This window comes from Lysinibacillus sp. GW823-FHT02G10 (genome assembly GCF_058797135.1).
In genome coordinates, this window is record NZ_JBXAJI010000008.1 from 1 (window position 1) to 57,671 (window position 57,671).

Genomic DNA, 57,671 nt, shown 5'->3' on the forward strand with positions numbered 1-57,671 from the left:
AAAAACACCTATTAGTTAAACTAATAGGTGTCATGATTGATCATCTGACTGCATATCAAGCTGGAACTTGTAACGATTTGTCCAGACATCGATGAAATCGGGTGCAAATGGTCCTCTTTTTTGTTGAATCCAGCTTATTAATTTATCGACATTGCGCTTTAAAATCTTATCTATGACATCAGGATAAGACATTTCCTTACGATGGAGCTCATATTCATCCTCGTCTAAAAGGGTATAAGACATGTCAGGAAAAACTTTAATATCTAAATCATAGTCGATATATTTAATGGCATTATTATCGAAAACAAATGGTGAGCTTAGATTGCAATAATAATACACACCGTCTTCACGTAGCATACAGATGATGTTAAACCAGTGTTCCGCATGGAAGTAGCAAATAGAGGGCTCTCTCGTTAGCCATGTACGACCATCGGATTCTGTCACAAGTGTCCGTTCATTCGCACCGATTACGATATTTTTCGTTCCTTTTAAAACCATCGTTTCTTGCCAAACACGGTGGATACGGCCATTGTGCTTATAACTATGTATTTGTATCGTTTCTCCTTCTACCGGTAATGCCATTTTGTTAGCCCACCTTTTCGTCTATGCTACCTAAATCTAGCAGTCTCTAGTATATTATAGCAATGTGTACGCGAAAGGTGTAGTTAGAAAACCACAAATTTCACTACGCTATTTTGAATTTGTATAAAATTTAGTCAATTATAAGCGAATTTTATTATAATGTCAGCTTTGATGGGATTTTTTAGTTAATGCCATAGAGAATTTCCTTTTAAGCGGACGATTTACTTACCTAAACAATTTGAAAGGGGCTGTCTTTTTAATCTTTTCGGATTTAAGACAGCCCCTTAGAGGTAAATGCAATTATGCAGTTACAAAGTGTTACTCACCTAGATCTTGGTTAGTTTTTGAGAAACGGCCAGAAGCTGGAGCTTTCTTTTGCTCTGCTTTCGCATTTTGCTTTTGCACTTCATTTACGTCCGTTTCATAACCAAACTCTTCACTTTGACGTTGCATGTTTTTATTCGGTTGGAAATTTTGGTTGTTTTGTTTTTTCATCATTCATTCACCTCCACGCTAGTTATTGTGTACGGAGGTGATGACTTTTATGCTCATGAATCAATGATTTTAAGAAGGATTTATTTTCCTGCTGTTTGCTTTTTTACTTCATCCCAAATTTTTAGCATAGGCACAGGCATCGGTAAAAGTTCTATTTGCTCACGATTTAGCCAATCACCTAGCTCAGTCGATTCGCATTTTATATAATAGCTATTTAAATGCCAAGTTAAATGTGAAAAAACATGTTTAAATGTAAGTAATTCATGTTTGGCTTGGACAATTACTTTATATTCCATTGTAAAGTTTTCTACCGAAGATTGGCTTGTATCAATCATTGGAAATTGCCATAGATTAGCTAGCAGGCCTTGCTCAGGACGTTGTTGCATTAAAAATTGTCCTTTGTCATTTTCATATACGAGAACATCATATGTGAGATGCTTCATTTTTATCTTTTTTGATTTGACAGGTAATTTTTCTGGTTCTCCCTCATTAAAAGCTGTGCAATACTCTCTGACTGGGCATAATAAACATTTTGGAGAGGTAGGTGTACAAATAAGTGCACCCAGCTCCATTAAGCCCTGGTTAAACGATGAAGCATGATCAGGATCAATTAGTTCCTCAACCGCACTTTCGAAAATTTTCTTCGTTTTGGGAATAGCTATATCTTCATGTATATCAAGCACTCTACTTAGAACCCGCATAACATTACCGTCAACTGCATGTTCAGGCTTATTATAGGCAATACTTAAAATAGCACCTGCAGTATAGGGACCAACACCTTTTAATTTAGATATTTCATGGCGATTGTCAGGTACTATACCACCGTAATTTTCTATAACCTCACGAGCACCTGCTTGTAAATTGCGAGCACGAGAATAATAGCCAAGACCTTCCCAATGCTTTAATAAGTATTCTTGGGGTGCTTCTGCAAGCAAATCTAATGTTGGAAAACTTTCCATAAAGCGATTGTAATAAGGAATAACTGTGTCGACACGTGTCTGTTGTAGCATCACTTCAGATACCCAAATTTTATAAGGATCTGTTGTGTGTCTCCACGGTAAATCACGCTTCTCTGTGTTAAACCAGTCAACTAATGATTGTCGAAATTCTGTTACATATGGGTAATTCACAGTGACCTCCGTTGTTTTTACGATTTAATTTATGATGAAAAGGGTATACAATGAAGAAAAGAATATTCGTGGAAGATCGACAATAATCGTCGCTTTCGCACGAGTGTCAGAATATTTCAATATACCTTTTATTATGTTCGAAATAAAGTTGTATGCACATTGTACTCGATTTTAATGCATACTAGGAGTGGATATTTTTGGATTCAGGTACACATTTCGTTATGGGTATTGCCCTTGGCGGTCTTGCATTAGCTGACCCTGTAGTAGCCAATCATTCAATGACTTTTACAGCAGTAATGGCAGGTACAATTATTGGCTCACAAGCTCCAGATGTCGACACTGTGTTAAAACTACGTAATAACGCCATCTATATCAGACATCATCGAGGAATTACACACTCACTACCAGCTGTAGCTATATGGCCTATTTTAATTACAATTGTTTTATCACTGATTTTGCAAGATGTGAATGTGTTACATTTATGGCTTTGGACATTTTTAGCTGTTGCACTTCATGTTTTTGTCGATATTTTTAACGCGTATGGTACACAAGCAATTCGACCTTTCTCTCGAAAATGGGTTGCGTTAGGTGTCATTAATACCTTCGATCCCATCATTTTTACCTTACATTGTGTAGGTATTGTGTTATGGGCATTTGGCACTAATCCAGTATGGACATTCAGTATCATGTACGTGGTTATCGTGATTTACTATATTTTACGATTTGCTGTGCAAAAAGCAGTAAAAAACGCGGTGCATCATACTATTCAAGATGAAGAATATGTCATTGTAGCACCTACTATGCGCTTCTTCCACTGGCGAATCGCAGCAAAGTCCAAAACTCATTATTATGTTGGCCGTGCTTATGGAAGGACTGTTAATATTTACGATAAATTCGAAATTAAGCCTTTGCCTAAAACTGCGCTTGTAGATGCTGCAATGAAAGATCCTAACTTAGCTGCATTTGTGTCTTTCTCTCCTATGTATCGATGGGAGATTTCCGAGCTTGAAAACGGCCTAATAGAAGTAAGGTTAATCGACTTGCGTTACCGTAGTGACAATCGCTATCCTTTCGTTGCCGTAGCACATTTAAACGATGCGAATGACATTATTACGTCTTACACAGGCTGGATCTTTACAGAAGATAAGCTACAGAAAAAACTACAAATTGGTGCGAGTAATTAAGCAGTAAACCCTGACCAATATTGGTCAGGGTTTTTATTATTGTACCATATCATCACTAGCATCTAGTAAATGTATATACTTCGGATTGCGCCCTGCAAAAGCATGTAGTTTATCACCATAGCTAGCAATTAATTGACGAACAAGATTTTCTGTATACTCTGCCCCACGATAATCATACCCTGCTTTCGCGGCAGTTGATTCAAAGTCACTCCATAACAACTCCACCCAAACCTGTGCCCGTCCAACAGACATCTGAGGATTCTTTGCAAGTAACTCTTGTGTTAGTTTCTCAATTTTTTCATCCATTTATTTGCCCACCTTTACTGGTGAAAGGATAGATACTGGTAGTGCCTCTTGGTACTTGTCTCCGCCTAAACGATGACCCCAAGCAAAGCGTCCCTTCAAATAATCTACTTGGAAAAACTCATTATCTGAACCATCAATACGATACATTTCTCCTGGAACGATTGTATCAAGATCCACTAAATAAGCCGCAGCCATTAAAGCTTTGCGTTCATAAACAGCAAACTCATTGATGATCCCTAGCTGTTCTGCCTTTCGAGCTTTCTCTTTTAGAAAAGCAATTTCCTCTCGCAATTCATGTTCAGACATAGCTGCATAATTTTTTTCACTCATTCTTCATTCTCCTTCTCTTCTATAAAACGATCTATTACTTCTATAGGAAAACCCTTTTGATAGAGCGCCTGTTTAACCTTCATTTTTAGCTCATAACCAGTATACTTCGATACGTACTTTTTCCAAACTTTTTCGCCTTGAGCATCAAGTAGCTGCTGCCAGTTGTCATCATCCTGCCCTATCTCAACTTGGCTAAGCACCTCTTCTACAATCGAGAAAGCATACCCTTTTCTTAATAAGTAATCCTGAATTTTGGTCTTAATCTGTGTTGGGGTCTTCTTGCTCTCCGCTCGAACAATTTTCTCTGCCAGTTGCTTCGCCAGTTTTACTTGTTCCTCAAAACTATATGTAGCAAGCACCTCATCCTGCAAGTTTTTCTCAATGCCTTTTTTGATCATGTCTTGTCTAATGGCTCTTGGTCCTTTTTTCATAGTAGCTTTCTTTGTATCAAGCAGAGCCTTTGAATAGTTTTCATCATTAATAAAGCCATAGGATTTTAACTTTTGGATTGCCTCTAACACTACAGCTTCTCCAAATTCTAAGTTGAGCAGTTTTTTCTTAACCTCATGCTCACTTCGCATTTGATATGAAAGGAAGTTTAACCCCTTATTAAATGCCTTACGTATCTCATCTTCATAGGCAATCTCTTGAATTTCGAATTCATCGAGCACCTTTCCCTTTGTTAAACCAAATTGAATGAGAATGGCTTCATCAACCGGAAAAGCATACTCTTCATTTAAATAGATATTATAGCGTTCAGGATTGTTTTTTTGACGTGCAATTTTTGTAATCATACGCATAGCAAACACCTCACTATTATCATTATAGCATTTCTTTATGGTGGATCTGACAATTAGCACGGTTAATTTCCCTATGTTCGCGGGCATTCTCTTCCCTTCCACGGGTAAACTTTCTTCTCTGCAATTAATGCCTAAAGATGTTTACTTTTTGGTTACATGATAAACTTAAAAGTAAGCGTTTTATTCGAGAAAAGAGGTGCTTGTTATGAAAATAGTGATTGCAGGTGGCACTGGCTTTGTTGGAAATGCTCTTATACAGCTATTGCAGCACAACGGACACGACATTTTTGTCTTAACGCGTCATGAGTCAAAGCTAGAAAATGGCGTTCACTATGTTCAATGGCTACATCAGCATGAGCAAGCTTTGGAAATCTTTGAAGGTGTAGATGCCTTTGTGAATTTAGCAGGTGTTTCATTAAATAATGGTCGTTGGACAAAAAAGCAAAAGAAAGCTATCTATTGGAGCAGAATGAATGCCACATTAGAGATTATACGTATAATGGACATGCTCACGATAAAACCAAAAGTCCTTGTCAATGCTAGTGCAGTTGGTATATACCCAACTTCCACACAAGCCATCTATGATGAAGATTTTACGGATTACGCAACTGATTTTTTAGGCACTACAGTCCACGATTGGGAGCGACATGCGAAACGAGCAGAAGCATTAGGTATTCGTGTGGCTCTTGCACGTTTTGGTGTCATTTTAGGTAGAAAAAGTGGCGCACTTCCACCAATGCTATTGCCCTATCAAATGCATATAGGTGGAACGATTGGCTCTGGAGAGCAATGGCTTTCATGGGTACATATTGAAGATGTAGCACGTGCTATTTATTTCGCTATTACAAATGAAAATATTCATGGACCATTTAATATAACAGCACCGCATCCTATGAAAATGAGGGAATTTGGTCAAACGATTGCTGAAGTTATGGGCAGACGTCATTGGCTGCCTGTTCCTAGCTTTGCGATGCGTTTAGCTCTCGGCGAACAAAGCACACTTGTTTTAGAAGGACAACAAGTGCTACCAACCCTATTAGAACAACAACATTTTATATTTAAATACCCTTATTTAAAGCAAGCACTTGAAAATTTGTTAAAGGCTCAAAATTAGAAAAAATTAAGTTGGATAATTTTTTTAGTAATTACGCATTCTAATGAAAAAGAAAGGATGCGTTTTTATGTGGAAACAACATATTGTTGGTGCGGTAATTGCTACTTTTATTATTGCCGCAGGAATTAGCTTTAATCCATTTTTTGCTGCTGGTTCTGATGAACACCATTGGGGCTTTAAACGTGCTAAAAACGGTGAGCAGGCAGAGGCAGGAGCACAGCTCGATCAGTTACTTGACAAATATGGTGCGATTTATAAAGGGAAGGCAGATAAAAAAATTGCCTATTTAACATTTGATAATGGCTATGAAAACGGCTTTACTGAAAGTATTTTGGATACATTGAAAAAAGAAAATGTACCTGCTACTTTCTTTTTAACAGGCCATTACTTAGACAGTGCAAGCGACTTAGTGAAACGCATGGTGAAGGATGGTCATACTATCGGGAATCACTCCTATGGTCACCCTAATATGGCTAGACTTTCACCAGAAGGCATGCGTGCAGAATGGCAAAAGTTCGATGGCAAGTTACGTGAATTGACAGGCATCGATCGTACAACATATGCTCGTCCACCTGAAGGAATTTTTAATGCAAAAGTGCTAGAGGTGGGCAATGCAGAAGGTTATCGTCATATTTTCTGGTCTGTGGCCTTTAAGGATTGGATGAAGGATGAGCGTCGTGGTGCAGATTATGCTTATAATGCACTTATGGAACAACTGCATCCTGGTGCCGTTATTTTAATGCATACCGTAGCACAGGATAATGCCGAAGCATTACCAATGTTTATTGCAGAAGCTAAAAAGCAAGGTTATACATTTTTATCGCTTGACGATTTAGTATTAGAATATGAAGATTTCCCTGTTGCTTTGCAATCGCCTGCTCCTTCGCTATAATGGGGAGATGACAATATAGAGCAGGGACGTGGAACGTTTGACGCAGCAAACAACAATGACCGTGGGACAAAAATTCCCACTAACAATAAAAAGGCTAGGCATTAATGGTGAAGGTGTAGGCTTTTATAAACGTAATGTGATATTTGTAAAAGGAGCCATTCCTGGTGAAGAGATCACAGCTCAAGTAACAAAAACACAACGTAATTTTGCTGAAGCAGAGATATTAGCCATTCGTAAAGCTTCAAAACATCGTCAGGAAGCACCTTGCCCAGTGTACAATGAGTGCGGGGGCTGCCAGCTTCAGCATATGACCTATGAAAAACAGCTAATAGAAAAGCGAGACATTGTTATACAAGCATTAGAGCGTTATGCCAAACCTTTACTCGAAACAATTGAAGTGAGAAAAACACTTGGCATGGATGATCCTTGGCATTATCGTAATAAAAGCCAATTCCAAGTACGTAAAGAAGGCAAGCGTGTTTACGCAGGTTTATTTGCTGAAGGAAGTAATAAGCTGTTAAACATTAATGATTGCCTTGTTCAGCACCCAATTACTTCCAAAATCACCGTTGCCACTCGAAAAATTTTGCAAAAGCTAAATATCACTATTTACAATGGTCGTACGCTAGATGGTTTAGTGCGTACGATTGTTGTACGTACAGGTATTCGTACCGGGGAGACACAAGTCGTTCTTGTCACAACAAGGAAAGAAATCCCTCATTTAGCTGAATTGATTACACGTATTAAAAAAATTGATCCGAGTATTGTATCCATTGCACAAAATATTAACCGTGAAAAAACATCGTTAATCTTCGGTGATGAAACTGTTGTTCTTGATGGCAAAGAAACCATTCATGAAGAGCTTGGCGAATTGGCCTTTGATTTATCTGCCCGCGCCTTCTTCCAACTAAATCCAAAGCAAACAGTTCATCTTTATGATGAAATTAAAAAGGCTGCTGCTTTAACGGGAAAAGAAACAGTGGTTGATGCATACTGTGGCGTTGGCACAATTGGATTATGGTTAGCGGATAAAGCGAAGGAAGTTCGTGGAATGGATATCATTCCTGAAAGCATTCAGGATGCTCGTAAAAATGCTCGAAATCATGGCTTCAAGCATACGAAATATGCAGTCGGTACAGCGGAAAGTGTTCTAGCGAAATGGCGTAAGGAAGGATTTACTCCTGATGTAATTACGGTAGATCCACCACGTACAGGACTAGCACCTGAATTTATTCGAACAGTCCTTAAACTAAAACCTAAACGTTTTGTTTATACCTCCTGTAACCCATCCACTTTGGCAAAGGACTTACAACAATTATCTAAGCTTTATCATGTTGAGTATATTCAGCCTGTGGATATGTTCGCACAAACGGCGCAGGTGGAATGCGTTGCAAAACTTGTTTTAAAAAACAAATAGTATGAAAAGGACGTTTCCCCTAGGAGACGTCCTTTTTCTAATGCACAGCACAAGCTGCCTGGTGGATGATGGATGGTCCAGAAAAGTCGATACCTTAACCAATAACCCAGGATTTAAATAATTATTAAATGTTAAATTTTCAGCTTTTATTCAAAGAACTTTAAAACGTAAGATTTATACTTTCACCTTTTACCTTTGAGCTTTCAAATCAGTTAGTTGAAAGTTACCATTGGAGTAAGGCATGTTTTACGTTTTAACTCGCACACATGCCTTGAAGCGCGAGCGACTTTTCGTTTTCCATTTTCGCTAGGACATGCAAATCTTTTTAAACTTGTACTTCAATAAAGGTTGTGGCATTCGACTCTGATAAGACAGCGTCCACCTCTGATTCAAATTCTTCAATCCGATTGCTCAATTTCTCAATTTGTTGTTTAACATTTAGGGGATCAATGATTTCAAACTCATTTCTTTTCATAAATGTTTCGGTATGTAATTTGACTTCCTCTGGTGATTGTTTATCTTTATTGCCCAATATGTTAATTAAATAGGTTTCCAGCTTTGCAGGTAATGCATCATTTTCTTTGGCAACCGTATTGATAGCTGAACGATGCTGATGCTGTATAACTTCTAGCAAATTCTTTTCGTATTGAATGGATTGTTTCCGTTCAATTGCCTCCGCTACAGTCATTTCCTCTTTGCCCACCAACACCTTTGTGTTTGCATTGGACTGCACAACTAGTGCTTTTATTTTATTTCGATAGGAAATTAAACCTAGCACTTTATCATAGGATGCTTGCATTTGTTTTTCATATTCAGGAATGTCTACACCATTAATTTTACGATTGCTTTTTCGATTAGCTACGACTGCACTAACCTCATTTGTTGCTGCTTCAATTCGCAGAGTCAGCATTTTTAATTCTGTTAAAGCACGGTGGATAGATAGTTTTTTCATTTCTGCCATGTAAAAACCTCCTTTTTAAGCAAGTGTTCTTTTATTATAAATAGAAAGATGGATAATGTCCAAAAATACCCATTTTCTTTTTTATTGCTTTCATTAGAACATGTCTGTATAATAATTTTCTAGGTGCCAAACCTATGTAACTTGGACGGAACATCCTTGTTACGCAAAAAACGCCATAACAGCACGGATTTGCTGGGCGTTTTTTGTTTTTTGAGCGGGAGATGAGCCCCGCTCTTTTTATTTTGCCATCGTTGGTTGTTGATGCTTGCGGCGTCCAAATATAAATAAAACGATTGCAACGGCTAGCAAAAGCAAAGCCACAAGTAAAAGAAAGCTATAATTTTTTACATATTCTAAATAAACTCCACCTAAAAATGGACCTGTTAAGCTACCAATACTTAAAGCAATTCCGCAAAGTAAATTCCCCGTAGGCAGTAGCTCCTTTGGTGTCAAATCAGCCATAAATGTAATCCCTAAAGAAAACATCGAGCCAACCAGCGTACCCGTTAAGAAAAATGCGACAGCCACAGCGAATTGTGAATGCTCTAAAAAGCTTGCAATTGCAAAAATAATTGCGCCACCAAATGACCCAATCATCAAAATATTCCTTCTCCCTACTTTATCTCCTAGTGCACCAAGCGGTACTTGCGTTAAAATACCACCAAATGTAAACACAGATAAAATGATAGGAATCATGCCGACTTCAAAGCCCTTGCGTAGTGCATAGACAGGAAACAAGGCATTTAGTGAAGACTCCAGAAAACCATAAACAAATGGACCTAAAAAGGCAATCCACCCAAATACAATAGCCATTTTATACCGTTGCCATCCTCTGGCATTTAAATCACCTGTTAAACGCTCAGGCTTTTCATTTTGTAAGAGAAATACAAAGGACCATGCAAAGAGGCACATTATTGAAGATACGATAAACGGTAGCGCTTCAGCAATTTCAATGAGCTTCACCATAAGTGGCCCAACAGCAAAACCTATGCTAAATGATAAGCCATAAATGGCCATCCCCTTCCCTAAGCTTTTATGATCTGCAGTACTAGTAATCCATGTTTGTGTGGCATAATGCAAGGCATGATCGCCTACGCCAATTAATAAACGAAGGACAAACCAAAAGGTCACACTTTTCCATAGAGGAAATGCAAGTAAAGACGCAAAAACTAGTGCTCCACCAATTAAAATAATCGGTTTATAGCCCCACCTGCGTAAGGGCTGCTCGATAAATGGTGAAATCAGTAATGTTCCTATGTATAAGCCTGTTGCATTCAAACCATTCAATGCAGAGGATACCCCATCACGTTCAAATATTATCGAAATAAGCGGTAATAGCATCCCTTGTGAAAAGCCTGATATGGATACAATTACTACTAAAATGGTAAATCTTTTTTTGCTGTAATCTGAGAAGTACGTCATTTTCCCCTCCACTATCTAGTCATTCTTCCAAAGAACAGCATACCAAAAAGCCTTAGCGCTCACCACATGTGATTTTACGCTAAGGCTTAACTAATACTTATCCTCATTTAATTGTATAAACACGATTTTCGGCTTTTGAATATTACCGATTACTTGTTTAAACTCCCTCCTTTTCGAGTTAGCGTTGCAGATGACTTTTTCCAATCAGCTCCTTTACTTTATCTTAAAACAACTTTAACATACATCCTCAATATTGTAAATATTCTGTTTATTGTTTTTTAAAATTAATCTCTTAGTCCTAGGTGTTTCCCTAAACATTGAAATTTAAGCTCAAATCGGCTACGATGAAAGGGATGAAATGAGGTGTACGAATGTCAAAGCCAATCACTGATAAAGAGCAACAAGTAACCTATTTAAAAGAGCGTCTGGAGATGTTTTTAGAAGTATTAGATGCCCTTGATCCTGAAACAGCTGAGTTAGAAGATATTGATCGCTTAATCCAAATGATGGATGATTTAGAGGACAAAATGGAGCAATTTCATGCTCGTGAACAATAATGAATAAAAAACAAGCGAGCATCGTGTGCTCGCTTGTTTTTTAATGGCAATCCCAATTATAAAGTACCTTGCTAAAATCTTTATTCATTAACTCTTCCTCTGTGATAAAGAAATTGCCAACGCCACAATCGCCCCAAAGAATATTGTCGCCGACACTATCAATCTGTAACAGCAAAATGATTGAATCTTTATAATCACCATATGCTCGAGGATCCTCTTGCGTAAAGAATGGATACCCTCCAATTTTATGACCATCACCAGTCATAGCATCATAGAAGCTGTCTTCTAATGCTTCGTCATCCTCCAAAGCTGTTAAGATGCTAGCATACTTTTCATTGCTTCTAAAATCATCAATCGACATCGGCTCAACGCCTGTAATAAAGGATAATGCCATTTCACGCTCGACAGGAAAATATAATTCCTCATCATCTATTTCTATAAAAGAAAAGTCTTGAATAAGCTGTGCTTCATCTTGCATAACTTGTTCATGAAATATTACACGAAAGCCTTCTTGATTTTGTCCATTATCAAAATCCATTCCTAAAACATCGTCATAACCATCAATATAAAACTGCAATATTCCCTCTTCTGGGAAATTGGGTAAATGCATAGGAACCTCTGCAAAGTTAATTTGAGCTAATAGCTTTAACGGTTGTCCCTTCATGTTTTTTGGATAGTCCATTCCCAATGGGAAATAAGGATCTCCTGCAAACTTACTTTGAAATAAAGTTGTTTTACTTATTTCCGTATTAACCAATACAACAGGCTTCATTGTCCCTTCTATTAATGGTCTATATTGCTCGAATGCTTCGGGTAATTCAAGTAAAGTTTTAGCAGTCATGCAAGTTCCTCCTAATATTGGATTTATTCTATTCTAGAACAAACGTTCTATAAAATCAATACTCTTCTTCTATATTATTAAAATATGCTTTAATTTAGCGGTCTCAGATAAGGACTCTTTTTTTCATTAGTTGAAAAGAGTATAATGTAACGTGGAAATAATCAATTTTTCTATGGGGGGCAATACCAATGAATCTACAAAATTTGGAGAAGAGTCTTTACGATTTAATTACTGAAACATCTACGAATTTACCTAAGGATGTACGTCGTGCTATTAAAAAAGCAAAAGAAGCTGAGAATGCTGGTACTCGTGCAGCAATGAGCTTAGACACAATTGCAAATAATATTATTATGGCAGAAGATAACGTGTCACCAATTTGTCAGGATACAGGGCTACCAACTTTCAAAATTTATACTCCTGTTGGCGTAAACCAATTAGAAATTAAAGCTGCAATCAAAAAAGCAATCAACGATACAACTGCAGATGCTAAATTACGTCCTAATGCGGTGGATTCATTATCTGGTGCAAACAGTGGTAATAATCTTGGTGATGGTTTGCCAGTAATGAAATTTGAGCAATGGGAAAAAGATTACATTACAATTAAGTTAATTCTCAAAGGTGGCGGCTGTGAAAATAAAAACATTCAATACAGTCTACCATGTGAACTAGAAGGTCTTGGTCGTGCAGGGCGTGACTTAGATGGTATTCGTAAATGTATTTTACACTCTGTATACCAAGCACAAGGTCAAGGGTGTTCTGCTGGTTTCATTGGTGTAGGTATTGGTGGAGACCGTTCTTCGGGCTATGATTTAGCAAAAGAGCAATTATTCCGCCATGTTGAAGATACAAATCCAAATGCAGATCTTGCTAAGTTAGAAGAGTATGTTGTTAAAACGGCTAACACATTTGGTATCGGTACAATGGGCTTTGGTGGTGAAGCAACATTATTAGGCTGTAAAATTGGCGTAATGCATCGTATACCTGCCTCTTTCTATGTATCAGTAGCATATAATTGTTGGGCTTACCGACGTATGGCTGTGGACATCGATCCTCAAACTGGCGAAATTTTGAATTGGCACTATCAAGAAGGTGAAAAAATTACCTTCAAAGAGAATGAAGTAGCTGCTACAACAGAAGATACAACTACAGATGTAGTAGAACTTACTGCCCCAATTACTGAAGAACAAATTCGTTCATTAAAAGTTGGAGATGTCGTTTCTATTACTGGTCGTATGTATACTGGCCGTGACGCCATCCACCACCATTTAATGAGCCACGATGCACCAGTTGATTTAAATGGACAAGTTATTTATCACTGCGGACCTGTAATGGCTAAGGATGAAGAAGGCAATTGGACAGTGAAAGCTGCTGGCCCAACTACTTCAATTCGTGAGGAGCCTTATCAAGGCGATATCATGAAAAAATTCGGTATCCGTGCTGTTATTGGTAAAGGTGGAATGGGACCAAAAACATTAAAAGCGCTTAATGAGCATGGTGGCGTTTACTTGAATGCAATTGGTGGAGCAGCACAATACTATGCGGACTGTATTAAAGGCGTTGATGGTGTTGATTTAATGGAATTCGGTATTCCTGAAGCTATGTGGCACTTAAATGTTGAAAAATTTACAGCAGTTGTAACAATGGATTCACATGGTAACTCACTACATGCAGATGTGGATAAATCATCATTAGAAAAACTTGCTCTGCATGCAGAAAGAGTCTTCTAATTAAATAATAGATAGCAGTAGTAACTCATTTTATTGCACAATTTTGTAAGGCACAGAATATTCCTAGTGAATAGACTGTGCCTTTTTCAATCCTTTCGCAAATTGTTTAAAAATCTCCATCAAACTTCCTACTTTATTTTTATAAATTCCTTTGTTATAATAATTCTAAACAAAAGAGATGGTAATTGAAATCCATTTTCAATTGAATAGCTCAAAATAACACTAATTTATAAAGGTTTTGATATTGATTTTCATTATCAGGAGGGATAAAGATGGAATACTCTAATCGAGAAAACATAAACATAATTGAGAAAATAAAAGAACATGCAGAATTAATTGCTGCATTAATGGCTGGAATTTTCATCTTACTAGCATGGCGTTTAGACACAAGTGGACAAACAACAGCTTCTGTTCTACTATATTTAATTGCCTTTTGTGTAGGTGGTTTCGCGAAAGCAAAAGAAGGCATTGAAGAAACCATAGAAGAGCGAAAGCTAAATGTTGAGCTGTTGATGGTATTAGCTGCAATTGGCTCAGCTGCAATTGGCTATTGGACAGAGGGGGCCATCCTAATATTTATTTTTGCAGTAAGTGGTGCACTTGAAACTTATGCGATGAATAAAAGTCATCGCGAAATATCTGCACTTATGAATTTACAGCCAGAAGAAGCTTGGTTAGTGCGTGGCGGATTTGAGCCTATGAAAGTATCAGTTTCCACATTACAAATCGGGGATCATTTATTGATTAAACCGGGCGAACGAATTCCAGCAGACGGCATTATTTTTAAAGGCCAATCTTCTATTGATGAGTCAGCTATTAGCGGTGAGCCACTGCCAATCTCAAAAAGCGAAGGAGACGAAGTTTTTGCAGGCACAGTCAACTTAAATGGTGCTATTACTATGGAAATGACAAAGGCGAATTCAGAGACCCTTTTCCAAAAAATTATACAGCTCGTTCAAAGTGCCCAAAGTGAAAAATCTCCCTCTCAACAATTCATCGAAAAATTTGAAGGGACTTATGTAAAATTTGTTTTACTTGGTGTTGCCATTATGATGGTTCTTCCCCACTTCTTACTCGGCTGGGACTGGACAACAACCTTTTACCGAGCAATGGTGTTATTAGTGGTTGCTTCACCTTGTGCACTCGTTGCCTCCATTATGCCTGCAACACTAGCTACTATATCAAATGGTGCAAAAAATGGTGTGCTATTTAAAGGTGGTTTACATTTAGAGCATCTTAGTGTGTTACGTGCATTGGCGGTCGATAAAACAGGTACTTTAACGCAAGGCAAACCAGTTGTTACAGATTTTATTGTCCGTGATGGAGTAGAACGTGAGACGGCTCTAGCAATTCTTGCAGGAATTGAATCTCAATCCAATCATCCCCTTGCCCAAGCGATTACCTCCTATGCTAAGGCTGAAGGAATCGACATACTGCCACAAGCAACAATTGAAGATATTCCTGGCTGGGGTATTAAAGGAACGATTCAAAACAAGGAGTATCAAGTAGGCAAACCAGAGTTTGTTGATGTACAACTTGCTAACAGTTTTGCAAATAGTGCTGTAACTAAACTTGCAGCAGAGGGAAAAACAGTTATTTTCATTCGCGATCAACATGGTATTGTTGCATTAACAGCATTAAAAGATACTGTGCGCTCTGAAGCTAAGAAAGCTGTTACATTATTAAAAGAGCTTGGTATTCAAGTGGTGATGCTTACAGGTGACAACGAAAAAACAGCGAAAGTTATCGCGAAGGAGGCTGGCGTTACTGAATACGTCGCAGAATGTCTGCCAGAAACGAAGGTAACTGAAATGAAACGCCTACTTACACAACATCAATTTGTTGGCATGGTCGGCGACGGTATTAATGATGCACCTGCATTGGCTACCGCAACTACTGGCATTGCTATGGGTGAAGGTACAGATGTGGCGCTTGAAACAGCGGATGTCGTGCTAATGAAAAATGACTTATCAAAAATCGCCTATGCTGTTCGTTTATCACGTAAAATGCAACGTATTGTGAAACAAAATATTTTCTTTTCTATCGGGGTTATTATCTTATTAATCGCCTCTAACTTTTTACAAGTTGTCGACTTGCCATTAGGCGTAATCGGGCATGAAGGTAGTACAATTCTAGTTATTCTAAATGGTTTACGTATGCTCAATAAAAATGTTTAACATCAAGTAAGCCTCAGCATAATTGAGTCCAGCTTGCTTGAAGCTACTCTTCCTGTGACATGCGCTGTGGCTTTCATTGAATAATTGATGCATTTAATCAGGTAAAATCAAGTAAAATAGCCTCGCTACTCTTTATGAGTTTAGCGAGGCTATTGTTAATAAATGATCGTTTCCTTATCGACGAATTTCCTTTTGAAGTGCTCTTTTCTGCATTGTAGCATTTAATACGCCACCAAAGATTAAAATGATTCCCGTAAAATATAACCAGAGCATTAAAATAATGACGCCACCAATACTACCGTATGTAGCAGAATAATTTGCAAAATTATTAATATAAAAAGAGAAACCGTATGTGACTGCTAACCAAGCAAGCGTGGCAAATAACGCTCCTGGCCATACGCCCATTATTTTCAAACGAGGACTTGTATTTGGCACAAACCAGTAGATGCCCATTAATACGATGAAAATCAATAATGGCGGGATTGACCATCTTAATCTATGCCAAACTGATTCAAATTGCTCCTCTATTCCGACGATTGAGAATAGGAAATGTCCAATTTGCTGACCAAAGACCGGTAATAAGAGCGCAACGGCAATAACAATAACGAGAGCGATTGTAAAAACAAGTGATAAACCCCTATCTAATATGCCTGCTCTCCCTTCTGTATCATAGGCTTTATTTAAAGCACGAAGTAATGCATTAATGCCTTTAGATGCAGACCAAATAGTACCTAAAACCCCAATGGACAGTAAACTACTGTTGCGATTTGTTAAAATCTCATTCAGTGTATTTTCAATCAGCTTATACACTTCATCAGGTAAGATATTCACTAAAAATGAATAGACCTGAGTGGTTTCTAAGTTAAGATATGGTAATAGCGTCACCAAGAAAATAAGTAAGGGGAAGAACGATAGTAAAAAGAAATAAGCCAATTGTGCAGCAAGCGCAGATATTTCAACTCGCTTGAGCCGACCTATTAAATCTTGGATAAAGCCTTTGGATGTCATAATATCAATCGCTCCCTCCTCTGGAGAAACAAACGATTTTACAAACCCAAAAGCGTTATGCCATGTTGCTTTATTCTTTTCCATACAATTCCTCCTAAAACGACCTTTACTCCTTATGAGGTAAAGTAAAGGCTGATTTCGTATCTTCAATCATTCCCTGTATCGTGGAAGGTAAATCCTTAAATTCATCCACCTTTTCAGCAATTGTGTTGACATTATCTGACACACTTTCACAAAGCACCTTTGCCGCGAGTACTTTTTCCTCTACCAAAACCTGCAATTCTTCTCGATTTGCTGCATAGTATGAGATGGCTTCCTTCATCTTTTTTGTTGAGGCAATTGTTTTTTCTCGTGTAGCCCGATCTAACATACTTAATGCTGCTCCTACTGCTGCTCCTGCTACAATAGATGCTAATAATTTACTTTGACCCATATTAAAACCCCCTGCTTGTATAGTTGCATATTCCCTATTATTTCATAAATAAACAGTCTTCTGCACTTATTCTACCCAATAACAGTCTATTTTTAAAGCAATGCCCAAATACGGAGTTGACATTTTTTTTATTCAATGAAATGATATGTGCGAGGATGACGAAAGGTAGGGTAAAAAATGGATTTATCAGTTCCATCTAAAGAAAACGTTATGTATATGGTTGATCAAATGAAGGACAAGCTTCGTATGGTGAATGTCGATGCAATGAAATCAGAAAACTTCGATGAAGCAAATTATGAAGATTTAGTGTATCTATATGAAATGGTTATGAAGAGAGAAACTTTTAGTCCAAGCGAAATGCAAGCGATTGTTGCTGAATTAGGATCTTTACGTAAATAGGTAAAACAAAAAGCTATTAGCTCAAGACCTTTGTCTGCTGCTAATAGCTCTTTTATTACGGTGTACTCTTTGTTTCTGAACCATCCTCTGTAACTAATGGTTGAATTAAAACTTCTACACGACGATTCTTTGAGCGTCCTTCGGCTGTGTCATTTGGTGCAATTGCACGATACTCACCGTTTCCTTTTGCACTAAAGCGCGTAGGATCTAACTGGTCATTACTTTCAATAAGAAGATTTAAAAAATTCGTTGCACGCAAAACAGATAGTTCAAAGTTTGATGAGAAATTCGGACCTGCTGGTACATTATCTGTATGACCTGTGATGACAATATTTCGAGCTGGATCAGATACCAGCATAGTTGATAGCTCTTTGGCAATAGGGACATACTCAGGTTTAACTTTTGCCTGCCCTGGGTCGAATAAAATACTATCGCGGATTGTCACTAGTAATCCTTCATCCGTCATTTCTGTGGCAAACTGATCTTCCATTTCATTGACTGCAATAAAATTATCCACACTATCTTTTATTTCAGCTAACTCCTGTTGATCCTTTAAATAGGCAGAGTTTTGCTGTGGCGTTTGGTCGCTATCCGCATTCGGAGTAGGGACTGGTGCAGGTTGCTCTAGAAAACTAGTTCCACCATCAAAGACTTGACTAAAAACTGCCGACATTCTTTCTAGCTTTTCTTGATCGACTGAACTTGAGGCAAACAAAATAATGAACACGGCTAGCAGCAAAGTTAAAATATCTGCGTATGGCACTAACCAAGATTCATCAATATGTTCATCATGCTTTTTCTTCTTAGCTTTCTTTGCCAAGGCCACCCGCCCCGCTTTCACCAGAAATTTGACGACGTTCTTCCATCGTTAAGTATGATGATAGTTTCTGTTCAATTACACGTGGAGCCTCCCCTTCTAATACTGAAAGGATACCCTCAATCATCATTCTCTTTTGTTTTACCTCTAAAGCAGATTTACGTTTTAGCTTGTTCGCAAATGGATGCCATAAAACATACCCTGTAAAGATACCGAGTAATGTAGCCATGAAGGCAGCTGAGATAGCATGTCCTAGCTTTTCGATATCATTCATATCAGCCAATGCGGCGATTAACCCTACTACTGCACCAAGAACCCCTAAAGTAGGTGCATATGTACCTGCTTGTGTAAAAATAGCTGCTCCACTAGTATGTCGCTCTTCCATCGCTTCTACTTCTTCTGTTAAGACATCACGTATGTAGTCAGCATTTTGACCATCAATTGCTAATGTAAGGCCATTTTTCAAAAATGGATCTTCAATCTCTGAGGCCTTACTTTCAAGTGCTAATAGCCCTTCGCGACGAGCTAAGTCAGCCCATTGTGAAAACATTTTAATAATCTCTATATCATTTGCTAATTTTGTTTCTTTAAAAAGAATCTTAAATAGCTTCGGCACACGCTTTAACTCCTGCATAGGAAAGGCAATTGTTACTGCGGAAATAGTACCAAAAATGATAATTAGGATAGCTGCTGGGTTATAAAATGCAGATAAACTTACACCCTTCATTACCATCCCTGTTAATAGTGCTACTAAAGCAAGTATTAACCCTATAATCGACGACTTATCCATTCTAGAACCTCCAAATCTACTATCTAATGTTATTTCGTCTTTTTTTCCATATTTTAAATATATATATTCCTAGTATAAATGTATTTCATATATTTTTCGATGTAATTAATGCTTTTTATTCACATTTCGACCATTTTTGATTATATTGAATTAAGAATATTACACTTAACTGTCTTAAATTGAAAGGGGATATGATTTTGTTATTATCGTTTGACACAAAATTACTAAAATATGCCGAGTTAGCGGTGAAAGTAGGAGTAAATATCCAAAAAGATCAGTATCTTTATATAAGCTGTTCGACTGATAACCTAAAACTCGCACAAATAATTACTAAAATTGCCTATAAAAATGGTGCAAAACAAGTTTTTGTCGATATATCCGATGATGAACTTGTACGTGCTCGCTATGAAGGGGCACCAAAAGACTCATTTGATTTCTTCCCACCTTGGAAAGTGCAGGAACGTGAATGGTTAGCTGAACATGGTGCTGCTTTCTTAAGCATTAGCTCACAAAATCCAGATTTATTAAAAGGTATTGAGCGTGATAGAATCATGGCATTCCAAAAAGCATCTGGCCAAGCACTTGCCAACTATTATCAATGGTTACAAGCAGATAAGTTTAGCTGGTCTGTTATTGCTGCTCCATCTAAAGCTTGGGCAGCAAAGGTCTTTCCTCACCTTCCAGAAGAACAGCAAATGGATGCATTATGGGAAGCTATCTTTGCAGCCACACGTATAGACGTTGAAAATCCTGTTGAAGCTTGGCATACACATGATCAGGAATTACATAGCAAAGCTGATTATTTAAATGCAAAGCAATTTAAGTCACTGCACTATACTGCACCAGGCACAGATCTAACAATTGAGCTGCCTCCACACCATGTGTGGACAGGGGGTAGTAGTATAAGTACTCAAGGCCAAACATTTATGGCCAATATGCCAACAGAAGAAATTTTTACAGCACCGTTAAAAACAGGTGTTAATGGTTATGTATCAAGCACTAAGCCTTTAAGCTATGGTGGCAATATTATAGATAATTTCACACTAACATTTAAAGATGGTCGAATCATTGACGTCAAGGCGGAGCAAGGGCAAGAAATTTTAGCTTCCCTTATTGAAGCAGATGAAGGTTCTCATTACCTTGGTGAAATAGCATTAGTACCACATCAATCACCTATTTCACAATCCGACCTATTATTTTACAATACATTGTTTGATGAAAATGCATCCAATCATTTTGCCATTGGTAGTGCATATGCTTTTTGCATTGAGGGCGGCAAAGAAATGACTTCTGAGGAACTAAGCGCACATGGTCTCAATCAAAGCTTGACACATGTAGACTTTATGATTGGCTCTACCAAAATGAATATAGATGGAATAACACATGATGATCAAATAGACCCAATATTCCGTGATGGAAATTGGGCATTCTAAATAATCCATTCCTACTAATAGTATTCTAGGCTAAGTATGTTAAGGTTGTCATAAATTATCCTTAGATTTTCCTAGTAACCTATTGTATAATTGTTTTAGGGAATTTTAGTAGATCATTTAAGTAGAGAGGAGCTCTAATAATGTTCATTACAACTGTTCTTGGCTTTTCAGCAGTTTTATTAATTTCAACGGGATTCTTCATCCACTACCTACAAGTTGGTTTAGATAGCAAGTCTTCAGTAACTGTAGATCCAAAGCCAAACGAAAAATTTTAATGTGTAAAAAACAGCTACTATTTATAGGTAGCTGTTTTTTTATAGCTTACAAGTTATTTCATCTACTAAAGCGTATGAAACTGCTCCTTTATTGTAAAAATTATCTGAATAAAGTCTTTATTGTTTGCATATTGAAAATTTTGCTCTACAATATTTTTTGTAAGGAAGGGAGCAATATTCATGACAATGTTACAAGATATTCTAGAATTTAACAAAGAGTTTGTACAAGAAAAAAAATATGAGCCATTCATCACTACGAAATATCCTGATAAACGTATTGTTGTTTTATCTTGTATGGATACTCGTCTTGTAGAGCTTTTACCAAAAGCGATGAATTTGCGTAATGGCGATGTAAAAATAGTGAAAAGTGCTGGTGCGTTAGTGAGCCATCCTTTCGGTGCAGTTATGCGTAGTTTATTAGTTGCTGTCTACGGCCTACAAGCTGATGAAGTGTATGTTGTTGGACATTATGACTGTGGTATGAGTGCGGTTGATCCTGACGCCATGCTTAGCGAAATGGTACAACGAGGCATCGATCCAGAAACAATCAAAATGTTGGAATATTCTGGTTTTGATTTGAAAGAATTTTTACGAGGTTTCGGTGATGTAGCAACAAGTGTTAAGAAAAGTGTCGATACAATTCGTAATCATCCATTAATGGTAAAAGACGTACCTGTTCATGGTTTAATAATTGATCCAAATACAGGTCATCTAGATTTAATTGAAGATGGAAATAAACAATAAAATTATTTCTTCATACATTAATAAAAGAGCAAGTGCCTATCCTCTCTATGTGGAAGATAGGCACTTATTTTTCTATTCATCCTCTAAACGTGCATACATATAGTGATCTACCCAATGACCATTGATATACAGTAGCTTTCTTAGCAGACCCTCCTGCTGAAATCCAGCCTTCTCTAATACACGCATGGAGGCATTATTTTGTGTCGATACGTAGGCCTCTACACGATGTAGACCAATTTGTTCAAATGCAAATCGGACCACCATATTCACAGCTTCTGTGACAATGCCCTTTCCAACATAAATCTCATCCATCGCATAGCCAACAAATGCACTCGAGTACGGTAAGCGTTTGACAGCATAAAGTGCAATATGCCCTATTAGATTATTTGTACTATGCTCAAAAATACCAAAAGTAAATTCACGCTTAGACTCCATTAAATAGAGACTTTCTTGAATTTTTTTGTATTGAGCATCGACTGTATAGTATTCAGGTCTTTGCAGTGGCTCGTATATAGACCAAAAGTATTTATTACGGCTTACGAGACCCGTTAAACTTCGTGCATCTTTTTCTTGGAATGTGCGGATGTAGCATTTTTCCCCCTTTATTGTTACCACATTCCCACCCTTTTTTCTTAATAGATTCCAAATTTTAAGCACCATTTCTCCACACTAGCCTTCCAATAAAAATCAATACATTTCTCTTTGTTTCATTGGCTACAAGCCATAATTGCAAACCCTATTTATATTTCATTGTATGTAAAAAAACAGGCTGCTACAACCAAAACAGCTTATGTCTTATTGTCATAGCAGCACAATTCAATTATTTAGTTTTTTGTTCTTTCTTTTTCTCGTTTACTATTTCTAAGCTGGAGGAATCAGCATCCTCTAGTTGAGTATTGTCTAACACATTTGTTAAATGAAGACCACGCCTTTGAGCCTCTCGTTCAATGTGTGCAATAGTTTCCTGTAGCACCTGAACACGTGCATACTTTTTGTCATCTCCAGCGACTAAGACCCATGGTGCATCTTTTTTATCTGTCTTTTCAAACATCGCATTTGCTGCTTCAATATACTGAGGTGTTTTATCTCGATTGCGCCAATCCTCGGCTGTTAACTTCCAAGATTTATAAGGGTTTTGTTCACGTTCTTTAAAGCGTTTTAATTGCTCCTCATCTGAAACATGAAGCCAGAACTTAATAATTATGTAATCTCCTGCAGTTAAAATCTTCTCGAAATTATTAATTTCTTCATAAGCACGAGACCATTCATCCTTTGTTGCGAATCCTTCGATGCGTTCTACTAGTACGCGGCCATACCACGAGCGATCAAAAATAGCGATTTGCCCATGTTGAGGCAATTTTCTCCAAAATCGTTGTAAATAATTGTAGCGTAATTCATGAGCTTGAGGAGCAGAAATAGGATGTACAACATAACCGCGGGGATCGACACGTTCGATTAATCGTTTAATAGCGCCACCTTTACCAGCTGCATCCATTCCTTCAAATACCAAGATCAAGCCAATCTTGTTTTTTAATAAAAATTGTTGTGCGTTCAACATTTCATATTGGAGTACTTTTAATTTCTTTTTATACATCTTTTTGTCTAGTTCAACAGTTAGATCTAGATTTTTCAAATTTTGTGTCATGAAACTTCACTCCTTTTATTTGGCTATTCTTATTGTACTAAAGAAATATATGGATGCCTATCAGACATGGTAAATTGTAGGTATTAATAGTAAAACAACACGATACATTGTTGGAAATTTCCGTTATAATAAAAAAAGTGACAGTACTATACTTATTTGTCTTTTCCCTATACAATCTAACACGAAGGGAGAGGAAAACATGCCTCGGTTTATCTTGATGACAATCTCTTATCTTGTCTCAATCATCCTAACCTTTTCATCCTTTTTCGTGAACATCAACGGTCAATCTTCGCTAGAAATCGCTAATCGTTTTTCTGTTGTATTTGCACCAGTTAGTGTAAGTCATGTAATTTGGATTATCATTTATTTTTTGCTCGGTTATTGGTTAGTTATGAACATGAAAAAGACAACTTTGAAACAGTCTGCGCTTTTTAGTTGCATAAATATATTACAAGCATTGACGATATATGTCTGGCACCATGAGTTATTTATTGTTTCTCTTGGCATTACATTACTCTTAGTCTTGTATTTGTTTATGTTGTATAATACGTACCCTCTTCAGGACAAATCCTTGTTTGGTCGTATTCCTTTCTCTATTTATTTAGCATGGATGACATTTATTTTTATCACAAATACAAGCTTTACGTTAACGGCTTATGGTTGGAACGGCTTTGGTCTTAGTACGCCTCTTTGGGCAGTGATTTTACTTACTTTAGGAGGAGCCATTGCGCTACATATCCGTTTCCATCACTTTGATGTTGTGTATCCAAGTGTTTTTATTTGGGCTTATATTGGAATCGCCATACATAATGGTTTTGATGAGCTACTTGTCACTACAGCTGCTTTATTTTTATGCGGTGTTCTCTTTGTTGGCATTTTATTTATTAAAAAAAATCCTGCCTACCAAAAATAAATTGGTTAGCAGGATTTTTTCATTACATCCTATTCTTCGTCTAATGACGTTAAGATAATTGGTTTATCTTTTGTTACAATGACTGAATGTTCGATTTGTGCTACAAGTGATTTATCAGGCGTCACGAATGTCCAGCCATCACCTGCTTCTACGATATGCTCTGCATTTGCTGAGATAAATGGCTCAACCGCAAGGACCATACCTTCTTTCATAATAGTAGTATCCCATGCATCGTAATAATTTAAAATATGGTTTGGTTCATCATGTAAAGATTGACCTAAGCCATGACCTGTTAAATTCATAATAACAGTTAACCCATTAGCATTTGCCTCGCGTTCAACAGCTTTACCAATTTGATTTAATTTAGATCCAGCCTTTACCTTTGTCATTGCTCGATCAAAGGCACTTTTAGCAACACGGCAAAGCTTTTCTTTGTCCTCATAGCCATCACCCACAACAAATGAAATACCTGTGTCAGCAAAATAGCCATTTAAAGAGCCTGAAACATCAATATTTACGATATCTCCCTCTTGAATAACACGCTTTCCTGGAATACCATGTGCTACTTCTTCATTGACGCTAATACATGTATACCCTGGAAAATCATATTCTCCCTTTGGTCCTGAAATAGCGCCAGCCTCTGCAAACATGCGACCAGCAATTTCATCAAGCTCAAGTGTTGTAACACCTGGTTTTGTGGCAGCTTTCATTGCTTCGCGAATTTCAGCACAAATGCGTCCTATTTTTTTAAAAGCTTCAATCTCTTCTTGCGTTTTTACAATCATGTATAACGTCCCTTTCATCTAATATCTATTCTTTAATATAACATAACTTTTTATGCGTATAACGATAAACGCTTTAAATATTGTATGCTTTCCTACTTTGCAAAGTGCTAAAAGAGTTATTCAAGACAAAAAAGTCCCTCCACTCACGTGAAGGGACTAGCATTAAGCTTTTCTTTGCATTAATTGGGGAGCGGCTGTGAATAAAAGAACACCAACGACAGCCGTTAAAATGGTTGCTGGTAGCATATATGTACCATTGTAGATGATGGAATAGATCCATGCATTCTGGTCACCCGCATATTCGGCAAAAAATACAGCACCAGCAATTGTATGTGCTGTGTATCGTAAGAAGCCCGCGATAACGGTACCTATGATTATATAAAGTGCCATTTTTGTTTTGTTCATATGTTTAGCAGCGTCTAACACTGGTCCACGTACAAGCGCCGCTAATCCTACAACAGTAAAAGCAACACCATAATCTAGTAATCCTTGTAGCCAGTGCACGATATAAGAACCAAACATTGTTTGCATAACACCCACAAGTAGTCCCGTAGTAAGACCAGCTACTAAGCCCCAGCGAAATGCTATTAACATAATCGGTACCATAACAAGACTAACTGAGCCGCCTTGTGCCCATACTTTAAAGGAAACCTGATCCAGTACGAGACCTATCGCTGCAAAAATCGCAATCTCCACTAGCATTAATAGTCTTTTTTTGTCCATACATATTCTCTCCTTTGTTCCGATGTAGGATACAAGAGCAGGAATAGAAAAGCGCTGATATGTCTCTTTCTGACACCTTTTTTCCTTTACGGACGAAAAAACGATGTCAGGACAGAGCCTCACATCGTACAAGTGTCGGTTTCTATCCACATCCCTACGCAAGCGTTAACTTACAGGTTCGAAGAGTCAAGGCATTACGTGCCCAGTCTCAGCTGACATCATCAGCTCCCCTTGTGGTCGTTACATCTGAATTTATTTGAACACTCTCATTGTACGCAAAGGATTGAAGGATTACAACCTTCCATACATCATTTTTTTGAAACTTTGCTGTTTTTCATGCGTAAATATTTAAAAAGGAGGTACAACTATGGAGAATCAAAAAATTTTAGCTGCCTTTAGTTATCTTAGTATTTTCTTCGCCCCTTTTATCGTTCCATTAATTGTATATTTCGTGACTAAAGATAGTGATGTAAAAAAACATTCGATTCGTGCACTTGTCTCTCATTTAGTTCCTTTTGTTTTTGGCATCCTGTTCTTTATTGTCTTTGTTTTTTCCACATTTAGTTTAGATCCAACCTCCAGTAATAATACAGTGATGATTATTTGGTTTGTTTCATTCGCCATCTATGCTCTCGTCTCACTAGGTATTGTGATTTGGAATATAATTCAGGCTGTTCGTGTTATCCGTTAATGTTTTATTTTTAAGTGAAACAGGTAGTAGTAATTGTAAAAGGAGCTGTTTTGGGATGAAAGTATCAAACGTTGTAAAAACTGCCGTTAAGTTAGCACCTATTGTTATTCCTATCGTAAAAAAAGTAATGGCTGCAAAAAAGGGCACAACGCCTACAACCACAACTCGAAAAAAATAAAACGGAGGCGTATTCCTTTTAGAGGAAATACGCCTTCGTTTTATTTCACTTCAAAATGGGTTTGACTATGGCCATTTAATGTTTTTTCCACATGTAAAACTGCTGGCATCGCAGATTTCAATTCAGGCACATGCGAAATAACGCCAATCATACGACCAGAATCCTGCAAATCAATTAATGTATCGATTGCTTTATTTAGTGATTCCTCATCGAGCGAGCCAAAGCCCTCATCAATAAACATCGTTTCAATATGAATATTACCTTGGTAGCTTTGAATCACATCTGCCATCCCCAATGCAAGGCTCAACGAAGCATTAAACTTTTCGCCACCTGATAAAGTTTTGACATCTCGTAATTGATCTGTATAAGCATCATAAACATCAAGACCAAGGCCACTTTGCTTCGCATGCTTTTCTAATCTATCTGAACGTCTAAGCTCATATTGACCGTTTGATAAATGATACAGACGTATATTGGCAGCTTCTGTAATTTGATCTAAGTAGTTAATTTGTATATAACGCTCAAAGGATAGCTTTTTCGAATTTTGTCCATTTAATAATCCATAGAGCTCCTTTACTCGTCCTGCTTCTTGTTCAAGTAAATGAAGCTCTTTCGCTATTTCTTCCACCCTTTCACTAAAGCCTTGGCATGCTTGTATAAAGCCATTCATCTGTTGCAAACGTTTAAATGCTTCCTCATAGGAAATTCGCTGCTGTTCTACTCTTGCTTCCATCGCCTCTAAATCTTGCTTCTCTTTTCCTTGAAGGTATGTAGCCCCTTCGGTAATCTGAATTTGCAACGTGTGTACTTGTAAAGCATAGTCGCTACATGCTTTTCGAAGTGCATCCAATTGTATGGCACTCCGTTTAGCAGTTGCATAAGCCTCATAGCTTTCGAAACCTATTTCTTGCATATCTGCTGAAAATTGCTGAAGCTTTTCATTCATTTTAAGCTGTAATTCCTCAAAGGACTGTTTGGCAATTTCTACAGTTAGTGTTGCATTGCTAGCTGCTTCCTTTGCTGCATGCAAATTTTCTTGACTCACTTGCCAACTTTTTTGAAGCTCTTCTTTCTGTTTACTAACTTCATTTAGTTGTTGCTTTAATTGCTGTAAAGTTGGTAAATTAGGGGGCATCTGCTTAAGTTGTTCGTCTACAACCGCTTGTAATTTTGTCCATTCTTTTATCTGCTCTGCTAAATATTGCTCTAGCTTCATATGCTTATTTCGTAGCTGCTCTATTCGGTCATGCTGATGCTTTATTTTTAATCGCACATCAGCTAATTGATGTTGAATAATTTTTAATGCAGCAATCTCTTGTTCCACTTCATGTAAAGTAGCGGTGATCTGTGGTTGGTCTTCTTGTTTAATATGCTGAGCCTCGAGTTGTCGCCATGTATCTTGAAGAAGTTGCTGCGCTGATGCTAAAAATGCCTCTTTCTCTAAATACTTACGCTCGTCTGATGATGCCTTCGCTCTTAATGCTTCCACTTGAGCAAGCTCAATAACTTCCAGTTGCTCATTGTGTGCTTTTTGATGTGTCATACTACCACAAACAGGACAGGGTTCTCCTTCCTTCAGTTGTTCTGCTAAAATACTAGCTTGACTTGTCAGCCATCGTTGCTGCAAAAGTTGAAGAGCCTCTTTACTTTCTTGATAGAGACTTTCTGAAGCAGCTACATCCTGCTTAGCTAAATCAACGGCATGTTTATATTTATCTGCTTGCTTGATTAAAGCAACCTGTTCCCGTAGTTTCGGTAATTGTTCTAAATAGCTTTCATAGGGTTCAACCTGTTTTTCATAGCCTTCTAATGATTGAGAAAAATGATGTAATTGCTCTTGTTCATTTTCCAAAAGTTTGACGTTATCATTTACTGCTCGTTTTGCATTTTCAGCATATTGCTCCGCTATTTGCAGCTGCTGTATATTGTTTTCATAGGCTTCAAATTTCGGTAATAGCGCTAACATCTGCATTTCCTGCTGTAAGATTTGCTGTCGTTCAGATTCTTTAGCCTGCTCTATCTCATAGTTTTCTTGCGCTTCTTGCAACTTTTCTTGTGACTGCTGTTGCTTAACCTTTGCTTGTTGAAATGCTATCTCTTTAACATTCAGTTCAGCACGTAAATCCTTGCATTGTTGTTCGAGCAGCACAAGTCGCTCTGCTTGTTCTGCTAAAGCAATCTCCTTCTCCTTTGCTTGGTATAAATCCTGCTGTTGTAAAAGCATTTGCAGCCGTTGCTGTCGATTAGCTTGTTCATCAAATTGCTCATTTAGCGTTTTTGCTAAGCGATAATATTCCTGCTCTTTTTGATGAAGGCTATATGCTTCTTCATAGTATGACTGTTCATCTTCTCCACATTTCTTATAGTAGCTAAGCTCCTCATCAAGTGCCTCTGTCAGTTGATGTAAATTTTCGGTATTATCAGCAATCAATGTAAATAAAGCGGAAGAACGTTGTGGTAAGGCGCCCACAATTTGACCTAGTAAATGTTCCTTTAATTGTTTGGCACGCTCAAGATCACTTTCTGCTTCTTTACGCTTGGCATCAAGCTTTTTCGCCATGACACCGAAACGATCTGTTTTAAAGATTTTCCGTAAAATTACTTCTTTATTTGTTGAATCAGAGGTTAATAGTTTTCTAAATTCACCTTGAGGTAGCATGACAATTTGGCTAAATTGATCTTTTGTGAGACCTATGATTTCCTGCACTTTCTTATCGACTTCAAGCGTTTGCTGTTTCTCTACAATGCTATAATCTAGCTTTCCGTCTTTTACTTCTGCTAGCTCTATTTTCTTTCCAGTAACCGTTTTATTTTTTTCTTTAATATGACCTGGCTGTCGTACTATTTGATAGACCTTTCCATGCATTTCAAAGACGAGTTCTACAGCTGTATAAACTTCATCATGTGCAAAGCCGCTTCTTAGTAAAGCTGTATCCTGCCGGTCCTCCCCACTACCTGATCCGTAAAGAGCATAGCAAATAGCATCGAAAATGGTTGTTTTACCAGCACCAGTTTTTCCAGAAATGGCAAACAATCGATGCTCCCCTAGCTCTTGAAAATCAATTACTTCCGTGTCTTTATATGGACCAAACGCTGTAATTGTTAACTTTAAAGGCTTCATTTTACAGTCTCTCGCTCCTCATCTAATAACTCCTGTAACATCTCTGTGAAGAGGCGTTCCGTATCTTCATCAGGCTGAATGCCAATAATATTGGTGAAGAATGAACGGAATAAATCAATATCTTCTAGTTTTTCAGCTTCTACTACTTGTAGTTCACGTGGCATATCTTGTCTTAGTACCTTCCGCTCCACATGCATAGCGTGCGGAAATACACTACGAATACGTTCCATCGGTGAAGTCACAGATATTTTATCCGTCAATCTAACAAATACATAATCCTCACTTGGTGTGAGCGCTAATAACTCCTCTAATTGACCTTCTACTACTCGTAGATCTCTTCTTGGCACAAGCTTTCTTTTACTTACTGTGGTGTTACCTTGCTCATCTAATTCGATGATTAAAAATCCTTTCTCATGTAAATGCTCAGATAACGAGTACTTTAAGATAGAGCCTGCATAGCGTATGGTTTCGTTTAAAACAAAATGTGCCTTATGTAAGTGCCCAAGCGCCGTATAGTGAAAAGGTTTGAATAAAGCTGCATTCACACAATCTGAGCCTCCAATGGAAAGGGGTCGCTCGGAATCACTAGTATTTGCTTTCTCCTCACCATACTTCGTCACAAAGGCATGTCCAACAAAAACATGACGCTTACTTGTGTCCATGTCTTTCGTGATATACTCAATAATTTTTTGCATGGCGTCTTGATGAGAACGGATTGATTCATCTTCAAAGATGTTGCGAATAGCAGCTGGCTCTGCATAGGGCACTAGGTGAAAATGTACTTCCCCATGTTGATCATTCAAAATAATAGGGGCATGATTTTTTGTAAATTGGCCCTTAATATATAAACCACTATCACTCATTAAACGGCTACCAAAATTTAAACGACCTGCACTATCATGATTTCCCGCCACTGCTAGAACAGGAATCTTCTTCTCTAATACTATTTTCGCTAATACATCATTTAGTAAATTAACTGCCTCAATAGGAGGCATCGAACGATCATATAAATCACCTGCGATGATAATTACATCTGGTTTTTCCTCATCAATCGCTTGTATAAATTGTTGAAGAATATAATGTTGATCTTCTGTCATATAGACACCTTGAACAAGCTTTCCTAAATGCCAATCTGCTGTATGAAATATTTTCATTCTAGTACCTCCTAGTCTTCTCTATATTTTAGCATGACTATTCCCAATCTAGTGAACACTAAAGGTTTAGTAGTTCTAGCCAAAATTGGTTTTCATAGAAAAAAGCATCTTATAAGTAAGATGCCTTAGATACCTGCTATTTAGATATATTTGATAAATGCCTTATATCCCGGGAATCCCTGAATTACGTAAGTCATACGAGGAGATTGATGTTGTGTCACATTTTGCTTCTGAGGTTTCGCTGATGATTGTTGCTTTAGGATTTCCTCAAATGACTTGGGATTTGGCTTTGGCAATTCTGCTGAAGAGATGTTTAAAGCATCACTACCACTATAAACTTGTAAAAATGAGTTAGCCATTTGTCGATAGCCTTCAATATTTGGATGAACATCAGCACTATTTGGTAAGTAGTTGGTTGCATTCAATCCAAAGGCATCATAGACATTTATATAAGCTGCGCCAGCTATCTCTGCTTGTTGTTGTAAAATCGTATTTAATCTAACTAGCTGGGCATTGGTTCCTTCTTTTTGCGTCGGATGAACTGTTGGATAAGCAAAATAATACCCTATAACATAGATTTTTGCTTTAGGCGCACGTTCTTCTAATTCATCCAAAATCGATAGCATATTTTTTCTTGCCAAATTTAAAGCGTAATCTGCCTGAAGCTGTGAAAAAGCTAAGGTCCCTGCATTTGGGTTTACCTGGACAAGACGTAATAAATCATTAGCCCCTGCCGAAACTGTAATAAGCGTCGCATTTGCTAATAAATTTTGCGCTTCCTCAGATCGTATTCGTTCTAATACATCTGTCGTAGTAAAGCCAGGAAAAGCAAGTTCTTTTGTATAAAATGATAATTGACCAATCGAACTTAATTTCATGGCAATCAAATCACTATACCCTACATCAATTTCTTTGTAGGGTGTTTGACCTGCTGCTAAGGAATCGCCAATAGCCACATAGGTTTCTGTTTGAGCAAAAGCAGATGAAACCCAAATTGTCATGAATACTATTGTCATACCTATCAAGCTACAAAATCGTTTCATCTGCTTCCCTCTTTTCTTATTGACTAAAAATTTAAAATGCCCAGCTACCCTTGCGGAAAATTGGCTCAACCGTACCATCTGGTAAAATACCATCGATGTCCATTTCACCACTGCCAATCATGAAGTCTTCGTGTGTCACAGAAATATTGGCACCCAATGCTTCAAGTTGACCGTTTTCTAGGTCTCTACCACCCTCTAAGCAAGTCGGATATGCCTCACCAATAGCTAAATGGTTTGAAGCATTTTCATCAAACAGCGTATTAAAATATAAAATTTCCGACGCTGAAATTGGTGACTCGTGAGGGACAAGTGCTACTTCACCTAAGTAGCTTGAGCCTTCATCCACTTGAATAAGCTCTTGCAATAAATCATGTCCTACTTCTGCCTCTGCCTTAATAATTTTGCCCTCTTCAAATGTTAATTTAAAGCCATCGATGATATTGCCCTGATAGACTAATGGCTTCGTATTACTAACATAACCGTTTACACCTTGTTTCATTGGCAGTGTATAAACTTCTTCTGTTGGCATATTGGCCACAAAGACATTATCTTCTGGTGTTTTACTACCACCAGTTAGCCATTTATGTTGTGGTGCTAAAGCGATTGTTAAATCTGTACCAGGTGCTGTATAGTGAAGCTTTGCATACTTTTTATTATTTAAAAGCTGTGCACGAGATTCTAAATTAGCTACATGCTGACGCCAATTATCAACGGCATTGCCTTCTCCAATATGAACCGTTTTAAAGATAGCTTCCCATAATGCAGGTACTTGCTGCTCCTCTGTTAATTGAGGGAAAACCTTTGCTGCCCATTTAGCTGAAGGAACTGCTACGATGGACCAAGCAATTAAATCCTTCATGACTGCATTGCGATAGTTTTTCAATGCTGCCCCTGATACTTTTTGATGTGTTGCTAGTCTGTCTGCTGGAATTCCTGTTAGCTTATCAGGATCTGCTGCATCAATCCATAATAGAGCTCCTTTACGTTCAATCAGTTCATCACGCATTTTCACAACCCATTCAGGGAAGCGATTAAATTCCTCATCGGATGCATGCTCAAAATAAGCACGATCCAATTCATCATCGGAAAAGTTTACATGAACACGGCCTGCCCCAGCCTTGTAAGCCTCTTTTACAACTAAACGGGCAAAATCTAAAGCATCCACAGATGTATTGACTAATAAGTACTGGCCTGGTTGGATATTCACCCCCACTTTTACTGCAAGCTCTGCATATGCCTGTAATTTCTCTTCAAATGTCATACTATTTCCCTCGCTTCTGTCCAATTGTTTTAGAATTACCTTCAATCAGCTCGCCATCATGCCATATTTTTTGCACAGGCTTGCCCGGAATTTCCCTTGTCCATTTTTTATAGGTTTTTTCATCACGATAAGATAATAAGGTTAATACTTCACCATCAGCTCCAGCACGCCCAGTACGACCAGAACGATGCAAATACTGTTCAATTGTTCGTGGGACATCAACATGAATAACATGTGTTAAACCTGCAATATCTAAACCACGAGCTGCAATATCTGTTGCAATTAAAATACGTGCATCTCCTTTACGGAATGCATCTAACGCTTTTTTACGTTCTTCTTTCTTCATATCAGAATGGAGCGTGACAATCGGTGCTGAACGGTATTGTAGTTTTGTTTCCTTCATTAATAATTGATCGATATTATTAACAAAAGCCAACGCTCTTAAACCCTCTGTATGGGAAAGTCGGCGCAGGAAATCCGTTTTATCACGTTCTTCTACCTTCACAAAAGAATGGACAACTTTACCGACCTTTAACATGTCCTCAGGCTTAATTTTAAAACGCAGTGGCTCAAACATCATACGACTTGCCACTAATTCAATTTCCTCTGTAATCGTAGCCGACACAACAACAACTTGTCGGCCATAGGCAGAACCTTCGATAAAGGATTTGATTACAACACGGTATTCACGACTTAGTAATTGATCACATTCATCTAAAATAACTGTTTCGACTTCTTTGAGTTTTAATTTTCCTGCTCGTGCTAATTCGTTTAAACGACCAGGTGTGCCAACAACAATCGTTGGCTTTTTCTTCAACTTTTCAATTTGACGAGCAGAATTGGCACCACCAATCAGCTGTTGAACAGTGATGTCTGTTCCAGCTGTCCACTCACGAATAACTTCTACGATTTGCATAGCGAGCTCTTGCGAGGGAGCTACAATCAGTCCTTGTGTTTGCTTTTTTGCCCCATTCACTTTATTTAATAATGGTAAGACATATGCTAACGTTTTACCTGATCCTGTTGGTGATTCCGCCACAATATCTTTGCCTTCAAGCATAGCTGGTATCATTTCATCTTGAATTTTCATGGGTGTTTCAAAGTTCCATTTTGCTTGTAGTTCTTCTTTTAATAAATTTATGACTGACATGTTATTTCCCACCTTCTATCTACTTGACACTAGTTTAACACACTCCGTAGGTTCCTACTTTATATGTACGTAAGCAATTGTCTAATCGTTTCAAGAGAACATTGCTTCCTTTCATAAAAAATCTGCTTCACTCAACACGGAAAGTAAGCCTGTCCACAACTCTTTCAAGAATTGTAGCTTACCCGTGAAAAGCAAGCAGATTCTTTTCAATTCAACTAATCGACTAATTCATAACCACAAGCTAAAATGGCACATTCAGCTAAAACGATTAATGAATCAATATAAATGTCACTTAGCTTTAAATCTCTGTTTACAACAGATAGCTCTGTACAACCTAATACAATTCGATCACAATTTAGTGCTAGCATCGCCTCTTCTATCGGTTGCCAATCTTCTAGCGTAACATCCTTCCCAGCCTTGACATAATCATAAATGATCGACATCACATAGGATCTCATTTCATTATCTGGAACAACTGGTGTAATACCAAACTCCTCAAGTGCTTCCTGATACATCCGTGATGTTAACGTGCCTGTTGTTGCTAAAATACCTACTCGCTTTGCTCCTAAATCAGCAGCACGCTTCGCTGTTTCGCGAATCATATGCAAGACAGGTATAGGAGAACCCTCTTCAATTTCTTGATAAAACGTATGCGCCGTATTACATGGGATCGCTATTATGTCTGCTCCTACCGAAGCTAATTTTTTTGCATCCTCAATAATGACTGGAACTGGATTATCCTTTGTATTATCTAAAATAAAGGCCGTACGGTCAGGAATATTTGTATCATTATCAATAATGGTATGTAAATGATCCTGATCTTTTTGTGCTTTCGTACGTCTTACAATCATTTCTCCTATAAACATTGTTGCAAGTGGACCAACGCCACCAATTATACCTAAAGTTTGTTTTTTCATGTGTTAGACAGACCTTTGTTATTAAAATATTTCTTATAGCTACGATAAAAGCTTAAATTATCAAGCGTGACATTCAACCAACGTTTTGCATTCATATCCTTATAATTAAAAATAGAATCTGTAGCCATACCTTGACGAATTAAACTTTTCGCCTCCATTACTAGTTGTTCATTTTGAACATATTTGAAAAGCACACCATTCGGTACAATTGTCCAAAGATGCTTGTTCCTCACATATGTTAGTTGTTGTTTACTTCCTCGAACATAATCGTTCGCTACATACTGCATTAAATTAAAGCCACTGGCCGTCACATAATAATTGGAAAGTTCATTATGTAATTCAATACTCAACAATTTATATTGACCATCACGATCATCATATTTCATATCAAATGTGGCAAAGCCTTGGAATTGTATCGCTTCAAGGAATAGCTTAACATTATCCATTAATTCCTGATGATAGGTTGTCATAATCGCTACATAACGTCCTATCCCTTCTGGAGAATGTTCTTCTAAAATAGGGTTTCCTACGGCAAGAAGTTTTGCCTTCCCATCTTGTCCTATATATGCATTAACAACACGCATGTTAGCGTCTTCACCTGGTATATATTGTTGAATCATCAGATCATCACGATAAGCTGATTCTTTATAGATAGCACGTAATATACTGTCCTTTTCGTCCTTATCATATGCAATATATACTTTTTTCTTACCAGGAAAAATACAAGTAGCATATTTTGTCATATTCATGGGCTTAATGACAACTGGATAATCAAATGGCATGTTGTAGTCTTCATAATCATTCACCGTGCATACATGTGTAGCAGGGTATTGAAAACCAAATTGTGCACATAGCTCATACATGCTTTCACGAGTTAAAAGTTGATGCGCAAGTGTGGCGTCTACATAGGGAACTAGAAAATCCTCTGCTAACTCTTCTTTGTGTTCTACGATTCTTTTGACATAAAATTCATCACAGGCTAATAGCAGTAATTTTTTGTCTCGGAACTCCTCCGCTATGGCTTTTAGGGCGGTCACAAATCTTTCTTTGATATGAAGTCGCGGTATCTCGCGAAAAGTCCATAAATCACTTTGTTGAATTTTTTCCATGTTCGTATGGTTTAGTGCAAGTGGCTTCACACCATAGGCTTCGTAAAATGCTCGGGCCATGCCATAAGCATTCATTTCATCTCCAAGTAAAACAGGTAAAAAAACGTGCTCAATGGCCATTCTACTCAACTCACTTTTACTTTTTTATTAGTGTAACATACTAATGATTTATAGCTTATTTATGAACAGCTACAGCTTGTTTGCCTAATTCCTGATAACTTTTGAAAAATTGATCGACATTGTAAGTAACATACCCTTTTAAAGGATCCATTACGACTACCTTATCACCTAAATGTCCCGTTAAGACGACTGCATGTAAGTTCATAAAAGCATCATGTCGAGTCGTTTCCCCTGTATAAATCCAGCCTCTTTCTGCTTTTCGTTTAGGCTTTGATAAATCTAGCGTTACCCATGTCACGACAGGAATACCTTCACGCACAAGCTGTAAAATGTCATCCTGTGAGGCGTTACTCATATTTTTGACATGTAAGTCAGCTTGTTTATCTGTAATAACTGCCTCAGCCGCTTTGACAATTGGAGCAGCAAAAACATACATACCACGAGCTTTATCACGAGGATTACCTGCAAAAGCTTCATTGGGATTTGGTCCAAAACGTTGATTGCCTACTGTTCGTATTTCTTGCTTTGGTAAATACTTGTCAGTCATTTCGAGTTTTGACACATTCATTCCAAAATAATTTAATACAGCTGTAAGTGAAGTAATTTCACAGCCATGTGGCAGCTCGGGGTTTTGCATGACAACAGGGACATCTAACTCCTGATCGTCTCTTAAAAAGTGTGTTTGCAATCGATAATAGGGCTTTGTTGTATCGTAAGTGAAATTCTCGATTGTTGTATACCCATTATTTGTCGTACTGTTTTCAAGTGTCGTTGCCGCAATTGCATATTCTCTCCCTGCCTTTAGCTTCGAAAATATAGCTTCTCCCTCTTCTGAACCAATCGCTTCTTCCACTACATCACCTGTTTGTACATCTGTAACCGTAAGGAAAAGATTTGGAATAGGTGCCCCGCTATTAAATTCTACTGTTAAAACCGTTAATTGATTTTTTTGTTCAGCATCTTGCCAAGAAAATGGCTGACAGCCTGAAAGTAACATAATAATCAAAATGCCAATAAGTAAAAGGCGTTTATACCCCGTCCACAAGACAAATTCCGCTCCTATTCTAAGGCGAAGAGCAGCCTCTTCGCCATTCTCATTATTCAATTTGTCGTAGACTCTATTATACGATACTTTCATAGCCGTTCCTATTTTATCTTGATTTAGTAACTATTTTTTGTACTAATAGCGAGTTACACAAGACAGTGAACCCCAAAAATCTGGATAGCAATTATGCCAAAGGATAATTGAACTGTCTTAAATTGTTGTCACTTTCGGCCGTAATGTATGCTTTAGTACCTTCCCAGAGGCATTTCGTGGCAATTCTATTAAAAATTCAATTTCATAAGGTACTTTGTATTTGGCAAGTCGTGTTTGACAATAGGATAGTATCGAATTTTCATCAAGAGACTTCCCTTCCTTTAACACAACAAATGCTTTTGGTACTTCTCCATATACTTCATGTGGCAATCCAACCACTGCTGCTTCTAAAATTTCCGGCATTTGATATAGAACTTCTTCTATTTCGATTGGGTAAATATTTTCTCCACCACGAATAATCATATCTTTTTTTCGATCTACAATATATAAATAGCCTTCCTCATCAAAGCGTCCTAAATCGCCTGAGTACAACCAGCCATCCCTAATCGCTCTTGCTGTTTCCTCTGGATTGCGTAAATAGCCCTTCATTACTTGTGGTCCTCTTACGCATATTTCGCCCACCTCTCCAGCTGGTACGGTCTTTCCTTCACTATCAACTACACAAACCTCTGTCTGTGCTAATGGTTTTCCAACTGAGCCAATTTTCGTCAATGCATCCGTATCTAATAAAGAGGTAGCTGCAGGTGAATTTTCAGTTTGACCATAAAGATTTTGAACCTTTACATTTGGAAATGCTTCTTTCACTTGCTTTACAAGCTCATAAGGCATCGGGGCAGCACCGTAACATAATAAACGTAAATGATTAAAGCTATGTTCCTTGAATCCAGGAGTATTTAATATAATGGTATACATAGATGGAACACCAAAGAAAATTGTCGCCTCAGTAGCTACAATTTGAGCTAACGTTTTAGTTGGTGAAAATGCTTCTTCAATGACCACTGTTCCCCCTCTATAAAACATAGGCATAGCAAATACATGAAGACCTGCACAATGAAACAAAGGCGTACAAATAAACATTTTGTCCTTGCTAGACATATTCATAGAAGACGACCAAATATCTGCTGTAGCCACGATATTCTGATGCGTTAGCATGACGCCTTTGGGTTTACCTGTTGTTCCCGACGTATACATGACCACTGCCGTATCGTCAGCCTCTAATTGCACAATTTTTCTAGCACGATTATCATATTCAATTATGTTTTTCATTTCTTGAAATCCGATTGTATGTTGGAATGAATAAGAAACTTCCTCTAATACCTCTGTTAATCTTTCATCAAAAATTAAGCCCCTTGCTTGTGAATGATTAAAAATAAAATCAACCTCAGGGGCAGCTAATTTAGTGTTAATTGGCATCACAATAAATCCAGCTAATTGGATACCTAAATATGCGATTAAAAATAAATCTGAATTGAGCGTATATAGGGCAATCACATCATCCTTTTTAAAATCTTGTTCCTGCAAGTAAGTCGCAAATCTTTCTACACGTTGGTAAAAATCATGATAGCTTATTGCCTTTCCATCATACAATGTTGCAATCGCATTTGGTTGCTGCCCTGCATAGTCTTCAAGAATATCTGTCATAAACTTCGTCATTATAAGCCCTCCATACTTTCATTTTATTATTATTGAATAAATAAGAATGGGAAACTATTAAACTTCTTAAAATTCTGAAAATTACGATTATATTTTATCAAGCAATGTATTTCTTGGCAATTTTTCCACACATTCAAAATATGTAGCTGAAGTAACGAAATATTCTTAGACATTTTACTTTTCTAGTAATTTCTATTAGGTGTATGATACTTGTACGATTATTATTAGGAAAGGCCGGGTTTAAATGCTTTATGCACTTTTAGGAGATTTACATTCTAATATAGAAGACACTAAAGCTGTTCTAGCTCATATTCAACAAACAGCAGAGGAAGCAACAATCATTGGGTTAGGGGATTTATATGAATGCACTGTAAGTAAGAAAAAGGCACAAACCATATCTGGCTTACCTTTGCAAAAGGCGGCCATAGTAGAAAGTGAATTTGAAAAACTGCTAACCTTCCCCTCTATTCGAGGCAATCAAGAAGAACGTATTACTCAGGTCACTGGCATTGAACGTTTTAAAGCTTTACCAGAGACAATAGAGATTGATGGAGCCACGCTTATGCACGGACATCAATTTAGGTGGAATGTAAGCTGGCAACCGACTTTCCCACCCTTTCAAAAACCATTATTTTTCTTCGGGCATAGTCACGAATCAGGTCTTTATCATCAACAAAAAAAGCTGCCGATTCGTATTCGCTACGGGCAACCAATTGCGTTACAAGACAAACAATATGGTGTGAATGTAGGCTCTGTTATCAATCACCGTGAATGGTGTCTTTATGATAGCCAAAAGCGTACAGTGACATTTATGTGTGTTCCACCTATTAATCTATAAAAGAGCAAGCTAGTATGTAGACTAGCTTGCTTTCCATTTTTTAATGAATATATTGCTTTTTCTCGCTCAATAAAATTTCCTTTAACTCTTTTAATTTTTCAATTACAACATACGATTCATCCGTAATTTCTTTCAGGTATTTTTCAGCACCCGTTTTATTGCCTACATTGTACTCACGCACTGCTTTTTTTGCTATATCATGCACGTGAATAAATGGTTGTTCTAACTCTGCGTAGACACGCTCATCACCTAACAGTTTCTTTCCTGTGCCGTAGTACCATTCGCCAAGGCGTGATTCTTTTGGAGACCCTACATCCTGCTCCGTCATCGTTTCAAAGCCTAGTAGCAAATTGTAGATTTTCCATCTCCACAATAGGTGATCGGTAATAGCTAATTCAATAATATCCTCTTGGCTAATAATAAAATTTTTAGAAATTGTTGTGGATCGGTATCCATCAATCATTTTACTTAACTTATAAATGGCAGAGCCCATATCAAAAACGATTACCTTACTTTTTTGCATGCTCTCTGTAATTGTATGGTTACGTTCAGAAATAGTAGTAGCAGATTGTGCCTGTACCTTTGTCGTTGTAGCTATTTCCTCAAAGCGCGCCCCCTGCTGCTGTAAGTTTTTATTTAGCTCAGCTAGCGTCTGTGATATATATAAGGTATCTGTAACACCTTGATGTAAATCTTGGGAAAATTGAGTCGTCAATGAACTAATATTATGGGTAATATGAAGTAGCTCCTGTATATCTGTATGTATAGATTTGACAGATGTACTTGTATCATCAGCAAGTTTCCGAACTTCCTCTGCAACAACCGCAAAACCTTTTCCTGCTTCTCCAGCACGAGCGGCCTCTATTGATGCATTTAAAGCCAACAAATTTGTTTGATCTGCTATTTTTTTTATTAATTCCATTAATTTCGCTACACTATTTACACGCTCAACTAAACGCCTAATATCTTCCTGCATTGATTTATGGCCTTCATCGGTTGTCTGTAAAATAGATGATACTTGTTGTAATGATTCCAAATCCTGATTTAATTTTTTAAAGGCATGCTTTGTTTGCTCTGAAATATCACCCACTGATGTGGCAATTTCTTCAATACTTTCGTCTAACTCATGCATTAATTGATCTGCTGCAACAATCTCCTGTTGCTGAATCTCCTGAAATTCAATCAGTTCCTTAATGGTGTCTAACTGTGTATTATAAGTAATTATTTCACCTAATCCATTTACTACAGATCCTGCTTGAATTTCAATATAGGTCTCCAAAATAATTTGTTGATCAATTGTTACTAAGCTATCGTAAGACAATAAAACATCCAGCATTTTTTCTTCATCACGAGATAGTTCTTTGACAATAAGTGGAATGATTAATTGATTAATCAGTGTATAGGCAGATATCATCCAATTCGGTAGTACACCAATTCTTGCATGAACATAAGCAATTTTACGACGCTTAAAGACATAATCTAAATCTAATTCATCATCAAATAAGCTAATAAAATGTGTATCAAATAATCCTTTTAAGCGCTCTACTGTCGAATGTGTATTGATGACATGATTAAACTCTGGGATTTCCAGTAGACGAGCATAAAAATTATCGAGTATATGCTGTCGATTATTCTCATAAATTTTACGTAAAAACCCAACAGATTCTCTTCTAATTCTAGATAAAGCAAGGAAATCCAATTTTTCTTTAAAGCGTTCATTTGTTTCGATGTCTGAATTTTTCGTAGCCGAAAAATAATCATAACTTTGATTAATCTTCTTCCTTTTGAACATAGCTCCCACTCCTAGTTGTATTCAAGTAAAATAAAATTACCAATATTTTAAAGCCAATTATAGATTTCTCTTCATTACCTTCAACTAATAAAACATATATATTTTACCAACAATAGAATAACAAAAATAGATTCTCATTTAATTCTTTACACTTTATTATTTTTCCGTCCACTTTATTGACAATTTCTTATTTTCTTAGTTAAACACTGTCTTTACGCAGAAAAAGCGCTAAAATCCAGATTGATTTAGCGCCTTCTTCCCATATAAACTTCTCGTTAGTGCTAGCACTCGCAATCGCAATTTTGTAAGCTATCCAGTAGCTTTTCCATGGCTTCTAGTTGCTCACACAGCGTTTGAATCATGCAACGTAGGATTGGAATTAACTCTTGACAGATGCAGAATCTAAGCACATTTTGTGCCAGTCGTATACCACCCTGATGATGGACGATCATTTCCCGAAGATAATTGATATTAATGCTATTAGAGACTGGTGGAGCACACATTGCGTTGAACATAGCTTCTGTAATTTCTTTGTAAGCACACATATACTCGTATAATTCATACTCTGAATTTTGTACGACACAACATCGATTTTGTATCGCTTCAAGACTCTCAACCATTTCTGTATGTGTACGAATGATTTCTAAGGCGAGATTTTGCACAGGTATATTCGTTGTATAACGTAAAACATTTTCAGACATTTGTATTGCTGCAACTTGATGAGGGATGATTTGCTTAATAAAATTTTCTGAGATACTACAAGTAATGGTTACGTAGGTCATACCCTGCATCATTTTTTTGAGGATTCGCTGATATTCCTCTAAATATGCCTTTGTCACATTACTGAGTTCAATTGGTTTAGCCATTAGACACACTCCTTTCAGAGTAATGTATGCCTGCTAGGTTGTTGTGCGATAGACAATTGTACCAATTGCTCAATTTTTACCAACCTTTATCATCGTAAAAAACTATACTTCCTCTTTCTTATATGTAGCTATGCATGTTGAACAAATGCATAGATTTGGCTCTCTTTGCACTGTATTTAACAGGGTTTCTGGAATGCTAACTGTCATACACCAGCACTCTTTTTCACCTTTTGCCACGCCACAATGGTTTTCGCCTCCGCATAATGGACATTTTATTTCTCCAGTTGACATGCTTTTACAACTCCTTTATTTTTCATCATTGTAAAATAAAAAGGGAAGAGCGCTCAATACCTTGCTCCTCCCAAAACTTTAATGTTGATGCTTGTGTATATCTTGTTTTACTTCTTCAATGTCAGTGTCACTATAAATAGATGTTCCACGTCCGCCACCTTTTGCTAACAGGGCCTTCACTTCATTATAGGATAATCCTGCCTCTGCATTTTTTTGCTTCACTTCGTTAATATTTGTGCCTGCAGATGTAAACTGGATGTCTTTTTCACGATTCATCATTTTTACCTCCTATAATTCATCTGGCTGCATTTCAATTAATTCGTCGCCTTCTCTTTTTACACGCTTATTGAGTTCCTCTATCGGAATGGCATCTACAGTTTGCATATCCTCATGCAGATCGAAAAGACTAATCGTATCTGATTCAACCATGTCAGGCTTGTCCTTACTATTTAAATTCATGAACATTTTCTTTTCATGTGGTATTTTTTCGATGTCCATTCTGTCACACTCCTTTTCCTATAATGTGTGTAATGCTGAACAGATTATGTGTCTTTCTCTTTCGTACTTTTATCAATTCGATGATACTCAGCTATTTGAATAACTCGTACATGTTTTGTGTGCAGTTCATGGTATATCCCCCTACTATCCGTAAAGGAGATATATTGATCACGTTCATTTTTCACTAATTTTTCTGCCTCTTGTTGCGATTCAATAAAAATGAATCTTCGTACATAATGTACCTCATCAAAAAAATACGTAATTTTAAATTCCTTCATCTTTATGCCCCTTAATCCTGAATGTCACCGCTTATTCTGTCCAGAAACTGAAAAACCTTGCATTCCTAAAATTACATAAAACATCTGATGCATATAGTAGAGCAATAAACCTTTGCATTGGAGGGAACAATAATTGATTCATACTGTCAAAGCTGGTGAAACCCTAACTCAAATTTCTCAAGATTACCGTACATCTTTGGCATCCATTCTCGCTGCTAATCCAGGAATTCAGCCTGATCATCTTTTCATGGGTCAACAAATCGTCATCCCTGGCTTGCCTGAGCCCGACACAATTCCTTACCGTATTGAGATATCTACCAACAATCGCTGGCTCCGTTTATATAGAGATAATATCCTTCAAAAACAATACCCAATTGCAGTTGGACGCATGCTTCACGAAACACCAGTAGGTAGTTTTATGATCATCAATAAAGCGCCAAACCCTGGTGGTCCTTTTGGCACGATGTGGATGAGTCTTTCTAAACAACACTACGGAATTCATGGCACAAATGATCCTAGCTCTATTGGGCATGCTGTTTCACATGGGTGTATCCGCATGCAAAATCGAGATGTTGAAGAGCTAGCCAGTATTGTGCCAATAGGTACAGAAGTAGTGATTCATCCCTAACTTAAAAGGCTATCTAGTTAGTTTAGATAGCCTCTTGTTTTACTTATCTTGTTCTCTAGCCTGTGCGAGCTTCGTTAAATAGTATTGCTCCTCACGCCACATATGGTCCGCCATAGGAGCTGTAAATGAACCTAGCACCTCTGCACTTAGCTCCATTTCTTCTAGCTCTCTTAAAAATGTTTTAAATAATGTCATTTCAAGCTCAACATCTTTACTAAAGCGTTTTAAAGCAGGAAAGGAATTCATATTTGTACGTAAATAGCCTGTTAATTCAACAGCCTTTAAATAAAATTGCTCAAAGTGTTGAGCAAACTCATGGCTCTTTTGCTTCAAACGCTTCTCAACACCATCTAAATCATCATTAATAATGCCTGCATGACCGGAGGCATCTAAAAGCCAAACTAAATGATGATGAAGCTCATGAAAAATAGGTGGTGCTTCTCCTTTTTTTAAATAACCCAGCACATTTTGATATTCTTCTAATTCATTAACCATATGATTGACAAACGTAGGCGTTAAATGAATCCCAATATCCCCCAATAGTTGATGTCTGAGTAGACGAAGCTTGAACTGCTTAAATTGCTCAACATTGTCGTCCACGGACACTGAAAAAGATACAGCATTTGAATCATCGAGTGAAGGGACATAGGTAAGTAGCTGCGAGAATTGATAAATATACGTATGGGCTCTTTGAATATCTTCTTCTTCTGAGGGATAAAGGGCGTCATGAATAAATTGAGCGTGGTTTTGCATGATTTCTAGCCAAAATCTATGCTCGAAAATAGCATGTTGCACAAAATTTGACAAAGGTCTACCTCCTCTTATCTTGATTTTAGAGAAATAAACTAAAAAACTTCCCTCGAGCTGTCTTTGCTTTCTGTTATCTCCCCATTCTATTCTTCGTGCTATACAATTAGTCTTACTGTAAATTTCGTATAGGATGAAATGCTAAAAGCTATACTACCTATGGCAAAACCATTTAGATGGCTTTATTTAAAACTATAGGAGGGAAATACGTTGTCAACAAGTAAACAGCTATTATCCATATTCGCCCTAGGTGGGATAAATGAAATTGGTAAAAATATGTATGTAGTACAATATGCAGATGACATAATTATTATTGATTGTGGAGCAAAATTTCCGGATGAAACCCTGCTCGGAATTGATTTAATCATTCCTGATATTACGTTTTTACTTGATAATAAGGAGAAAATTAAGGCATTAATTGTCACACATGGACATGAGGATCATATTGGTGGAATTCCCTATTTATTAAAAAAATTAAACGTCCCTGTGTATGCTACCCGATTCACCCTCGGACTTATTGAGTTAAAGCTTAAGGAACATAAACTTTTAAGAGAAACGGATTTAATTGAAATTCATGCTGATTCAGCACTACATTTAGGACAAATCGATATTAGTTTCTTTAGAACCAATCATAGTATACCCGATTGTTTAGGAATCGTTTTAGCTACCCCTGAAGGAAATGTTGTCCATACGGGAGACTTTAAATTTGATCTAACGCCCGTTAACAACCAGTTTGCTGATATTCATAAAATGGCTGAAATCGGTTCAAAGGGTGTGCTTGTCCTTATTTCAGAAAGTACAAATGCAGAAAGACCAGGTTTGACCCCTTCTGAGCAACTTGTAGGGCATCATATCGAGGAAGCCTTTTTACATGCTGAACGAAAAGTAATCATCTCAACATTTGCTTCAAATGTTAATCGCATCCAACAAATCGTACATGCTGCAATTGCCACCAATAGGAAGCTAGCTTTAGTAGGGCGTAGCATGGTCAATGTCGTTGATGTCGCGATTGAACGAGGTTATTTATTTGTACCAGAAGATCTGTTAATTGATGCACAAGAGGTCAAATACCTCCCACCAGAAGAGGTCGTGGTCCTCTGCACAGGTAGCCAAGGTGAGCCTCTAGCTGCACTAGCAAGAATAGCAAATGGTAATCATCGTGAAATTAAGGTTTTACCAGACGATACAGTCATTCTTGCGGCTTCACCAATCCCAGGTAATGAAAAGGGCGTTTCTCGCATTGTAGACAATTTATTTCAGCTTGGTGCTAAGGTTATTTATGGTTCTTCCAGTCATACAGGTATGCATGTATCAGGACATGGTCATCAAGAGGACTTGAAACTTATGCTGACGTTTATGAAGCCTAAATTCTTCATCCCTATTCATGGTGAGTATCGTATGTTACATCAACATCGTTTATTAGCAGAATCTATTGGCGTTCAAAAGGGACATACATTTATTATGAAAAATGGTGATGTAGTTGATATTGAAAATTCAAAGGCAAGACAGACACGGAAAATTCCTGCTGGGGATACCTATGTTGATGGGATTGGCATTGGTGAGGTGGAAGGTATTGTCCTCCGTGATCGCAAGCAACTTTCAGAAGACGGAATGCTTGTTATTGTGTTGACACTCAATAAAGCTGACGGAGCTTTTATTTCAGAACCCGATACCATTTCACGTGGTTTTGTTTATGCTAAAGATTTCGAGGCACTGTTAACTAAAGTCAATGTGCTTACCAAAGAAATCGTCAATGAGCTTCAAGAAGAGGGCAGACAGCAAATACATGTCCTTCGCCGAGAAATTAAAAGAGCTGTTGGACAATATTTATTTACCCAAACAAAAAGAAAGCCCATGATTTTACCAATTATTATTGAAATTTAACAAGTCGGTGCAAGGATTGCCCAATCCATTTGCACCGACTTATGTTAATTGCTCAACCTTTGAAAGGAATTATTTAAGAAATCTCCATTATAAACCTTATGTAACATATCAGCATATAAATATTGGAGCTGTTCAAAGCTATGATGTAAGTTTTTTGAATGCTGATTTACTTGTTTTGATACATTATCGAAATACTGTGGAAGTTTTTCTACCGCTGTGACTAAAGAATCTTTATTCATTAATAAATGTTGAATAGCGTTTAATAGTTGAGCTGCTCTATGCTGTATATCAAGAGGAGGTAATTCAATTATTAAACGAAGGATATGACGCCTCTCTTTATTTATTTGATACCATTTAAAAAAGTGAAATAAATAGTCACTAACAACAATGGATTCATTTGGAATAATGGCAATGATATCATGACCGATGCACACAGCTTTTTTACATTGATAAATAATGGTTTCCTTTAAATTTAATTTGTTGAGAAGAATGCTTTTTGCAGGTACCAGTGACAAATTTAATGAATCAACCGTGTGATCAATCTTTGGCACTTGACTAGCATCATCATCTACCAATAATTTCAATAGTGTTGCTTCGGTGATAAAAGGAGTACCTTCCCTAGTAAAACATTGATCGTTCAAAATTAAATGACCAATTTGGACTTTTGCTATTTCTTCTAAAAAAAACTGCTTCACCATGTATGAACCCTCCAATCCTCTGTCCCAATTAATACCCTAAATACAATCTTCATTAACGCATACCTAGTTATTTATTTAGGTCATTTGTCTGGATAAAAGTATTACTCTAAAGATTGTACCATTTTAATGTAACTTTTTCTCTATTATACCACTATAATAGTATAGTCATTTCCATTGTTTTTCACTAGCTTTTAACATAGAGGTGAATCATATGTCAGATTTTTTAAAGCTAGTAGGTGAACAACTTCGGATTATTCGATTATCTAAAGGACTTAGCCAAGAAGAAGTGGCTGAAAGAACAGGGAAGTTAGGTTTCAGTAAAGGAAGAGTTTCCAATATTGAGCATGGACAATCTAATATTACCTTAAGTACTTTGGAAACAATCATGAAGGCATTAGACATTACCCCTGAGGAGCTATTTAATTTTCAAAAATTATCTGGCGTTACTGATATTGAGGAGAAAAACCTCATGCTAGACATTCATCGCTCATTATTAAGAGAACGAAATTTAGACGAGGTAAAATATGTAGTTCGTATAACGAAGGATTTTTTAGATACGATTGATTCTCAATCAAAGAAAAACAGCTCTAACGGTCAATGACCATTGGAGCTGCTTTTTTATTTCAAAGTAACTTTTAGTAGCTACATACCAAACTTTTGACGATAGCCACATTTTCTACATAATTCTTCCACAGCTTCTCTTCTTGAGAAGCCTTCAACAATCTTATTGGCACGCTCCCCTTCCACAATGTCGGAGAAGGATTTTTCATGTACATTTCCTAAATTAATGACACCTTCCCCATCCAAACAGCAAGGTACTACGGTACCATCCACCAATATAGCTGCTTGACTACGCAGTGCATGGCAAAAACCCTTACCTTCATCCTCTGGCTCTAGGAGACTTGGCCATCTAAACTCATGATCCTGATTTAAATATACATGAGGCGCAATTTTTACCCCTTTACCAGGTTCTACTTTTTCTTCTATACGATAATCAAGATGATACTCATTTTCTAATATTTCTAAAGTCTCGCGGTTGCGACGAGCTGCAACATCCGAAACATGATCCTGTTGTAGATTCCATAAACGATAGGAAATAATCGTATTGTATTCCCTAGAATCTCGCACAAAATCCAATATATCCTCTAAATATTTTTCACGATTTTCAGAGCCTTCATGCCCATCAAAGCTATGCAACGAGAAATTAATTTGACGTAATGCTGGCTTTCCTAATATTTTCTCGCGATTTTTTTTGATTAGCGTACCATTCGTTGTAATATTGACTTTGAATCCTTTTGCATGGGCAGCGTCTAATAGCTGATCAATTCTTGGATGTAGTAATGGCTCTCCTTTCACATGCAAATAAATATATTTTGTATGTGGACGAATTTCATCTAATATTTTATTAAATTGTTCGACTTTTATAAGCCCCTTTGCACGCGCTGTAGGTGGACAAAAACTGCATGCTAAATTACAAACACTCGTAATTTCTATATAAACCTTTTTAAATGTTCTCAATGTTGCTTCTCCGTTCCCATTCACTAAATAATCAAATCTCATTCATTTTAACAAATTTATTGGATAGATAGCAAAAATCGTTGAGCTTTCCCTAGACACACCTACCTTTTCTCTAGGTAACATGGCTACACGTACAGGTGGGTTCAAGAAGCGCTAATATCTTAATAGTAATAGGAAAGGAAGGGAGGAGAAACGATGTCTGGTTTTAATTCTAAAAAATTTTATGGACCTGACGAACCCGAGCAGGAATCCTCTAACAAACAAGGGAAAAATCATATAACAATAAACTTCACATTCAATATAGGAAATACAGATTTTCACTTTGAGCAACGTGCAGAAGGCGGAGGCCAAATCAATCATGATGTAGGCACAAATGCCAACCAAGGTGGACAAATTGCTAGTAACGGTAGTCACACACGCAACGTCAATTCGCAATTTGCTGACGGTAATGGAAGAAGTGGTATTGCTGGTAATAATAATGACGAGGCTGGTGGGCAACAAGGCATTAAAGTACGGGATAGTCTTGTCATTGAAAGTGATATTCATTCATCCTCTAACCATAGTGAAAGTAATGAAGAAACTGATGTATTAACTGAAGAAGATGAGTAGATTGGTTTCAAAAAGATCATGTCAGTAGCAAAAAAAAGGCCATTTTACACGAAGGGGCTCTGTGCTCTGCCACTGGAAAGCAAGTAGCCTGCAACCGATTGTTGACATTTCACAAAAATACTATTGATGGTTTTGTTTTTCAACACGATGAAAAAACTTCTATCTGCTTGATGGTACCCTCAACAGATAGAAGTTTTTTTATTATACATTGCGTTTATAATTTTTTGTGCCGTCATATGAATAGAGCATCGGCTTTTTATCGACATAGGTTTCTAAATGAACAGGACGTCCCCATAGCTGGTAAATATAAGGTAATACATTTTCTAAATAGTGTGGATCTAACTCCATCCCTTCATAGCCATGAACTAAATATAGCTCGCCATTCCGCAAATAATCACCATTTTTTACCACAATATATGGGAAGCCTCCGTTTACACGCATGGATACAAGTTGATCGCGAACCATCTCGTGATCCTTATCCGTTATACGGTATTCATTCCCTTTCTTTTGGAACAAGTACAAATCTTCACGCTTCGCTAAATCCTTTGTTAAATAGTTTCGAATAAAGGAAATATCTGATTCTACCTCTCTTACCTCAAAAATCTTTTCACGTCCCGTATTTGGCAAAACACCTAACCGTTTCATTTCCTCGGTAGGATTATTATAGCGATTTTCAATATCCTCGAAAATTTTAATCCCAAGATAATATGGATTAATCGATGTTTTGGAGGGCTGCACAACCCCCGCATTTAATTTGGCATATTCGATAGTTTCAGCAGTAGTTAACTTTAGCTCCCGCATGATTCGTTGATGCCAGAATGAGGCCCAACCCTCGTTCATTATTTTAGTCTCTAATTGAGGCCAAAAATAAAGCATTTCCTCTCGCATCATTGTTAATATATCTCGTTGCCAGTCTTCCAATTCACGGCTATGTTCCTCTAAGAATAACAACAGGTCCTTTTCTGGCTGAGGAGGAAATTGCTTTAATCTGCGTCGAATTGGTTTATAAACTTTTTCTTTTTCTTCTATACTCCATAAATCATCATACGGTGATTTTGTTTGTGTTTTTTCCTCCTCAAGCTCATCCTCCTCACTCCAGGATAGCTTTGGTCTTAAAATTGATGGATCAATATGTTCTTGAATAGCTAAAACAGCATCTAAAAACTGCTCCACCTCATCCTTGCCATACTCTCTCTCATAGCCAGCTATTCGCTCCGCAGTTGCGGTCATACTTTCTACCATATCTCTTCTTGTATTAGAAAAACGTATATTATTTTTGAAGAAATCGCAGTGTGCTAGAACATGGGCAATAATCAATTTATTTTGGGTTAAAGTATTGGTATCGAGTAAAAATGCATAGCAAGGATTTGAATTAATGACAAGCTCATAAATCTGACTAAGTCCTAAATCATATTGAAGCTTCATTTTATGAAATTGTTTACCAAAGCTCCAATGGGAAAAGCGCGTGGGCATACCGTAGGCGCCAAATGTATAAATAATATCTGCTGGACAAATTTCATAACGCATTGGATAAAAATCTAAGCCAAAGCTTGAGGCAATTTCGGTAATTTCATCTATTGCACGATGAAGCTCTTTTGTGTCCATTTTACGCCCCCTCCTTTGAACGTGGTGCTGAGGATACTTCCATGTTACTCTTCACTTTTCTTGAAAAAGCTCTTTAAGGCGTCATACACATCGCCTTTTTTTCTCAAAATATGGTATCTGAATTTAGGATCATCAATTTTTTTATACGTATACATAAGCGTTGAGAATCGGTTATGCTGATTCACCTCACCATAGCCAAACATGCTGGATACATCCATTAACTCTCCTACTAGCTTCAAGCACTTTTCATTGTCCATCGATATATTTTCACCATCTGAAAAATGGACAGGATAAATATTGTAGCGAGACGGATGATATTTATCCTGAATTAATTCCAATGCCTTTTTATAAGCTGAAGAACAAATGGTTCCTCCACTTTCACCCTTTGTAAAAAACTCCTCTTCTGTGACAACCTTTGCCTCAGTATGATGAGCAATAAATTCAATTTCTACTGTTTCATATTTTGACCGTAAAAACTTCGTCATCCAAAAGAAGAAGCTTCTCGCACAATATTTTTCAAATGCGCCCATTGAGCCACTTGTATCCATCATGGCGAGCACTACTGCTTTGGATTCTGGTTTCTCCACTTCATCCCATGTTTTAAAACGTAAATCGTCATTGTGGATTGGCGTTATTTCTGCTTTCCCATGCATCGCATTGCGCTTTAATGCATTTAAAATGGTACGCTTTTTATCGACATTACCCATGAGTCCCTTTTTTCGAATATCATTAAACTCTATTTTTTCTGTTTTAATATCTGCCTTTTCTTTTTGCTGTAAATTAGGTAACTCTAATTCATGAAATAAAACATTTTGAATTTCCTCAATACTGACTTCCGCTTCATAATAATCTTGGCCAGGCTTGTCACCCGCTTCTTTTCCTTTACCTGGAGCCTGATTGGCCTTACTGCCATCCCGCGCTACTACATCTCCAACACTACTATCCCCTTGTCCCTGCCCTACATGCTTAGAGTTATCATAGTTATATCGAATTTTATATTCATCAAGTGACCGAATTGGTATCTTAATAACCTCGCGACCATTGGACATCACAATACTTTCTTCGCTAACTAAATCAGGTAAATTATTTTTAATCGCATCTTTCACTTTTTCCATATGGCGTTGTTGGTCTTGGTGCCCTTTACGATGGAGGGACCAATTTTCCTGAGAAATGACAAAGCGTTTATTTTCGTGTTCAGTCATTTTTATCCTCACCCATCTATCAAATTCGCTTTTTCTATACTATGCTTGTGAGCTAAATTTTTGAACTTTTTTCATAAAATCAATTGTATATCTATCAATCACGCCTCAATGGGTCCAGATTTTTTTCGACCATGCTCTAAAGTTTCTATTCAAAGTCTCGGACATCCTCTGGGGCTTTTTGTTGATAAATCTCTCCTCCTGATAATAAAAGGAGTGCCCTAAAAATGGGACACTCCTATCTGACTTGGAACAATGAACATCAAGTTATCGATTGAGCAAACTTCCTACATACTGTAGCAACTCATTTGCTGATGTTGTATTATAGCCATGTTCATCAACAAGCCTTGCCACAACCTCATTAATCTTCTTCAGTTGAGATTCATCTGGCATTTTAGAAGAAGTAGTAATTTTAACGACATCTTTCAAATCTGCAAATAATTTCTTCTGAATGGCTTCTCGCAATCTTTCATGAGAATTATAATCAAAACGTTTACCTTTTCGTGCATAGGCAGAAATTCGAATGAGAATCTCTTCACGGAATGCCTTTTTAGCATTTTCTGAAATGCCAATTTGCTCCTCAATCGAGCGCATTAATTTTTCATCTGGATTCATTTCTTCCCCAGTAAGTGGATCATAAATTTTATTTTTATTACAGAATGCCTCTACATTATCAAGGTAGTTATTCATCAATGTTTTTGCCGATTCCTCATAGGAGTACACAAAAGCCTTTTGTACTTCATTTTTAGCAATCTCATCATATTCTCTACGAGCAACCGCAATGTAATTCATGTATTTTTCACGATCCTCTTGAGAAATCGATGCATGCTGATCTAACCCATCCTTCAATGCTCGTAAAACGTCTAATGCATTTATCGATGGTATCTCTTTGCGGATAATAGCAGAAGAAATACGGTTAATAATATAGCGTGGATCAATACCGTTCATGCCTTCATTCGGGAACTCTTTCTTCAGCTCCTCTAAGTCAACGGAATTAAATCCCTCCACATTTTCTCCGTCGTACAAGCGCATTTTTTTAATTAGATCCACACCTTGTTTTTTCGGAACTTCCAAACGAGTGAGAACCGAAAAGATTGCTGCGGCCTTTAAAGCATGCGGTGCAATATGGACATGGGACATATCGCTCTCTTTTATCATCTTTTCATAAATATGCTCTTCCTGACTAACTTTGAGGTTGTAGGGAATTGGCATAACGATAATTCGAGAATGTAATGCCTCATTCTTTTTGTTCGAAATAAATGAACGATACTCTGTTTCATTTGTATGAGCAACGATTAACTCATCTGCACTAATTAAAGCAAATCTTCCTGCTTTGAAATTTCCTTCCTGCGTTAATGATAATAAATTCCATAAGAATTTTTCATCTAGTTTTAGCATCTCCTGGAATTCCATCATTCCTCTATTAGCCTTATTCAGCTCCCCATCAAAGCGGTAAGCACGAGGATCCGACTCTGAACCAAATTCACCAATTGTAGAAAAATCAATACTTCCTGTTAAATCTGCAATATCCTGTGATTTAGGGTCTGATGGTGTAAATGTCCCTATACCCACACGTTTATCTTCTGAAAAAGTAATACGTTCAATCATTACATTTTCAATGCGTCCATCGTATTCCTTTTCAAGACGCATTGTATTTAAAGGCGATAAACTTCCTTCAATTCTAATCCCATATTCCTCAAAGAACTCATTACGCAAATGATGTGGAATTAAATGGAGCGGATCTTCATGCATTGGACATCCCTTAATTGCGTAAACTGCACCTTCATCTGTTCGCGAATATTGCTCTAATCCGCGTTTTAGTAAGGTAACGATAGTTGATTTACCACCACTAACTGGTCCCATTAATAATAAAATACGTTTTCTAACATCTAACCTGCGTGCTGCTGGATGGAAATATTCCTCCACCAGTCTTTCAATTGCTGTTTCAAGCCCAAAAATTTCTTGTCCGAAAAATTTGTACATTTTTTGCCCATCGCGTTCCTCTACACCAGAACTTTTTATCATATTGTAGACGCGTGAATGGGCTGTTTGAGCAACTTCAGGTCTTTCCCTAATGATGTTTAAATAATCTGCAAATGTCCCTTCCCACTTCAGCCTGTTTTCTTCTTCGCGATAGTTTTTCACTTTATCTAAAATGTTAATAGCCTTCCCTCCATTCAGGGCTTGATTTATAACATAGTATGAAGTTAATGGCATGATGATACCATTACTTTTTCTTTGATGAAGTTTCTTCTTATTATTTCTATTTTTTGGGGCAAAAAAATTGCGGATATATCAACTGTTTTCATACATAGAACCTTACTGAATGAAGATAAAAATTTCGGTTATTCTAACGTTAGAAAGGAGGTCCATCATTGCATCGCCATTTTATATTTCTTTTCACATTTTTATTTTTAGGGATTATGCTGTACCCTTCTGTCTCTTTTGCAAAGGAGGATCTTACAGAAGAAGAAATTTTACAGCAGCGTATGTCCTATTATGTACAATTCGATGAATTACTCATTCCATGGCATTTTTTAGCCGCTATCGATCAATATGAAAGAAACCTACAATCAGTTCGTAAAGACATCCCTAAACGAGAAGGCTATTTGGCTATCCAATTTTCTGATGAATACTGGTCAGGTGCATTAAATCCTGTAAAGGAAGACACTTCTCCTGAGACAATTAGCTATTTCGGAGGAATGGGCCTTGATGGTAATCATGATGGAATCGCTAGTCCAAAGGATGATGAGGATGTCATATTTTCGATGGCTAGTTATTTAGGGAAATTTGGAACGACTGATGAGGATTTTAAATTAGCTTTATGGGAATATTACGGAAGCGAAGAAGCCGTCAATCAAGTATTTACCATCTCCACATTGTACAGACATTTTAAAACTATAGAACTTGATGCACATACCTTCCCGCTAAATATCCGCTCTGATTACAGTTACAGGGGCACTTGGGGCGCCAATCGTGGTTGGGGTGGACGCCGTATTCATGAGGGAACTGATATTTTTGCCAGCTATGGAACGCCTGTATTATCTACCTCTTATGGAATAGTGGAGGTAAAAGGATGGAATCAATTTGGTGGCTGGCGTATTGGTATTCGCGACAATCATAATTCCTACCACTATTATGCCCACCTCGGTAGCTATCATAAGGAAATTGAAGTAGGTACAATTGTTAAACCTGGTACTGTTCTTGGCTATGTTGGAAGCTCTGGATATGGGAAAGAAGGTACATCGGGCAAATTCCCTCCACATCTCCATTATGGTATTTATAAATTTAATGGAAAAACTGAATGGGCTTTTGACCCTTATCCTTCCCTTCTACAGTGGGAACGCCAGGCGAAAAATCAAAAACAATAGAGAATCCTTTACTTATGGCACTTGAAGCATTTTGCTTCAGGTGTATTTTCTTTCTATATAGGAAATTCTACATAAACATATAAATTAGTTGTTAGACATCTATATATATTTAACTATTAAGAAAAGGAAAATAATTATATCATTGTACTAAAAAACTATTTTTAAATATTTCTATCGAAAGGCTTATTAATACACATAATTAGTTATAAAATAATACTTGTGTTGAAAAAATTTCTCAATGAGATAGTAAAGGGATGGGAAAATGAAAGGCATTATCAAGTTTAAAACACTTAAAACACGAATTTTAAGTGCATTTATTCTTTTGTTAGTTTTAGTAGTTAGCTTTACAACCTACACTTACAATTCCAATACAAATATGGAAAAACAGGCAAAAGATTTAGTGAAAGAAGATTTAGTTGTTTTAAATGCAAGTAAAAATTTAGCACTCTCTATGAGTGTCCGTCTATCTGCAGCGTTAAATTATGTGTTGACAGGCGACGAAAAATACAAAGAATCATTTGATGAGTATCGCAAAATGGCTGAGGAAAATAATGCTATTCTAGACAAATATGAAAAATCAGATGAACGCGATCAACTTGTAGTAATCGCTCGTGATTGGAGTACCCTTGTCAATACAGAGGTATTTGATATCTACCAAAAGGGCAATAAAGAATTAGCTTTAGAAAATTTAATGGATACACATGAACTCGTAACGAAAGTGCGATATGGTTACGAAAAACTGGCAGATGAACGAGCTAAAGCCATTACAGATGTCGGTAATGATGTTGTATCAACTAGCTCTGAGAATCGAACAATTGGTATCGCCTTTAGCTTGATTCTAACTATAGCTGGTATTCTAATTGCCTTTATCACAGCCAGTACCATCTCTAAACCTGTTACAGTAGTAGCCGACCGGATGAAAGAATTAGCAGATGGAAATTTGCAACTAGAGCCTCTGCCTGTAAAAGCCCGAGATGAAATTGGAACATTAATGGTAGCAGCCAATGACATGAACGAAAAATTAAAACAAACGATCCAGTCTATCTACTCGGTTTCTGAAACAGTAGCAGCTAGTAGTGAAGAACTTGCTCAATCATCGAATGAGGTACAAGCAGGTACTGAGCAAATTACAGTAACGATGCAAGAGCTGGCATCTGGTACAGAAACACAAGCATCTACCACAGGTGATTTGGCAGAAACAATGACAGCATTTAAGCGTAGCATTCATGAAACTACACAAGAGGGCATTGAATTAAGCGAACATTCTAGTCATGTTCAAAAATTAACGGTTTCAGGGAAACGTTTAATGGTGCAATCTACCAAACAAATGGCTACAATAAATGAAATTGTATTAGACTCTGTGAAAAAGGTAGAAAATTTAAATGAACAGTCT

At 37.3% G+C, this 57,671-nt stretch carries 59 protein-coding genes and 1 riboswitch (1 of these 60 running past the window's edge); of the genes, 21 read left to right on the forward strand and 38 right to left on the reverse strand.

All coding sequences use genetic code 11. The features are described from left to right. Window positions 1-30: 30 nt before the first annotated feature. The 3 genes from ntdP to mutY form a co-directional block, all read right to left on the reverse strand. Window positions 31-582, reverse strand: coding sequence for a nucleoside tri-diphosphate phosphatase (gene ntdP / locus AC1RFD_RS19255; protein WP_004230486.1), 552 nt, complete (start codon window positions 580-582; stop codon window positions 31-33). 318 nt (window positions 583-900) lie between these two features. Beyond that, on the reverse strand, window positions 901-1,080 hold the full coding sequence (locus AC1RFD_RS19260; protein ID WP_004230485.1) for a gamma-type small acid-soluble spore protein: 180 nt from the start codon (window positions 1,078-1,080) through the stop codon (window positions 901-903). Window positions 1,081-1,157: 77 nt separating this feature from the next. Next, complete coding sequence (mutY, locus tag AC1RFD_RS19265) at window positions 1,158-2,207, reverse strand: A/G-specific adenine glycosylase (protein ID WP_048394777.1); 1,050 nt, start codon at window positions 2,205-2,207, stop codon at window positions 1,158-1,160. A 197-nt stretch (window positions 2,208-2,404) separates the two neighbouring features. On the opposite strand from mutY, the gene AC1RFD_RS19270 reads away from it, so the two are divergent. Then, window positions 2,405-3,391 carry a metal-dependent hydrolase gene (locus tag AC1RFD_RS19270; protein WP_054549020.1) on the forward strand — a complete coding sequence of 329 codons (987 nt, stop codon included), beginning with the start codon at window positions 2,405-2,407 and terminating at the stop codon, window positions 3,389-3,391. A gap of 36 nt (window positions 3,392-3,427) precedes the next feature. Here AC1RFD_RS19270 and AC1RFD_RS19275 read toward each other — a convergent pair whose 3' ends face one another. From AC1RFD_RS19275 to recX, 3 genes are read right to left on the reverse strand one after another with little or no spacing between them, the layout of a single operon-like run. Then, window positions 3,428-3,697 (reverse strand): YfhJ family protein, encoded by a 270-nt coding sequence (locus AC1RFD_RS19275; protein WP_048394780.1) that lies wholly within the window; start codon window positions 3,695-3,697, stop codon window positions 3,428-3,430. After that, window positions 3,698-4,027, reverse strand: coding sequence for a YfhH family protein (locus AC1RFD_RS19280; protein WP_036076977.1), 330 nt, complete (start codon window positions 4,025-4,027; stop codon window positions 3,698-3,700). Next, window positions 4,024-4,827, reverse strand: a complete 804-nt coding sequence (recX, locus tag AC1RFD_RS19285; protein ID WP_036219262.1) for a recombination regulator RecX — start codon at window positions 4,825-4,827, stop codon at window positions 4,024-4,026. Before recX ends, AC1RFD_RS19280 begins: the two co-directional genes overlap by 4 nt. A 205-nt stretch (window positions 4,828-5,032) precedes the next feature. On the opposite strand from recX, the gene AC1RFD_RS19290 reads away from it, so the two are divergent. From AC1RFD_RS19290 to rlmD, 3 genes are all read left to right on the forward strand, one after another. Further along, window positions 5,033-5,941: a TIGR01777 family oxidoreductase gene (locus AC1RFD_RS19290; RefSeq protein WP_492475190.1), complete on the forward strand. Its 909-nt coding sequence runs from the start codon at window positions 5,033-5,035 to the stop codon at window positions 5,939-5,941. A 67-nt stretch (window positions 5,942-6,008) separates the two neighbouring features. Next, window positions 6,009-6,833, forward strand: a complete 825-nt coding sequence (locus tag AC1RFD_RS19295) for a polysaccharide deacetylase family protein (RefSeq protein WP_369579673.1) — start codon at window positions 6,009-6,011, stop codon at window positions 6,831-6,833. 37 nt (window positions 6,834-6,870) lie between these two features. Beyond that, window positions 6,871-8,250, forward strand: coding sequence for a 23S rRNA (uracil(1939)-C(5))-methyltransferase RlmD (gene rlmD, locus AC1RFD_RS19300; RefSeq protein WP_492475191.1), 1,380 nt, complete (start codon window positions 6,871-6,873; stop codon window positions 8,248-8,250). Between the two features lie 325 nt (window positions 8,251-8,575). On the opposite strand, the gene AC1RFD_RS19305 is transcribed toward rlmD, so the two are convergent. Then, window positions 8,576-9,211 carry a hypothetical protein gene (locus tag AC1RFD_RS19305; protein WP_066038229.1) on the reverse strand — a complete coding sequence of 212 codons (636 nt, stop codon included), beginning with the start codon at window positions 9,209-9,211 and terminating at the stop codon, window positions 8,576-8,578. Window positions 9,212-9,448: 237 nt separating this feature from the next. Beyond that, window positions 9,449-10,633, reverse strand: a complete 1,185-nt coding sequence (locus tag AC1RFD_RS19310) for an MFS transporter (protein ID WP_066038228.1) — start codon at window positions 10,631-10,633, stop codon at window positions 9,449-9,451. 371 nt (window positions 10,634-11,004) lie between these two features. Between AC1RFD_RS19310 and AC1RFD_RS19315 the strand changes: the two genes are divergently transcribed. Next, complete coding sequence (locus AC1RFD_RS19315; RefSeq protein WP_016995373.1) at window positions 11,005-11,190, forward strand: SE1561 family protein; 186 nt, start codon at window positions 11,005-11,007, stop codon at window positions 11,188-11,190. A 40-nt stretch (window positions 11,191-11,230) separates the two neighbouring features. Here the strand turns inward: AC1RFD_RS19315 and AC1RFD_RS19320 are convergent, their stop codons facing one another. Further along, window positions 11,231-12,031: a YwqG family protein gene (locus tag AC1RFD_RS19320; RefSeq protein ID WP_054549016.1), complete on the reverse strand. Its 801-nt coding sequence runs from the start codon at window positions 12,029-12,031 to the stop codon at window positions 11,231-11,233. A 188-nt stretch (window positions 12,032-12,219) separates the two neighbouring features. Between AC1RFD_RS19320 and AC1RFD_RS19325 the strand changes: the two genes are divergently transcribed. After that, complete coding sequence (locus AC1RFD_RS19325) at window positions 12,220-13,758, forward strand: fumarate hydratase (RefSeq protein WP_048394791.1); 1,539 nt, start codon at window positions 12,220-12,222, stop codon at window positions 13,756-13,758. 272 nt (window positions 13,759-14,030) lie between these two features. Next, window positions 14,031-15,935: a heavy metal translocating P-type ATPase gene (locus AC1RFD_RS19330; RefSeq protein ID WP_115674535.1), complete on the forward strand. Its 1,905-nt coding sequence runs from the start codon at window positions 14,031-14,033 to the stop codon at window positions 15,933-15,935. Between the two features lie 174 nt (window positions 15,936-16,109). On the opposite strand, the gene AC1RFD_RS19335 is transcribed toward AC1RFD_RS19330, so the two are convergent. Next, window positions 16,110-17,027, reverse strand: a complete 918-nt coding sequence (locus AC1RFD_RS19335; RefSeq protein ID WP_416141161.1) for a YihY/virulence factor BrkB family protein — start codon at window positions 17,025-17,027, stop codon at window positions 16,110-16,112. A 22-nt stretch (window positions 17,028-17,049) separates the two neighbouring features. Further along, complete coding sequence (locus AC1RFD_RS19340) at window positions 17,050-17,376, reverse strand: YtxH domain-containing protein (RefSeq protein WP_115674536.1); 327 nt, start codon at window positions 17,374-17,376, stop codon at window positions 17,050-17,052. A gap of 177 nt (window positions 17,377-17,553) precedes the next feature. Here AC1RFD_RS19340 and AC1RFD_RS19345 point away from each other — a divergent pair, with 177 nt between their 5' ends. Beyond that, complete coding sequence (locus AC1RFD_RS19345) at window positions 17,554-17,775, forward strand: DUF1128 domain-containing protein (RefSeq protein WP_004225580.1); 222 nt, start codon at window positions 17,554-17,556, stop codon at window positions 17,773-17,775. A gap of 55 nt (window positions 17,776-17,830) precedes the next feature. Here AC1RFD_RS19345 and motB read toward each other — a convergent pair whose 3' ends face one another. Together motB and motA are read right to left on the reverse strand one after the other, a co-directional pair. Then, on the reverse strand, window positions 17,831-18,595 hold the full coding sequence (motB, locus tag AC1RFD_RS19350) for a flagellar motor protein MotB (RefSeq protein WP_492475192.1): 765 nt from the start codon (window positions 18,593-18,595) through the stop codon (window positions 17,831-17,833). Beyond that, window positions 18,579-19,382: a flagellar motor stator protein MotA gene (gene motA / locus AC1RFD_RS19355; protein WP_004225583.1), complete on the reverse strand. Its 804-nt coding sequence runs from the start codon at window positions 19,380-19,382 to the stop codon at window positions 18,579-18,581. The genes motB and motA overlap by 17 nt, the downstream gene beginning before the upstream one ends. Before the next feature lie 191 nt (window positions 19,383-19,573). Between motA and AC1RFD_RS19360 the strand changes: the two genes are divergently transcribed. From AC1RFD_RS19360 to AC1RFD_RS19370, 3 genes are all read left to right on the forward strand, one after another. Then, window positions 19,574-20,815 carry an aminopeptidase gene (locus AC1RFD_RS19360; protein ID WP_305193705.1) on the forward strand — a complete coding sequence of 414 codons (1,242 nt, stop codon included), beginning with the start codon at window positions 19,574-19,576 and terminating at the stop codon, window positions 20,813-20,815. A gap of 140 nt (window positions 20,816-20,955) precedes the next feature. Then, a complete protein-coding gene (locus tag AC1RFD_RS19365; protein ID WP_004225590.1) occupies window positions 20,956-21,090 on the forward strand; it encodes a hypothetical protein in 135 nt (44 codons plus the stop codon). A gap of 180 nt (window positions 21,091-21,270) precedes the next feature. Next, the gene (locus AC1RFD_RS19370; RefSeq protein WP_004225593.1) at window positions 21,271-21,834 is read left to right on the forward strand and encodes a beta-class carbonic anhydrase; all 564 of its coding nucleotides are present in this window, start codon (window positions 21,271-21,273) and stop codon (window positions 21,832-21,834) included. Window positions 21,835-21,906: 72 nt separating this feature from the next. Here the strand turns inward: AC1RFD_RS19370 and AC1RFD_RS19375 are convergent, their stop codons facing one another. Then, window positions 21,907-22,494: a GNAT family N-acetyltransferase gene (locus AC1RFD_RS19375; protein ID WP_054549012.1), complete on the reverse strand. Its 588-nt coding sequence runs from the start codon at window positions 22,492-22,494 to the stop codon at window positions 21,907-21,909. Between the two features lie 160 nt (window positions 22,495-22,654). After that, on the reverse strand, window positions 22,655-23,479 hold the full coding sequence (locus AC1RFD_RS19380) for a polyphosphate kinase 2 family protein (RefSeq protein ID WP_048394803.1): 825 nt from the start codon (window positions 23,477-23,479) through the stop codon (window positions 22,655-22,657). Between the two features lie 199 nt (window positions 23,480-23,678). Between AC1RFD_RS19380 and AC1RFD_RS19385 the strand changes: the two genes are divergently transcribed. After that, window positions 23,679-24,392 (forward strand): TspO-related membrane protein, encoded by a 714-nt coding sequence (locus tag AC1RFD_RS19385; RefSeq protein ID WP_066038227.1) that lies wholly within the window; start codon window positions 23,679-23,681, stop codon window positions 24,390-24,392. 29 nt (window positions 24,393-24,421) lie between these two features. Here AC1RFD_RS19385 and map read toward each other — a convergent pair whose 3' ends face one another. Both map and thiT read right to left on the reverse strand, forming a co-directional pair. After that, the gene (map, locus tag AC1RFD_RS19390) at window positions 24,422-25,177 is read right to left on the reverse strand and encodes a type I methionyl aminopeptidase (RefSeq protein WP_048394807.1); all 756 of its coding nucleotides are present in this window, start codon (window positions 25,175-25,177) and stop codon (window positions 24,422-24,424) included. A 162-nt stretch (window positions 25,178-25,339) separates the two neighbouring features. After that, entirely contained in the window at window positions 25,340-25,900 is a 561-nt protein-coding gene (gene thiT / locus AC1RFD_RS19395) for an energy-coupled thiamine transporter ThiT (RefSeq protein ID WP_305193708.1), read from the reverse strand. A gap of 134 nt (window positions 25,901-26,034) precedes the next feature. Further along, window positions 26,035-26,142, reverse strand: a riboswitch (TPP riboswitch). A 125-nt stretch (window positions 26,143-26,267) separates the two neighbouring features. Between thiT and AC1RFD_RS19400 the strand changes: the two genes are divergently transcribed. Both AC1RFD_RS19400 and AC1RFD_RS19405 read left to right on the forward strand, forming a co-directional pair. Next, a complete protein-coding gene (locus tag AC1RFD_RS19400; RefSeq protein WP_054549009.1) occupies window positions 26,268-26,591 on the forward strand; it encodes a magnetosome magnetite crystal formation protein family in 324 nt (107 codons plus the stop codon). Window positions 26,592-26,646: 55 nt separating this feature from the next. Continuing rightward, the gene (locus AC1RFD_RS19405; RefSeq protein ID WP_004225603.1) at window positions 26,647-26,769 is read left to right on the forward strand and encodes a small protein YxzF; all 123 of its coding nucleotides are present in this window, start codon (window positions 26,647-26,649) and stop codon (window positions 26,767-26,769) included. Between the two features lie 40 nt (window positions 26,770-26,809). Here the strand turns inward: AC1RFD_RS19405 and AC1RFD_RS19410 are convergent, their stop codons facing one another. From AC1RFD_RS19410 to AC1RFD_RS19450, 9 genes are all read right to left on the reverse strand, one after another. Then, a complete protein-coding gene (locus tag AC1RFD_RS19410) occupies window positions 26,810-29,890 on the reverse strand; it encodes an AAA family ATPase (RefSeq protein WP_492475193.1) in 3,081 nt (1,026 codons plus the stop codon). Next, the gene (locus AC1RFD_RS19415) at window positions 29,887-31,044 is read right to left on the reverse strand and encodes an exonuclease SbcCD subunit D (protein ID WP_492475194.1); all 1,158 of its coding nucleotides are present in this window, start codon (window positions 31,042-31,044) and stop codon (window positions 29,887-29,889) included. The genes AC1RFD_RS19410 and AC1RFD_RS19415 overlap by 4 nt, the downstream gene beginning before the upstream one ends. A gap of 140 nt (window positions 31,045-31,184) precedes the next feature. Continuing rightward, complete coding sequence (locus tag AC1RFD_RS19420) at window positions 31,185-32,087, reverse strand: SGNH/GDSL hydrolase family protein (protein WP_305210614.1); 903 nt, start codon at window positions 32,085-32,087, stop codon at window positions 31,185-31,187. A 31-nt stretch (window positions 32,088-32,118) separates the two neighbouring features. Next, window positions 32,119-33,348 (reverse strand): aminopeptidase, encoded by a 1,230-nt coding sequence (locus tag AC1RFD_RS19425; protein ID WP_004225611.1) that lies wholly within the window; start codon window positions 33,346-33,348, stop codon window positions 32,119-32,121. A gap of 1 nt (window position 33,349) precedes the next feature. Next, window positions 33,350-34,498 carry a DEAD/DEAH box helicase gene (locus AC1RFD_RS19430; RefSeq protein ID WP_004225614.1) on the reverse strand — a complete coding sequence of 383 codons (1,149 nt, stop codon included), beginning with the start codon at window positions 34,496-34,498 and terminating at the stop codon, window positions 33,350-33,352. 215 nt (window positions 34,499-34,713) lie between these two features. Then, window positions 34,714-35,415, reverse strand: a complete 702-nt coding sequence (gene cuyB / locus AC1RFD_RS19435; RefSeq protein WP_066038221.1) for a cysteate racemase — start codon at window positions 35,413-35,415, stop codon at window positions 34,714-34,716. Then, complete coding sequence (locus tag AC1RFD_RS19440; protein ID WP_492475195.1) at window positions 35,412-36,644, reverse strand: carboxylate--amine ligase; 1,233 nt, start codon at window positions 36,642-36,644, stop codon at window positions 35,412-35,414. Before AC1RFD_RS19440 ends, cuyB begins: the two co-directional genes overlap by 4 nt. Before the next feature lie 55 nt (window positions 36,645-36,699). Continuing rightward, complete coding sequence (locus AC1RFD_RS19445; RefSeq protein WP_269897872.1) at window positions 36,700-37,782, reverse strand: C39 family peptidase; 1,083 nt, start codon at window positions 37,780-37,782, stop codon at window positions 36,700-36,702. A gap of 117 nt (window positions 37,783-37,899) precedes the next feature. Further along, window positions 37,900-39,396 (reverse strand): class I adenylate-forming enzyme family protein, encoded by a 1,497-nt coding sequence (locus tag AC1RFD_RS19450; RefSeq protein WP_492475196.1) that lies wholly within the window; start codon window positions 39,394-39,396, stop codon window positions 37,900-37,902. 244 nt (window positions 39,397-39,640) lie between these two features. Here AC1RFD_RS19450 and AC1RFD_RS19455 point away from each other — a divergent pair, with 244 nt between their 5' ends. After that, on the forward strand, window positions 39,641-40,234 hold the full coding sequence (locus tag AC1RFD_RS19455; RefSeq protein WP_112116686.1) for a metallophosphoesterase family protein: 594 nt from the start codon (window positions 39,641-39,643) through the stop codon (window positions 40,232-40,234). A 40-nt stretch (window positions 40,235-40,274) separates the two neighbouring features. Here AC1RFD_RS19455 and AC1RFD_RS19460 read toward each other — a convergent pair whose 3' ends face one another. From AC1RFD_RS19460 to AC1RFD_RS19485, 6 genes are all read right to left on the reverse strand, one after another. Then, complete coding sequence (locus AC1RFD_RS19460; RefSeq protein WP_004225627.1) at window positions 40,275-42,026, reverse strand: methyl-accepting chemotaxis protein; 1,752 nt, start codon at window positions 42,024-42,026, stop codon at window positions 40,275-40,277. A gap of 281 nt (window positions 42,027-42,307) precedes the next feature. After that, entirely contained in the window at window positions 42,308-42,892 is a 585-nt protein-coding gene (locus AC1RFD_RS19465) for a DUF305 domain-containing protein (RefSeq protein ID WP_004225628.1), read from the reverse strand. A gap of 102 nt (window positions 42,893-42,994) precedes the next feature. After that, window positions 42,995-43,183: a cysteine-rich CWC family protein gene (locus AC1RFD_RS19470; protein ID WP_054549001.1), complete on the reverse strand. Its 189-nt coding sequence runs from the start codon at window positions 43,181-43,183 to the stop codon at window positions 42,995-42,997. A 78-nt stretch (window positions 43,184-43,261) separates the two neighbouring features. Beyond that, window positions 43,262-43,459, reverse strand: coding sequence for a hypothetical protein (locus AC1RFD_RS19475; protein ID WP_054549000.1), 198 nt, complete (start codon window positions 43,457-43,459; stop codon window positions 43,262-43,264). A 12-nt stretch (window positions 43,460-43,471) separates the two neighbouring features. Further along, complete coding sequence (locus AC1RFD_RS19480) at window positions 43,472-43,681, reverse strand: YczO family protein (protein WP_004225632.1); 210 nt, start codon at window positions 43,679-43,681, stop codon at window positions 43,472-43,474. A 44-nt stretch (window positions 43,682-43,725) separates the two neighbouring features. Further along, window positions 43,726-43,959, reverse strand: coding sequence for a hypothetical protein (locus AC1RFD_RS19485; RefSeq protein WP_048394826.1), 234 nt, complete (start codon window positions 43,957-43,959; stop codon window positions 43,726-43,728). A 133-nt stretch (window positions 43,960-44,092) separates the two neighbouring features. On the opposite strand from AC1RFD_RS19485, the gene AC1RFD_RS19490 reads away from it, so the two are divergent. Next, complete coding sequence (locus AC1RFD_RS19490) at window positions 44,093-44,587, forward strand: L,D-transpeptidase family protein (protein WP_048394827.1); 495 nt, start codon at window positions 44,093-44,095, stop codon at window positions 44,585-44,587. Between the two features lie 39 nt (window positions 44,588-44,626). Here the strand turns inward: AC1RFD_RS19490 and AC1RFD_RS19495 are convergent, their stop codons facing one another. Then, the gene (locus tag AC1RFD_RS19495) at window positions 44,627-45,394 is read right to left on the reverse strand and encodes a DUF2935 domain-containing protein (protein ID WP_048394830.1); all 768 of its coding nucleotides are present in this window, start codon (window positions 45,392-45,394) and stop codon (window positions 44,627-44,629) included. A gap of 210 nt (window positions 45,395-45,604) precedes the next feature. Between AC1RFD_RS19495 and AC1RFD_RS19500 the strand changes: the two genes are divergently transcribed. Continuing rightward, a complete protein-coding gene (locus AC1RFD_RS19500; RefSeq protein WP_492475197.1) occupies window positions 45,605-47,278 on the forward strand; it encodes a ribonuclease J in 1,674 nt (557 codons plus the stop codon). Window positions 47,279-47,322: 44 nt separating this feature from the next. Here the strand turns inward: AC1RFD_RS19500 and AC1RFD_RS19505 are convergent, their stop codons facing one another. Beyond that, entirely contained in the window at window positions 47,323-47,976 is a 654-nt protein-coding gene (locus AC1RFD_RS19505; RefSeq protein WP_387256488.1) for a restriction endonuclease subunit S domain-containing protein, read from the reverse strand. Window positions 47,977-48,187: 211 nt separating this feature from the next. Here AC1RFD_RS19505 and AC1RFD_RS19510 point away from each other — a divergent pair, with 211 nt between their 5' ends. Then, window positions 48,188-48,577, forward strand: coding sequence for a helix-turn-helix domain-containing protein (locus tag AC1RFD_RS19510; RefSeq protein ID WP_004225641.1), 390 nt, complete (start codon window positions 48,188-48,190; stop codon window positions 48,575-48,577). A gap of 41 nt (window positions 48,578-48,618) precedes the next feature. On the opposite strand, the gene AC1RFD_RS19515 is transcribed toward AC1RFD_RS19510, so the two are convergent. Next, window positions 48,619-49,494 carry a radical SAM/SPASM domain-containing protein gene (locus AC1RFD_RS19515; RefSeq protein WP_048394836.1) on the reverse strand — a complete coding sequence of 292 codons (876 nt, stop codon included), beginning with the start codon at window positions 49,492-49,494 and terminating at the stop codon, window positions 48,619-48,621. Between the two features lie 195 nt (window positions 49,495-49,689). Here AC1RFD_RS19515 and AC1RFD_RS19520 point away from each other — a divergent pair, with 195 nt between their 5' ends. Further along, window positions 49,690-50,103 (forward strand): hypothetical protein, encoded by a 414-nt coding sequence (locus tag AC1RFD_RS19520; RefSeq protein ID WP_492475198.1) that lies wholly within the window; start codon window positions 49,690-49,692, stop codon window positions 50,101-50,103. A gap of 201 nt (window positions 50,104-50,304) precedes the next feature. On the opposite strand, the gene AC1RFD_RS19525 is transcribed toward AC1RFD_RS19520, so the two are convergent. The 3 genes from AC1RFD_RS19525 to AC1RFD_RS19535 form a co-directional block, all read right to left on the reverse strand. Beyond that, the gene (locus tag AC1RFD_RS19525) at window positions 50,305-51,708 is read right to left on the reverse strand and encodes a SpoVR family protein (RefSeq protein WP_492475199.1); all 1,404 of its coding nucleotides are present in this window, start codon (window positions 51,706-51,708) and stop codon (window positions 50,305-50,307) included. A 44-nt stretch (window positions 51,709-51,752) separates the two neighbouring features. Further along, window positions 51,753-52,910, reverse strand: coding sequence for a sporulation protein YhbH (yhbH, locus tag AC1RFD_RS19530; RefSeq protein ID WP_048394843.1), 1,158 nt, complete (start codon window positions 52,908-52,910; stop codon window positions 51,753-51,755). A gap of 264 nt (window positions 52,911-53,174) precedes the next feature. Then, a complete protein-coding gene (locus AC1RFD_RS19535) occupies window positions 53,175-55,070 on the reverse strand; it encodes a PrkA family serine protein kinase (protein ID WP_066038234.1) in 1,896 nt (631 codons plus the stop codon). 212 nt (window positions 55,071-55,282) lie between these two features. On the opposite strand from AC1RFD_RS19535, the gene AC1RFD_RS19540 reads away from it, so the two are divergent. Then, window positions 55,283-56,278, forward strand: coding sequence for a M23 family metallopeptidase (locus AC1RFD_RS19540; protein ID WP_319839652.1), 996 nt, complete (start codon window positions 55,283-55,285; stop codon window positions 56,276-56,278). A gap of 262 nt (window positions 56,279-56,540) precedes the next feature. Beyond that, on the forward strand, window positions 56,541-57,671 hold the 5' portion of the coding sequence (locus AC1RFD_RS19545) for a methyl-accepting chemotaxis protein (protein WP_492475200.1). The gene runs 564 nt beyond the window's last position; the window shows 1,131 of its 1,695 coding nt (coding positions 1-1,131); the start codon lies at window positions 56,541-56,543; its stop codon lies beyond the right edge, outside the window.

What these genes read in the sequence shown, in the direction of transcription:
- AC1RFD_RS19325 (WP_048394791.1), top strand. Translation starts at nt 12,220, where the DNA reads ATGAATCTACAAAATTTGGAGAAGAGTCTTTACGATTTAATTACTGAA.
- AC1RFD_RS19310 (WP_066038228.1), bottom strand. Translation starts at nt 10,633, where the DNA reads ATGACGTACTTCTCAGATTACAGCAAAAAAAGATTTACCATTTTAGTA.
- AC1RFD_RS19375 (WP_054549012.1), bottom strand. Translation starts at nt 22,494, where the DNA reads ATGGTGCTTAAAATTTGGAATCTATTAAGAAAAAAGGGTGGGAATGTG.
- AC1RFD_RS19410 (WP_492475193.1), bottom strand. Translation starts at nt 29,890, where the DNA reads ATGAAGCCTTTAAAGTTAACAATTACAGCGTTTGGTCCATATAAAGAC.
- AC1RFD_RS19295 (WP_369579673.1), top strand. Translation starts at nt 6,009, where the DNA reads ATGTGGAAACAACATATTGTTGGTGCGGTAATTGCTACTTTTATTATT.
- AC1RFD_RS19455 (WP_112116686.1), top strand. Translation starts at nt 39,641, where the DNA reads ATGCTTTATGCACTTTTAGGAGATTTACATTCTAATATAGAAGACACT.
- AC1RFD_RS19260 (WP_004230485.1), bottom strand. Translation starts at nt 1,080, where the DNA reads ATGATGAAAAAACAAAACAACCAAAATTTCCAACCGAATAAAAACATG.
- AC1RFD_RS19330 (WP_115674535.1), top strand. Translation starts at nt 14,031, where the DNA reads ATGGAATACTCTAATCGAGAAAACATAAACATAATTGAGAAAATAAAA.
- AC1RFD_RS19365 (WP_004225590.1), top strand. Translation starts at nt 20,956, where the DNA reads ATGTTCATTACAACTGTTCTTGGCTTTTCAGCAGTTTTATTAATTTCA.
- cuyB (WP_066038221.1), bottom strand. Translation starts at nt 35,415, where the DNA reads ATGAAAAAACAAACTTTAGGTATAATTGGTGGCGTTGGTCCACTTGCA.
- AC1RFD_RS19385 (WP_066038227.1), top strand. Translation starts at nt 23,679, where the DNA reads ATGCCTCGGTTTATCTTGATGACAATCTCTTATCTTGTCTCAATCATC.
- AC1RFD_RS19460 (WP_004225627.1), bottom strand. Translation starts at nt 42,026, where the DNA reads ATGTTCAAAAGGAAGAAGATTAATCAAAGTTATGATTATTTTTCGGCT.
- AC1RFD_RS19315 (WP_016995373.1), top strand. Translation starts at nt 11,005, where the DNA reads ATGTCAAAGCCAATCACTGATAAAGAGCAACAAGTAACCTATTTAAAA.
- AC1RFD_RS19465 (WP_004225628.1), bottom strand. Translation starts at nt 42,892, where the DNA reads ATGGCTAAACCAATTGAACTCAGTAATGTGACAAAGGCATATTTAGAG.
- AC1RFD_RS19335 (WP_416141161.1), bottom strand. Translation starts at nt 17,027, where the DNA reads ATGGAAAAGAATAAAGCAACATGGCATAACGCTTTTGGGTTTGTAAAA.
- ntdP (WP_004230486.1), bottom strand. Translation starts at nt 582, where the DNA reads ATGGCATTACCGGTAGAAGGAGAAACGATACAAATACATAGTTATAAG.
- AC1RFD_RS19290 (WP_492475190.1), top strand. Translation starts at nt 5,033, where the DNA reads ATGAAAATAGTGATTGCAGGTGGCACTGGCTTTGTTGGAAATGCTCTT.
- AC1RFD_RS19370 (WP_004225593.1), top strand. Translation starts at nt 21,271, where the DNA reads ATGACAATGTTACAAGATATTCTAGAATTTAACAAAGAGTTTGTACAA.
- AC1RFD_RS19485 (WP_048394826.1), bottom strand. Translation starts at nt 43,959, where the DNA reads ATGAAGGAATTTAAAATTACGTATTTTTTTGATGAGGTACATTATGTA.
- yhbH (WP_048394843.1), bottom strand. Translation starts at nt 52,910, where the DNA reads ATGACTGAACACGAAAATAAACGCTTTGTCATTTCTCAGGAAAATTGG.
- AC1RFD_RS19505 (WP_387256488.1), bottom strand. Translation starts at nt 47,976, where the DNA reads ATGGTGAAGCAGTTTTTTTTAGAAGAAATAGCAAAAGTCCAAATTGGT.
- motA (WP_004225583.1), bottom strand. Translation starts at nt 19,382, where the DNA reads ATGGATAAGTCGTCGATTATAGGGTTAATACTTGCTTTAGTAGCACTA.
- AC1RFD_RS19450 (WP_492475196.1), bottom strand. Translation starts at nt 39,396, where the DNA reads ATGACGAAGTTTATGACAGATATTCTTGAAGACTATGCAGGGCAGCAA.
- AC1RFD_RS19445 (WP_269897872.1), bottom strand. Translation starts at nt 37,782, where the DNA reads ATGAAAGTATCGTATAATAGAGTCTACGACAAATTGAATAATGAGAAT.
- AC1RFD_RS19405 (WP_004225603.1), top strand. Translation starts at nt 26,647, where the DNA reads ATGAAAGTATCAAACGTTGTAAAAACTGCCGTTAAGTTAGCACCTATT.
- recX (WP_036219262.1), bottom strand. Translation starts at nt 4,827, where the DNA reads ATGCGTATGATTACAAAAATTGCACGTCAAAAAAACAATCCTGAACGC.
- AC1RFD_RS19430 (WP_004225614.1), bottom strand. Translation starts at nt 34,498, where the DNA reads ATGTCAGTCATAAATTTATTAAAAGAAGAACTACAAGCAAAATGGAAC.
- AC1RFD_RS19415 (WP_492475194.1), bottom strand. Translation starts at nt 31,044, where the DNA reads ATGAAAATATTTCATACAGCAGATTGGCATTTAGGAAAGCTTGTTCAA.
- AC1RFD_RS19420 (WP_305210614.1), bottom strand. Translation starts at nt 32,087, where the DNA reads ATGAAACGATTTTGTAGCTTGATAGGTATGACAATAGTATTCATGACA.
- AC1RFD_RS19510 (WP_004225641.1), top strand. Translation starts at nt 48,188, where the DNA reads ATGTCAGATTTTTTAAAGCTAGTAGGTGAACAACTTCGGATTATTCGA.
- AC1RFD_RS19360 (WP_305193705.1), top strand. Translation starts at nt 19,574, where the DNA reads ATGATTTTGTTATTATCGTTTGACACAAAATTACTAAAATATGCCGAG.
- AC1RFD_RS19525 (WP_492475199.1), bottom strand. Translation starts at nt 51,708, where the DNA reads ATGGACACAAAAGAGCTTCATCGTGCAATAGATGAAATTACCGAAATT.
- thiT (WP_305193708.1), bottom strand. Translation starts at nt 25,900, where the DNA reads ATGGACAAAAAAAGACTATTAATGCTAGTGGAGATTGCGATTTTTGCA.
- AC1RFD_RS19320 (WP_054549016.1), bottom strand. Translation starts at nt 12,031, where the DNA reads ATGACTGCTAAAACTTTACTTGAATTACCCGAAGCATTCGAGCAATAT.
- AC1RFD_RS19475 (WP_054549000.1), bottom strand. Translation starts at nt 43,459, where the DNA reads ATGAATCGTGAAAAAGACATCCAGTTTACATCTGCAGGCACAAATATT.
- AC1RFD_RS19280 (WP_036076977.1), bottom strand. Translation starts at nt 4,027, where the DNA reads ATGAGTGAAAAAAATTATGCAGCTATGTCTGAACATGAATTGCGAGAG.
- AC1RFD_RS19480 (WP_004225632.1), bottom strand. Translation starts at nt 43,681, where the DNA reads ATGGACATCGAAAAAATACCACATGAAAAGAAAATGTTCATGAATTTA.
- AC1RFD_RS19305 (WP_066038229.1), bottom strand. Translation starts at nt 9,211, where the DNA reads ATGGCAGAAATGAAAAAACTATCTATCCACCGTGCTTTAACAGAATTA.
- AC1RFD_RS19520 (WP_492475198.1), top strand. Translation starts at nt 49,690, where the DNA reads ATGTCTGGTTTTAATTCTAAAAAATTTTATGGACCTGACGAACCCGAG.
- AC1RFD_RS19470 (WP_054549001.1), bottom strand. Translation starts at nt 43,183, where the DNA reads ATGTCAACTGGAGAAATAAAATGTCCATTATGCGGAGGCGAAAACCAT.
- AC1RFD_RS19440 (WP_492475195.1), bottom strand. Translation starts at nt 36,644, where the DNA reads ATGGCCATTGAGCACGTTTTTTTACCTGTTTTACTTGGAGATGAAATG.
- AC1RFD_RS19345 (WP_004225580.1), top strand. Translation starts at nt 17,554, where the DNA reads ATGGATTTATCAGTTCCATCTAAAGAAAACGTTATGTATATGGTTGAT.
- AC1RFD_RS19340 (WP_115674536.1), bottom strand. Translation starts at nt 17,376, where the DNA reads ATGGGTCAAAGTAAATTATTAGCATCTATTGTAGCAGGAGCAGCAGTA.
- AC1RFD_RS19275 (WP_048394780.1), bottom strand. Translation starts at nt 3,697, where the DNA reads ATGGATGAAAAAATTGAGAAACTAACACAAGAGTTACTTGCAAAGAAT.
- AC1RFD_RS19425 (WP_004225611.1), bottom strand. Translation starts at nt 33,348, where the DNA reads ATGACATTTGAAGAGAAATTACAGGCATATGCAGAGCTTGCAGTAAAA.
- AC1RFD_RS19400 (WP_054549009.1), top strand. Translation starts at nt 26,268, where the DNA reads ATGGAGAATCAAAAAATTTTAGCTGCCTTTAGTTATCTTAGTATTTTC.
- map (WP_048394807.1), bottom strand. Translation starts at nt 25,177, where the DNA reads ATGATTGTAAAAACGCAAGAAGAGATTGAAGCTTTTAAAAAAATAGGA.
- AC1RFD_RS19380 (WP_048394803.1), bottom strand. Translation starts at nt 23,479, where the DNA reads ATGACACAAAATTTGAAAAATCTAGATCTAACTGTTGAACTAGACAAA.